Below are 57104 nucleotides of genomic sequence, written 5' to 3'. Positions count from 1 at the left end.
GTCGGCAGCCAGGCCCTGATAGCGGCTCTGATCGTCGCGAAACTCAAAGGGCGGCCACGACGCATCGACACCCAGGCGCAAGTCCGGGTGAGCCGCCAGCCAGCTACGTTCTTCATCGGTCAGAGTCAGCGCGTCAGCCGTTGCGGTCCAGATCATCAGTGACAGCAAAAAAAGCACGGACGCCAATCTGGGCATAACGCTCTCGTTATGGCTCGGGGATGATTGTTTCGAGTGTAGACGGGGTACGCGGGGGAGGGGCGTTGCGAAGGATTTAATCTGCCATATAAACAAAACCCCCGGCCTGGGCCGGGGGTTCTGGTATCACTCGTCGAGGAAGGAGCGCAGATGCTCGCTTCGCGTCGGGTGGCGTAGCTTGCGCAGCGCCTTGGCTTCGATCTGACGGATCCGCTCACGCGTTACGTCAAACTGTTTGCCCACTTCTTCGAGTGTGTGGTCGGTGTTCATGTCGATACCGAAACGCATGCGCAGTACTTTGGCTTCACGGGCAGTGAGGCCGGACAGCACTTCGCGAGTCGCTTCTTTCAGGCTCTCAACAGTGGCGACATCGATTGGCGACTGCATGGTCGAGTCTTCGATGAAGTCACCCAGATGGGAGTCTTCGTCATCACCGATCGGGGTTTCCATGGAGATCGGCTCTTTAGCGATCTTCAATACCTTGCGGATCTTGTCCTCAGGCATTTCCATGCGTTCGCCCAGCTCTTCCGGGGTCGGTTCGCGACCCATTTCCTGCAGCATCTGCCGGGAAATACGGTTGAGCTTGTTGATCGTCTCGATCATGTGCACCGGAATACGGATGGTGCGGGCCTGGTCGGCGATCGAGCGAGTGATCGCTTGACGGATCCACCAGGTGGCATAAGTCGAGAACTTGTAACCACGACGGTATTCGAACTTGTCTACCGCTTTCATCAAGCCGATGTTGCCTTCCTGGATCAGATCGAGGAATTGCAGACCACGGTTGGTGTACTTCTTGGCGATCGAGATCACCAGACGCAAGTTGGCTTCAACCATCTCTTTCTTCGCGCGGCGGGCCTTGGCCTCACCGATCGACATGCGACGGTTGATGTCCTTGATTTCTGCGATGGTCAGACCGGTTTCGGTTTCCAGCGCGATCAGTTTCTGCTGGCAACGAATGATGTCCGGTTGCACGCGACCAATGGCTTCGGCGTATTTGCTCTTGCCTTTGGCCAGGGCGTCGGACCAGCTTTCGTCGACTTCGTTGCTCGGGAACTGACGCAGGAAATCGGCGCGTGGCATACGTGCATCACGTACGCACAGTTGCATGATCGCGCGCTCTTGCTGACGCAGACGATCCAGGGCACTGCGGACACGCTCGACCAGGCCTTCGAATTGCTTCGGCACCAGTTTGATCGGCATGAACAGCTCGGCCAGTGCGAGCAACTCGGCAATCGCTGCCTTGTTGTTGCGACCGTGCTTTTTCAGGGCCTTGCGGGTGATTTCCATCTGGTCAGCCACGGCGCCGAAACGCTGGGCAGCGATGACCGGATCCGGACCGCTTTCGGCTTCTTCTTCGTCATCGGAAGATTCGGCTTCATCGTCGTCGGTGTCGTCGTCGGCTTTCGCCACTTTAGCTTCGACAGGCGGCGGCACTTCGGCAGGCGGCGCAATGCCGTCGTCCGGGTCGATATAACCGCTCAGAACGTCGGACAGGCGACCACCTTCGGTGGTGACGCGGGTGTACTCGGAGAGAATGTGGTCAACCGTGCCAGGGAAGTGCGCGATTGCGCTCATCACTTCACGGATGCCCTCTTCGATACGCTTGGCGATTTCGATTTCGCCTTCACGAGTCAGAAGCTCGACCGTACCCATTTCACGCATGTACATGCGCACAGGGTCAGTGGTGCGACCGATATCGGTCTCCACCGCTGCCAACGCAGCGGCTGCTTCTTCCGCAGCGGCCTCGTCGGTATCGGCGTCGGCCAACATAAGGGCGTCCGCATCCGGAGCACTCTCGTGTACGGGGATCCCCATGTCGTTAATCATGCGGATGATGTCTTCCACCTGCTCAGGATCTGAAATATCCTCGGGCAGGTGGTCGTTGACCTCGGCGTAAGTCAGATACTTCTGCTCACGACCCAGTTTGATCAACTCAATAATACGAGACTGCTGTTGCGCTTTTCCGGACATAACACCCTATCCACTGAAGGTCTTGGCGGGCAAAAAACAAGCCGAGGATTATACCTGAGCTATGACCTCACGCGCCAGTTGAGGTCGGGTTTGATGCGGAAACATTGCGACTTAGTAGGTCGCGCAGTTGGTTTTTCTCTTCAACGCTCAGTTCGCTTTGACGCGCTTTCCTGAGCAACTGTTCCAGATTTCGCTCGCGTTGGCGGGCTGACAAGCTAGTAATGGTGTCGAAAAACTGTTGTTCAAGGTTATCGCCGTCAATCAGCCACTCCTTTTCTGCCAAAGCCTTGAGCAAGCGTCCCTGTTCAGTGCCGTGCCATCGCGCGATCAACTGAAATGAGTTTAGCTTGGGATTCTTCTGTACAGCTTCGAGCAGGGCCACAAGTAACTGGGCGTTGGTCTGATTCTCGTCCGCAATGTGCCCGGCATCTTCGACGCGCTTGGCCAATTGTGGGTGATGAAGCAGTGTGCGCAGGGCGGTCAGGGTTGGCGACTCGACGCCAATCGGTGTGCGCGGGCGCTGCTGATCGCGATCACCGCCACGTTTGCCGTTCTTGTCCCAGGGTTTTTTGTCCCACTTCTTGCCGCCAGCGCCGGGCTTTTTCGGCGTCCACTCCTGCTGCGGCACATACATGTCCTGTGCCTGCGGCTGATGGTAGTCGCTGTAGTCCGGCATCGCATCGTAATCGATGCCCGGATCGTAGGCGGGCGGGGCTTCCTGTGGCGCGCTTTGTGCCAGCTGACTGACGGTTTCGCTGCTCAGGCCGGTGATTTCGGTCAGGCGCTGACGCATCAGAATACGCAGGTTGGCGCCCGGCACTTTGTCGATCAGCGGTGCGGCGAGGGTGGCCATGTGGGCCTTGCCTTCGAGCGAGCGCGGATCGGCTTCTTCGGTCAGTTGCTGGAAGAAATAATCCGCCAGTGGCTGAGCGTGCTGATTGATCCGGGCCTTGAAGGCGTCAGTGCCTTCGGCGCGCACCAGGGTATCCGGGTCTTCGCCTTCGGGCAGAAACAAAAAGCGCGCCCGGCGGCCGTCTTGCAGGCTTGAAAGCGTTGCTTCCAGGGCGCGCCACGCGGCGTTGCGGCCGGCCTGGTCGCCGTCGAAACAGAACAACACGTTCGGTACGACGCGGAACAGGCGCTTCAAATGTTCTTCGCTGGTCGCGGTGCCCAGCGTCGCGACGGCATTCTTCAGCCCCTGCTGTGCGAGGGCGATGACGTCCATGTAACCTTCGACGACGATGATTTCGTCGAGGTTGCGGTTGTTCTTGCGTGCTTCATAGAGGCCATAGAGTTCCTGGCCTTTATGGAATACCGGGGTTTCCGGTGAGTTCAGGTATTTCGGCTTGTCGTCGCCGAGCACGCGGCCGCCGAAAGCGATGATCCGCCCGCGGGTGTCGCGGATCGGGAACATTACGCGATCGCGGAAGCGGTCATAGCGTTTGCCGGTTTCGGCGTTCTCGATCAGCAGGCCTGCGTCGATCATGGCCTTCTGCTGCAATGTATCGCTGCTCAAGTGCTTGAACAGATTGTCCCAGCCCGGCGGCGCGAAACCGAGGCCGAAATCCCGGGCGATCTCGCCAGTCAGGCCGCGTCCCTTGAGGTAATCCACTGCAGCTTTGCGTGCCGGATGGCTCTTGAGCGCCTGCCGGTAAAAGTCGGCGGCGGCGGTGAGCAGTGGATACAGCGGCGAATCGGTCGGCTGCCGTGGCTTGCGCTCGCGGCCGCTTTCTTCGCGGGGGATTTCCATGCCGGCGGCTTTGGCCAGATCTTCGACAGCCTGGGGGAAATCCAGGTTGTCGTGATCCATGAGAAAGCCGAGGGCATTGCCGCCGGCGCCACAGCCGAAACAGTAATAGAACTGCTTGTCGGGGCTGACGCTGAAAGACGGCGTTTTCTCTTTGTGAAACGGGCAACAGGCGGTGTAGTTCTTGCCGGCCTTCTTCAATTGCACGCGCGAACTGACCACATCGACGATGTCGGTGCGGTTCAGCAGGTCGTCAATGAAGCTCTGGGGAATCAGCCCGGCCATGGCGTTCTCGTCGTCTGCGCTGTAATAAGTCCGATGCGAAAGGCTGCCGGACGCGGGTCATTGTTTGAAGCACGCAAAATGTGCGGCTCGACCGGTGTCGTCTGCGTAATCGCTGTCGGGGAGTGTATCTGCCGAAAATCCACTGACGTTAGTACTCATCAGTCGTCGACTATTTGAAAGTGTTGCGCTGAATCCGCTGACGGCCGGTTCAGGGCCTCGGATCGCTCAATAAAGCGGGCACGCATGCAGGTGCCTTGGGCTGATCGTCGTAAGAGGAATCAGTGGGTGTGCTCGTCAGTAGCCTTGAAAGGCTCGTCAGAAAAGACGTGCACCGCTGGCAAAAGAGCCAGGTCTGACGCGTGAAGCAGATTTGTCTCGGTCGCATGTGCGGCTTCGACGGTGAAGCATCAAGCGTTTTACGCAAATGCCATTAGCCCGGCTGAGAGCCGGGCTTAGGCAAGAAGCTTGCTACGAACGTCTGTGTATTAGTACAGACGAACGGCGCGGCGCTGTTCGCGCTGAACTTTCTTGGCGTGACGCTTAACAGCGGCTGCTGCTTTGCGCTTACGCTCAGAAGTTGGCTTCTCGTAAAATTCGCGGCTACGAACTTCAGCCAGTACACCGGCTTTTTCGCAGGAGCGCTTGAAACGACGCAGAGCTACGTCGAAGGGTTCGTTCTCTTTAACTTTGACGGCTGGCATCCAGAGCTACCTTCATTCATTACCGGGGTCAACATCCTCGCGGCAAAAGAGCACTTGAAGACGTCGGTTTTTAAGGGTTGCGGATGTTAACCCCTCATCGCTCGGAATGCAAAGCCTCTGATCGAAAACCGCTGGTCGGGGCATCACGCGGCGACTATTATGCGCGCCTTCGAATTCAGCCTAAACAAGGCGCAAACCCATGCTAGTACTGGGATTAGAAACCTCCTGCGACGAAACCGGCGTCGCATTATATGACAGCGAACGCGGCCTGCTGGCCGACGCACTGTTCAGCCAGATCGACCTGCACCGCGCTTATGGCGGCGTGGTGCCGGAGCTGGCCTCGCGTGACCACGTCAAACGCATGCTGCCCTTGATCCGTCAGGTGTTGGCCGAGGCTGACTGTGTGCCGACCGAGATCGATGCAATCGCCTATACCGCGGGTCCTGGCCTGGTTGGCGCATTGCTGGTCGGCGCTTCCTGCGCTCAGGCACTGGCGTTTGCCTGGGGCATTCCGGCGCTCGGCGTGCACCACATGGAAGGCCACTTGCTGGCGCCGATGCTGGAGCCGAAACCGCCCGAATTCCCGTTCGTCGCTTTGTTGGTCTCCGGCGGTCATACGCAGCTGGTTCAGGTCGATGGCATCGGCCAATACAGTCTGCTCGGCGAGACGCTGGATGATGCCGCCGGTGAGGCATTCGACAAAACCGCGAAGATGATGGGTCTCAATTATCCGGGTGGGCCGGAAATCGCCAAGCTGGCCGAGAAGGGCGTCGCAGGACGTTTTACCTTCCCGCGTCCGATGTGTGATCGCCCGGGTCTGCAATTCAGCTTCAGTGGTCTGAAAACCTCTGCGCTCAACGCCTGGCAGCAGTGCGTCAACGCCGGGGACGACAGCGAGCAAGCCCGTTGCGACATCGCGCTGGCGTTCCAGCAGGCCGTGGTGGAGACTTTGACCATCAAGTGCAAGCGTGCCCTGAAGCAGGCCGGCATGAAGCGTCTGGTGATTGCGGGCGGCGTCAGCGCCAATAAGGCGTTGCGTGTTTCGCTGGAAAAGATGCTCGGCGACATGAAGGGCGATGTGTTTTATGCACGCCCGGAGTTCTGTACCGACAATGGCGCGATGATCGCCTTTGCCGGTTGCCAGCGTTTGCAGGCCGGTCAGCAGGAAAGTCTGGCGATCAGCGTGCAGGCGCGCTGGCCGATGGAGCAATTGTCGGCGTTGTGATGAGTGGCGCTCATGGCCGGTATTTAAAAATGCCGTTCGCGCCCGGCAAACAGGTCGCGTAGATTGCCGCGGTGGCGCCAGACGATCAGCAGTGTCAGCGCGCTCATCGGCAGCAGCGCTTCCGGTTCCTGCCAGGCCAGCAAAGGCAGGGTCAAGGGGGTTGCGATCAGTGCTGCGAGCGAGCTGGTGCGGGTCAGGTAAAACGTCAGTAACCAGGCGCATACTGCCAGCAGCGCGGCGGGCGGATACAGGCCCAGCAGCATGCCGGCAGCAGTGGCGACACCCTTGCCGCCACGAAAGCGAAAGTACAGCGGGAACAGGTGACCGATCACGGCGCACACGCCGATCCACGCCTGATCCTGCAGCGAAAGGCCGACAGTCGAAGCGATCAGCACCGGCACCAGGCCTTTGCACAGATCACCCAGCAGGGTCAGGATCGCCAGTTTGCGACCGGCCAGGCGCAACATGTTGGTGGCACCGGCATTACCCGAGCCACTCATTCGCGGATCCGGGTTTCCGGTCAGGCGGCTGAGCAAAATGGCGAAGGACAGCGAGCCGAGCAGGTAGGCGAGAGTCGCCAGTAACCAAAACATGCTAACTATTCCGGGCGAGGACGCCCTGATTCTAACGGCGCATTGCGCCCTTGTCGTGCAGCGGAGAGAAGTGCTTGGACAGAGTGTTTATCGAAGGCCTGGAAGTCGACACCGTGATTGGTGCCTACGACTGGGAGCGCGGCATCCGCCAGTGCCTGCGCCTTGATCTGAGCTTCGCCTGGGACAATCGCCCGGCCGCGGCCGGTGATGACCTGACCCTGGCGCTCGACTACGCCAGCGTGTCCACGCGAATTCAGGCGTTTGCCGAGCAAGCGCAGTTTCAACTGGTCGAGACCTTCGCCGAACGTCTGGTTGAAGTGCTGATGAGCGAATTCAAGATCACTTGGGTACGCCTGAAGCTGACCAAGCCCGGCGCCGTTCCGGCTGCCAAGGGCGGCGTGGGTGTGGAGATCGAGCGCGGATGTCGCTGACTCAGGTCTACCTCGGGCTCGGTAGTAATATCGAGCGCGATACCCATTTGCGCGCAGGGCTTGAAGCTTTGGCGACGTTTCTGGTGGATATCCGCTGTTCGGCGGTGTTCGAGAGCCAACCGGTGGGGATCAAAAGCGGGCCGTTCTTCAACTTCGTGGTGTCGGCGTATACCGATCTGCCGTTGATGGAGCTGGACCGACGCTTGAAATTCATCGAGGCGGATAACGGTCGCTATGCGCCTGATCGCAAGGGCTTGCCGCTGGATATCGACGTGCTGTTGTATGGTGATCTGGCGGGGAATTTCGACGGACTGGTTCTGCCGCGCGCGGAGATTCTGAAAAATGCTTTTGTGCTGTGGCCGCTGTCGCTGATTGCGCCGGATCGCGTGCATCCGGGGGTGGGAAAGAGCTTCGCGACATTGTGGGCTGAAGCGCAGATTGATCAGGTGCTGGCGCCGGTGCCGTTCGAATGGCGAGGTGAGCAGTTAACCCCGTCGAATCTTTAAAAGCAAAAGATCGCAGCCTGCGGCAGCTCCTACAGAGAAACGCATATTCCCGTGTAGGAGCTGCCGCAGGCTGCGATCTTCTGATCTTGCTTCAGGCGTTCTCTTTGTAAGCCTTCAACGCCTTCAGTCGCTCACGTTTCAGCGCTTCGCCCAGTTCCGGGCCCTTGAATCCCTTCTCCAGTAACGGCTGCACCGCAACCTCTCGCGCAGCCTTCGCTGCACCGCGCAAATAATCCGCCTGTGGATAACTTCTCTGCTCCAGCCCTTTACGGCCTCGGGCGTCCATTTCGCATGCCGCGATAAACTCTTCAAACCGCTGCGGTCGGCGATACACATCAAAGCTCTGCAACAGCTCAAGCAGCGTCGAGGCCTTCAACTCCAGCGCCCGGTGGCTGTGGGTGTGGTACTTGCCGACCAACAAGGCCAGCTCCTGACAATCCTTTGGTGCCTTAAAGCGTTCGTTGACCGCTTTGATCAGCTTCAACCCCGTGTGCTCATGGGCGATGTGTCGCGGCCATTCTTCCTCCGGGGTCAGGCCTTTGCCGAGATCGTGCAGCAGGCAAGCCCAGCGAACCGTCAGCGGTTGTTTGTGCCGCGCCGATTGCTCCAGGACGCTGAGGGTGTGCAGGCCGGTATCGATTTCCGGGTGATGCGCTTCCGGTTGTGGCACACCGAAAAGCGCGTCGACTTCTGGCATCAGTACTTTCAGTGCGCCGCAGTCGCGCAGCACCTGAATGAACACTTGCGGCTGATCTTCCATCAGTGCCCGGGAGATTTCTTTCCAGCTACGTTCAGCGGTCAACGCCTCCAGCTCACCGGACTCGCTGAGCTGACGCATCAATTCCAGCGTCTCCGGTGCGACAGTAAAACCCAGCCCGGCATAACGCGCTGCGAAGCGGGCAACGCGCAATACACGGAGTGGATCTTCGGCGAACGCCGGAGAAACGTGGCGCAGAATCCGGGCTTCAAGATCGCGCTGGCCATGGTAGGGATCGGTCAGATTGTGCTCATTGTCCTCGGCCATGGCGTTGATGGTCAGGTCGCGACGAATCAGGTCTTCCTCAAGCGTCACTTCGGGGCTGGCGTGAAAAGTGAAACCGCCATAACCGCGCCCGCTCTTGCGTTCGGTGCGGGCGAGGGCGTACTCCTCGCCGCTTTTGGGATGAAGAAACACGGGGAAATCCGCGCCAACCGGGCGATAACCCTGGGCGAGCATTTCTTCCGTGCTGGCACCGACCACGACCCAATCGATGTCGGTGACTGGTTTGCCCAGCAAGCGATCACGTACGGCACCGCCAACCTTGAAAATCTGCATAAAAAACCTCCGTTAGCCCGACAGAATAACCCTTGCGTCAGACTTTCGGAGGCCGAAACCGGATCAAAGATGAATGACGGCAAGGTCAAGTCGACCGTAATCCCCTTCGCTGTGTTCACTGCGTGGCGGTACGTGGTGGGTTTTCATGATCTGGTCGCCTTGCAGGGTTTCCAGATGGATATCGAAGCCCCACCAGCGATGCAGGTGTTTAAGCACCTCGTCTGTGGAGTCACCCAGTGGTTTGCGGTCATGCTGCTGGTGACGCAAGGTCAGTGAGCGGTCGCCGCGCCGATCGATGCTGTAGATCTGCACGTTCGGTTCACGATTGCCGAGGTTGTATTGCGCGGCCAGTGTTTCGCGGATGATCCGGTAGCCGGGTTCGTCATGGATCGCAGGCACCAACAAGTCGTCCTTCTGATCGTCATCCATGATGCTGAACAGTTTCAGGTCACGGATCACCTTGGGCGACAGATACTGCAGGATGAAACTCTCATCCTTGAAGCTGCTCATGGCGAATTTGATGGTCGACAGCCAGTCGCTCCCGGCAATTTCCGGGAACCAGTGACGATCCTCTTCGGTTGGTTCTTCACACATGCGCCGGATGTCGCGATACATGGCGAAACCCAGCGCGTAGGGGTTGATGCCGTTGTAGTAAGGGCTATCGAAACCTGGCTGAAACACCACACTGGTGTGCGAGGTGAGGAATTCCATCATGAAGCCGTCGGTAACCAGCCCTTCGTCATACAGGTCGTTCATCAGCGTGTAGTGCCAGAATGTTGCCCAGCCCTCGTTCATCACTTGGGTCTGGCGTTGCGGGTAGAAGTACTGGGCGATCTTGCGCACGATCCGCACGATCTCGCGCTGCCACGGTTCCAGTAACGGCGCGTGTTTTTCGATGAAGTACAGGATGTTTTCCTGCGGCTCGGCCGGGAAGCGTGCGTTGTCCTTGTCGCTGTATTTATCCGCGCCTTTGGGAATGGTGCGCCACAAATCGTTGATCTGCTTTTGCATGTGCTCTTCACGATCCTTCTGCCGACGCCGTTCTTCTTCGGCGGAAATCGGGTAAGGACGTTTGTAGCGGTCGACGCCGTAGTTCATCAACGCATGGCAGGAGTCGAGCAGGTCTTCTACTGCATCGATGCCGTGACGCTCCTCGCACTGCATGATGTACTGCTTGGCAAACACCAGGTAATCGATGATCGAGCTGGCGTCGGTCCAGGTGCGGAACAGGTAATTGCCCTTGAAGAAGCTGTTATGCCCGTAACAGGCATGCGCCACTACCAGCGCCTGCATGCAGATGGTGTTTTCCTCCATCAGATAGGCGATGCACGGGTCAGAGTTGATCACGATTTCGTAGGCGAGGCCCATCTGCCCACGGCTGTACGACTTTTCCGTGCTGAGGAAGTGTTTGCCGTAGGACCAGTGGTGGTAGCCCAGTGGCATGCCCACCGAGGCATACGCATCCATCATCTGCTCGGCGGTGATCACTTCAATCTGGTTGGGGTAGGTATCCAGCGCATAGCGGGCCGCAATCCGGGCGATTTCGCGGTCATAGGTCTGGATCAGCTCGAACGTCCATTCGGAGCCGGTGGAAATGGGTTGGCGCTTCTGCTCTTTGGCGGTCATGTCACTAACCTGCGCTGGAAGAGTTCACGGAAGACCGGATAGATATCCCCGGCCGAGACCAGTTGCTGCTGGGCAAAAGTGTCAGAGAAGGCTTCGGCGATGCGTTCGTACTCGTACCACAAGGCCTGATGTTCGCGTGGGGTAATCTCCACATAAGTGTAGTACTGCACAAACGGCATGATCTGGTTGATCAGGATGTCGCGGCAGATTGGCGAGTCATCATTCCAGTTGTCGCCGTCGGAAGCCTGAGCTGCGTAGATATTCCACTCGTTGCTCGGGTAACGCTCGGCCATGATCTCCTGCATCAGTTTCAGGGCACTGGAAACGATGGTGCCGCCGGTTTCCCGTGAATAGAAAAACTCCTCTTCGTCGACTTCCCGGGCGCTGGTGTGGTGGCGGATGAACACGACATCGATCTTGTCGTAGTTCCGTTTCAGGAACAGGTACAACAGGATGAAAAAGCGTTTAGCGATGTCTTTGGTCGCCTGGGTCATGGAGCCGGAGACGTCCATCAGGCAGAACATCACGGCTTTCGAACTGGGGTTGGGCTGTTTGATCAGCAGGTTGTATTTCAAGTCGAAGGTATCGAGGAACGGCACGCGATGGATGCGCGCGCTGAGTTTTTCGATTTCCGCCTCGAGTTCCTGAATATCGCCGAAGTTGTCCGGCTCTTCGCGTCTCAGACGCTCAAGTTCTTCTTTGACTTCGCGCAGTTTTGCCCGACTGCTACCGGACAGGGCAATGCGTCGCGCATGAGCCGAACGCAGGGTGCGGATGATATTGATGCGCGACGGGTTGCCTTCGTTGCTGATCCCGGCCCGCACGGTTTTGAAGGTGTCGGTACCGCTCAGGTTGCGTTTGACCAGGTTCGGCAGTTCGAGGTCTTCGAACATGAATTCGAGGAATTCTTCCTGAGTGATCTGGAAGACGAATTCGTCCATGCCCTCGCCGGAGTTGCCGGCCTTGCCCGGGCCGCGTCCGCCACCGCCGCCCGGCGGGCGGGCGATGTGTTCGCCGGCGGTGAACTCCTTGTTGCCCGGATGCACCACGGTCTGCTTGCCGCCGCGGCCATGGTGAAGCACCGGTTCGTCGATGTCGCGACCGGGAATACTGATCTGTTCACCGTGCTCCATATCGGTAATGGAGCGCCGGCTGACCGCCTCTTCGACAGCCTTCTTGATGTGGTCACGGTAACGCCGCAGGAAGCGCTGACGGTTCACCGTGCTCTTGTTCTTGCCATTGAGACGTCGGTCGATCACATAACTCATAGGAAGCCCTCCGGGCAGCTTCAAGTTGTGAGCTTCAAGCTGCAAGTAAAAGCAGGTTCCCGGGCATCAGTGGGTTACGCGCTTTGTTCTTGCAGCTCGTAGCTAGAAGCTTGCAGCTGCTTCACTGCGACTTCCGTACCCGTAGGTACCATTCGGAAAGAAGCCGTACCTGTTTGTCGGTGTAGCCGCGTTCGACCATTCGAGTGACGAAGTCGTTGTGCTTTTGCTGATCCTCCTTGCTGGCCTTGGCGTTGAAGCTGATGACTGGCAGCAGATCTTCGGTGTTGGAGAACATTTTCTTCTCGATGACCACCCGCAGTTTTTCGTAGCTGAGCCAGGTCGGGTTCTTGCCGTTGTTGTTGGCGCGTGCGCGTAGTACGAAGTTGACGATCTCGTTGCGGAAATCCTTCGGATTGCTGATGCCGGCCGGTTTTTCGATTTTCTCCAGTTCTTCGTTCAGCGCGACGCGGTTGAGAATCTCGCCGGTTTCCGGATCGCGGTATTCCTGATCCTGAATCCAGAAGTCCGCGTACAGCACGTAGCGGTCGAAGATGTTCTGGCCGTACTCGCTGTAAGACTCGAGGTATGCGGTCTGGATCTCCTTGCCGATGAATTCGATATAACGCGGCGCCAGATATTCCTTCAGGTAGCGCAGGTAGCGCTCGCGGGTTTCAGCCTGGAATTGTTCCTGTTCGATCTGCTGTTCCAGCACATAGAGCAGATGCACCGGGTTGGCAGCGATTTCATGCGGATCGAAGTTGAAGACCTTGGACAGGATCTTGAAGGCAAACCGGGTCGACAGACCGTTCATGCCTTCGTCGACGCCTGCCGAGTCGCGGTATTCCTGGATCGACTTGGCTTTCGGATCGGTGTCTTTGAGGTTTTCGCCGTCGTAGACGCGCATCTTCGAATAGATGTTGGAGTTTTCCGGCTCCTTGAGGCGCGACAGCACAGTGAACTGCGCGAGCATCTTCAGGGTGTCAGGCGCGCAATGCGCTTTGGCCAGGGAGCTGTTGAACAGCAGTTTGTCGTAGATCTTCACTTCGTCACTGACGCGCAGGCAGTACGGCACTTTGACGATATAGATCCGGTCGATGAACGCTTCGTTGTTCTTGTTGTTGCGGAAAGTGTGCCATTCCGATTCGTTGGAGTGGGCGAGCAGGATCCCGGTGAACGGAATCGCGCCGAGGCCTTCGGTACTGTTGTAGTTGCCTTCTTGCGTCGCAGTCAGCAATGGGTGCAGCACCTTGATGGGTGCCTTGAACATTTCGACGAATTCCATCAGGCCTTGGTTGGCCCGGCACAGCGCACCGGAGTAGCTGTAGGCGTCGGCGTCGTTCTGTGGGTATTCCTCGAGTTTGCGGATGTCGACCTTGCCGACCAGTGCGGAGATGTCCTGGTTGTTCTCGTCGCCCGGTTCGGTCTTGGCTACGGCGATCTGGTTGAGGATCGACGGGTACAGTTTGACCACGCGGAACTGGCTGATGTCGCCGCCGAATTCGGCCAAGCGCTTGGTCGCCCAAGGTGACATGATGGTGTTCAGGTAGCGCCGTGGAATGCCGAAGTCTTCCTCGAGGATTGCGCCATCTTCGGTGGCGTTGAACAGACCCAGAGGCGATTCGAATACTGGCGAGCCCTTGATGGCGTAGAAGGGCACTTTTTCAATCAGCTGTTTCAGCTTTTCGGCCAGGGACGATTTACCGCCACCGACGGGACCGAGCAGATAAAGGATCTGTTTCTTCTCTTCCAGGCCTTGGGCGGCATGGCGGAAATACGAAACGATCTGGTCGATGCATTCTTCCATCCCGTGGAAGTCTTCAAAGGCCGGATAGCGACGGATCACCTTGTTGGAGAAGATGCGTGACAGCCTCGAATTGGTCGAGGTGTCGAGCAGTTCCGGTTCACCGATGGCCAGTAATAGACGCTCGGCGGCAGAAACGTAGGCGCTCCGGTCTTTTTTGCACAGCTCCAGGTACTCTTGCAGCGAGAGTTCTTCCTGGCGTGTGGACTCGAAGCGTTGTTGGAAGTGGCTAAAGATACTCATGACGTCACCTCGCTCGATACGTGGAGCCGACGCCGGATCACTCAGTCGATGCTGGCAAACAACCGTTTAGGCAGCTGTTTGTTTACCCCCCAGAACACTTTCACGATCGACAATCGTGAAAGTCACTCCCGATGACCCGTGCGCCGGTGTACCGGCTCTCCCCTGTTTTGGATGGCCTGGGCTTAAGGATAGTTGGGAATTCGGGAGGTAAAGGCGAGATACGTAATTAGTTGTGGCAAGACCGTTCGTCTGCCAGCGCGGGCCCACGGCAGCCGGGGCCTGCGCGTGACAAAAAAATTATTCGGCGGTGCCTTGCGCAGTTTCCGCAGGATAAGTCGTACGCCACAGCTCGAAGCCGCCGTCCATGCTGTAGACGTCGGAGAAGCCTTGGCTGATCAGGTAGGCCGCAGCACCCTGGCTGGAGTTGCCGTGATAGCAGACGACGACGGTCGGCGCATCAAGGTCAGCGCCTTGAATGAAAGCGTGCAGGGAATGGTTGTCCAGATGCTTCGAGCCGCTGATGTGCAGGGCGGCGAAAGTCGCCGGGTCGCGCACGTCGACGACGACAGCACCTTGTTCACGCAGGGCCTGGGCCTGTTCCGGGGGGATTCGTTTGAATTCGCTCATGGCGGGTTCCTGTTGCTCGGCTGAAAGCGCAGTCTAACGCGGTGCGCTGACTGGCGAAGTTTCGGGGATAAGTGGTGCGACAGTTGGCGCGAGTCCGCCGTGTTCGTCGCATTTGCACGACAGCCGTTCGCCGCTGTCGACATTCATCAGGGTCAGGCTGCCGCCCCAGACACAACCGGTGTCGAGCGCCGAGATACCTGGCTCATGGATATTGCCTTCGAGTGCCGCCCAGTGGCCGAAGATGATGCGCAGGCCTTTGGTCTTGCGATCCTTGTGCTGAAACCACGGTTTATATCCGGCGGGTGCTGTGTCGAGGCCTTCCTTGCTCTTGAGGTCGAGTTTGCCTTCGGCGGTGCAGAAGCGCATGCGGGTGAAGTAGTTGGTGATGACGCGCAGGCGAGTCACGCCTTTGAGATCGTTGTCCCATTTCGCCGGATCGTTGCCGTACATGCCGTCGAGGTAGGCGAGCAGCATGTTGTCGTCTCGCAGGGCCGTTTCGACTTCGGCGGCGCACTTCAGTGCGCGGCTCAGCGACCATTGTGGTGGTATGCCAGCGTGAACCATGGCGACATCGCGCTGCTCGTCGTAGTGCATGAGCTTTTGTTGGCGTACCCACTCCAGCAGTTCCGCGCTGTCTGGGGCATCGAGAATCTCGCGCAGGGTGTCGGACTTTTTCAACCGCTCGATGTTTTTAGCCGCTGCCAGCAAATGCAGGTCGTGGTTACCGAGCACGCAGACCAGCGATTCACGCATGCCATACAGAAAACGCAGGGTTTCCAGTGATTGCGGGCCACGGTTGACCAGGTCACCGACCAGCCACAGTCGATCAAGCTTTGGGTCGAACGCCACTTGCTTGAGCAGGCATTTCAGCGGTTCGAGGCAGCCCTGCAGGTCGCCGACGGCATACGTCGTCATCAGTGCAAAGACCCGGGCACGGCGAGGCGGAACGGCTTGATGACGGCGTCGAAATGTTTGCCATCGTCGGCGACCATTTCGTAGGTGCCCTGCATGGTGCCGACCTTGGTGGTCATCACTGTGCCGCTGCTGTAGGTGTGGCTTTGGCCGACGTCAATCAACGGTTGCTGGCCAACGACGCCGGCGCCGCGGACTTGCTCTTCATGCCCGTCACCGTCAGTGATCACCCAATGCCGCGACATCAGTCGAGCCGGTAGCTCGCCATTGTTCTGCACAGTGATGGTGTAGGCGAAGGCGAAGCGGTCGTGCTCGGGTTGCGATTGGTCTGCCAGATAGCGGGTGACGACGCTGACATCGACCTGGTAACGGGAATCGGACATGCAAGAGGCCTTAAACGAAGCGGAACGCGGGGCGTAGCTGATGGGGATTCAGTCTAGGCAAGTATCGGGCAGTAAACCAGAGTGGCGTCCTGCCCGATAGCGTTCATCGTTTATCAGTCGGCGGCGGGGGAGGCCGGGACTTGTACCGCGAGCTGGTCGGCCAGACGTACGAACGCGGCCAGATCCAGTTGCTCCGGACGCAAGCTGCCATCGACGCCGGCGGCTTCAATCTCGGCATTGCTGAGCAGTTGCTTGAGAGTATTGCGCAAGGTCTTGCGGCGTTGGTTGAACGCTTCGCGCACAACGCGCTCCAGCAGCTTGTGATCCTTTGCCGGGTGCGGCAGTACGGCGTGCGGCACCAAGCGGACGATGGCCGAGTCGACCTTCGGCGGCGGGTTGAACGCGCCCGGGCCAACGTTGAACAGGTGTTCCACACGGCAATGGTACTGAACCATGATCGACAGGCGACCCCAGTCACCACCGCCAGGACCTGCGGCCAGACGCTCAACCACTTCTTTTTGCAGCATGAAGTGCATGTCGCGAATGATGCCGGCATTGTTCAGCAGGTGAAAAATCAGCGGCGTGGAGATGTTGTACGGCAGGTTGCCAACCACACGCAGGCTGTTTGGCGCGGCGTTGAGTGTGTTGAAGTCGAACTTCAGCGCATCGCCCTGGTGCAGGTTGAAATTGCTCTTGCCGGCAAACTGCTGGTTGAGGATCGGGATCAGATCCTTGTCCAGTTCCACCACGTCAAGTTGTGCGCCGGAGTTGAGCAGGCCGGCGGTCAGTGCGCCCTGGCCCGGGCCGATTTCCAGCAGGCGGTCTTCAGACTTGGCGCTGATGGAGCGCAGGATGCGGTCGATAACGCCGGCATCGTGCAGGAAGTTCTGGCCAAAGCGTTTGCGCGCCTTGTGTTGGTATTGCTCGGTCATAAACGGGTCTCGGCCATCTGGTAGGCGGTTTCCAGGGCGACTTGCAGGCTGCCGGTATCGATCTTGCCGCTGCCGGCCAGATCCAGGGCGGTGCCGTGATCGACCGACGTGCGGATGATCGGCAGACCCAGGGTCACGTTGACGGCAGCGCCGAAGCCTTTGTACTTAAGCACAGGCAAACCCTGGTCGTGGTACATCGCCAGCACTGCGTCGCAGTGCTCCAGATATTTGGGGGTAAACAGAGTGTCGGCAGGCAGCGGGCCACGAAGGTCCATGCCCTCGCCGCGCAGGCGCTCTAATGTCGGTTCAATGATGTCGATTTCTTCATGGCCCAGGTGTCCGCCTTCACCGGCGTGCGGGTTGAGTCCGCAAACCAGGATGCGCGGGCGGGCGATGCCGAATTTGTGTTGCAGGTCGCTGTGCAGGATCCGTGTCACGCGCTCCAGCCGTTCGGGTGTGATTGCGTCGGCAATCTCGCGCAGGGGCAGGTGAGTGGTGACCAGTGCCACGCGCAAACCGCGGGTGGCGAGCATCATCACCACTTGGGCGGTGTGGGTCAGGTCAGCGAGAAATTCCGTGTGCCCGGAAAAGGCGATACCTGACTCGTTGATCACGCCCTTGTGCACAGGGGCGGTGATCATCCCGGCGAAGTCGCCGTTGAGGCAGCCATTGCCGGCGCGGGTCAAGGTCTCGAGGACGAATGCGGCGTTGGCTTTGTCCAGTTGCCCGGCAACCACGGGGGCGCTGAGCGGCGTATCCCAGACATACAGGCTGCCTGCGGGCGCCGGAGCGTCCGGCCAGTGATCAGGCGCAACATCCAGCAAAGTGACGGCCAGCCCCAGCTGCGCGGCCCGCTCAAGGAGCAAGTCGCGGCTGGTGATGGCAATCAGGGGATGTGGCTGGGCTTGCGAGGCGAGCAGCAGGCACAGGTCGGGACCGATGCCGGCTGGTTCGCCGGGTGTCAGCGCGAAACGCTTGGGTTTCACTGCGCTGCCTGGTCTGCACCAGGGAGTTTGATCTCTACGTACGCTTCGTCACGGATCTGACGCAGCCAGGTTTGCAGCTCTTCGTCGTATTTGCGGTTACGCAGTACGGTCATGGCTTGCTGCTCGCGGGCCTGTTCAGTGCTGTCAGTGGCGCGACGGCCAAGGACTTCCAGAACGTGCCAGCCATATTGAGTCTGGAATGGCTTGGACAGCTGACCTTGTGGGGTCTTGGCCATCACTTCGCGGAATTCCGGTACCAGTGCGTTTGGGTCGATCCAGTTCAGGTCGCCGCCGTTGAGAGCAGAACCCGGGTCTTCGGAGTAGCTTTTCGCCAGAGTAGCGAAATCTTCACCGGCCAGGATGCGCTCATACAGCGATTGCACCAGGGCTTTGGTCTTGGCTTCGTCGCGAATCGGGCTTGGCTTCACCAGAATGTGGCGAACATGCACTTCGTCACGCATCTGCGCTTCACCACCACGTTTTGCCAGCAGCTTGAGGATGATGAAACCACCCGGCGTGCGTGCAGGTTGCGTGATGTCGCCAACAGCCATACTGCTCAACTCGCGGTCGAACGGCGGTGGCAGTTGCGCGGCTTTACGCCAGCCCATGTCGCCGCCTTCCAGCGCGTTGTCGCTGCCGGACTTGGCCACGGCCATCTGGCCGAAGTCCGCGCCTTGCTTGAGTTGCTGGTAAACGTCCATGGCCTGACGGTAAGCGCTCTGGATCGCTTCAGAGTTGGCGCTTTCCGGCGTCGGGATCAGGATGTTGGCCAGGTGCAGCTCTTCGGACAGTTGCATCTTGCCCAGGTCGGAAGCGAGGAAGTTCTTCACTTCCTGCTCGGAGACCTGAATGCGTTCTGCCACGCGACGCTGACGCACGCGGCTGATGATCATTTCGCGTTTGATCTGATCGCGGGCGTCGTCATAGTTCAGGCCGTCGCGAGCCAGAGCAGCACGGAACTGCTCAACCGACATGTTGTTGCGCTGGGCAATGGTGCCGACCGCCTGGTTCAGTTCTTCATCGGTGATGCGGATGCCGGAGCGTTCGCCGATCTGCAGTTGCAGGTTTTCGACGATCAGGCGCTCAAGCACCTGTTGATCCAGTACGCCAGGAGGCGGCAGGCCGCCACCACGCTTGGCGATGGTCTGCTGCACTTCGTGGACGCGCTGGTCCAGTTGGCTCTGCATGACCACATCGTTGTCGACGATCGCTACCACTTTGTCGATGGATTGAACTGCGGCGTTCGCCGCAGTACCCAGGAACAGCGCGCCCAGCATCAGCGGGCGCAGACAATCAGAAAGCTTGGTCTTCACGTTCACGATAACCTTGAATGCCTTTGTCGAGGAAGCTCTCTACCTTGGCGCCAGTGAGGCCGCCGAGTCCCTTCAGAACAATTTGGAGGAAGACGCCATGGTCGCCTTTTTCGTTTTGCGGAGCTTCCTGGCTGAACTCGTCATAGGAAACCCAGTAACGGTTGATCAGGCGCAGTTTCCAGCAGCAGTTGTCGTACTCGAAACCACCGAAGGCTTCCAGGGTACGGTTACGGTTGTAGTCATACTGCCAGCGGCTGATCGCGTTCCACTGTGGAACGATCGGCCAGATGACCGAGAAGTCATGCTGCTGGATCTTGTAGTAGTCCTTCACGTAGCCAGGCTGCCCCGGGGTGCCATAGTCACCGCCGCCCACCGACCACTGACCGGTGTTCTGGTCGTAACGAATCTGGTCGTTACGATAGCGATAACCGGCGTTGATAACCTTGTTCGGGTTGTCTTCTGGCTGGTAGTGGAACATCGCGCTGCCGGAGCGCGGGCTGCGGGTGTCCGGATCCCAGTTGTAATCGGCAGTGGTGCGCCAGTCACGGTTCCAGCGATATTCGTATTCCAGCGCATACGGCGACACATTGGACTTGGAGTCTGCGCGGGTTTTCGCATCGATGCCTGGCAGTTGGACTTCACGATCCTTGAAGTACAAGGCCTGGCCGACGCTGATGCGCTGACGTTCGAAACCGTTGTCTTCGATCCAGCGGCTGGTCACGCCCAGCGACAGCTTGTTCTCGTCACCGACACGGTCGGAGCCGGAGAAACGGTTGTCACGGAAAAGCGACGAGTAGTTGAAGGTGTATTCGCTGGTGTCAAATACCGGAATATCCGACTGGTCTTTCTCGGGTACATAGAGATAGAACAGGCGAGGCTCCAGCGTCTGGCGGTAGTTCTTGCCAAAAAACGATGTGTTGCGGTCAAAGTACAGGCCGCTGTCGATACTCGCGATCGGTACGCCACGGTTCTGGTTGCTGTCGAACTTGCCGTAGAGCTTCTGGTTTTCCGCCGACAGTGCGTCGATCTGCGATTTGCCGGTTCCGTCCAGGTCCAGTTGGTACTGGGTGTACTGGTACTTGAGCGACGGCTTCAGGAAGCCATAGGTCCAGTTCATCGGCAGGCTGACGCCTGGTTTCAGGTTCAGTCGATCGCCATTGGCGCGTGCCAGGCCCGCAACGTTGGTATCCAGACGCGGGGACGAATTACCGTCTTCATCGATGAAATTCCCGGTTTTCAAATCACGATCAAACCGTACCAGCTCGGTCTCGTAATCGAAGTTCAGGCCTTCCGGGTGATACGGCAGCTGACCGTTGAAGGTGATCTGCGGCAAACGGCCGTACGGTGTGATGTTCGAAACGGTTGCGAGCTGATACTGCTGAGCGTTCAGCGTGGCGGTATACGAATCACCACGGTAAGACACCAGACCTTGCTGATTGACGAAGTCGCTGGACTTCACGCCAATCTGATCGGTCTGCAGATCCTGGAAGTAGTACGGATCGCTGATCTTCGTGTAGTCAACCTGCGTGAACACACGGGAGTCGAAACCGCCCTTGTGCTGCCAGTTGTACATATAGCGGTTTTTTTCGTAGTCGGTCTGCTTGCTGCGCTCGGTATCGTCATCGTTCAGATACGCCGCACCAAACTGACCTTCACTCGACTTGGTCAGGTAACGGAATTCGCCTTCCACCAACATGCCGCGCTTGCTCATGTAACGCGGATACAACGTGGCGTCATAGTTCGGCGCCAGGTTGAAGTAGTAAGGCGTGACCAGCATGAAGCCGGTATCGCTGCCGCTGCCAATGGTCGGCGGCAGGAAGCCCGACTGGCGACGGTCGTCGATCGGGAAGTAGATGTACGGCGTGTACAGAATCGGAATGTCTTTTACGCGCAGCGTCACGTTGGTCGCGGTACCGAAACCGGTGGCCGGGTTCAAGGTGATGTTGTTGCCCTTGAGCTGCCAGGCATTGCTGTTCGGTTCGCACGTGGTGTACGTGCCGTCCTTCAAACGGATGATCGCGTTTTCGGCACGCTTGGCGTACAGCGCGTTGCCGCGGATACGCGATTTGTGCATCACGTATTCGGCGTTGTCGACTTTGGCTTCACCGGTGTCGAGCTGCACATCGGCGTGGTCGCCGACGATCAGCGCGCCGTTGTCGCGGATACGTACATCGCCATTGAGTTCGGCGCGGCTCTCGGCCTGATACAGGCTGGCCTCGTCGGATTCGACCTGCATGCTGCCCTGACGCAGGACAACATCACCGGCCAGCGTACCGACTTGATCATCGGTGTTATAGCGCGAGGCTTTTGCGCCGATAAAGGTCGGAGCATCGCTTTTGTTCGTCTTGTCATTCATGCCAGGACGAATCGGTTCGATATAGGCACCAGAGCAGTAAGGCCCGGTCTCGGCCAATTGGGCGGCGGTGAGCTTCTCGCGCGGAACCCAGTCGAGGTGACTGAAGTCTTCGCTACGGGATTTCAAACCGCGGCCCTTGGCTTCGGTGACCAGCGCCGTTTTAGGCGCTGTGTCGGCAGCCGAACCGTTCTCGGTCGCTGCTTCGCCGGTAGCGCTGACGGCACTGCCGTCATGCACTGGACGCGGCGGCAACGCAGCAGCGGTTGATTTGGGCGCACAGGCCCAACCACCCGAAGCCGAGACGGAGCAGTCATACTGCTCGGCGGCAACAACGAATTGACTGGCCAGAGGTTGCATAGCCAGCAGACTGCCGGTTACCAACAACGGAAATTTTTTACGAAACGCGGGGGATTTCAATGCCATCTTATTAGTCCGGGCTTCCTGCGTGCCATCTGCCCGCGGTGTGGGCCGCACGCCTCTCGATGGTCTGAAAAAGATGCTGGATAATAAAGCATGACCCGCTTGACGGCTAGCGCCGTCGGAGACCCTTGCAATGCCTGACCAAGATGTACGCTTGCAACACCTGAAAGTTTGGCTCGATGAGCAGTTGGCAATCCTGTTTGCAGATCAGGGCTGGGGCACCGTGCCCCCGGCCACGTTGACTGCGGCCAGCAGCGACGCGAGTTTCCGCCGTTACTTCCGCTGGGAAGGCGAGGGTCGCAGCTTCGTCGTGATGGACGCGCCGCCCCCCCAGGAAAACTGCAAACCGTTCGTGGATATCGCTTTTTTGCTGGCGAAATCCGGAATAAATGTGCCGAAAATTTATGCCGAGGACCTCGAGCGCGGATTTCTTTTGCTCAATGACCTGGGCAACCAGACCTATCTCGACGTGATCGATGGCGAAAATGCCGACGCATTGTTCGCCGATGCCTTGCAAGCGCTGCTGGCTTTTCAGCAGTTGCCGATGGTTGCACCGTTGCCGAGCTACGACGTTGCCTTGCTGCGCCGTGAGCTGGAACTGTTCCCCGAGTGGTATGTGAAGCGTGAACTCGGTGTCGAATTTGATTCGACTCAGCAACAGCAGTGGCAGCAGGTTAGTGATCTACTGATCGACAGCGCACTCGCTCAACCCAAAGTGCTGGTACACCGCGACTACATGCCACGCAACCTGATGCTCAGCGAACCGAATCCCGGCGTGCTGGATTTCCAGGATGCGGTTTACGGCCCGGTGACCTACGACGTGACTTGTCTGTTCAAGGACGCCTTCCTCAGCTGGCCTGAAGAACGCGTACGTGGCTGGCTGGAAAGTTATTGGCAACAAGCCTCGGCGCTGAATATTCCGGTGCAGCCGGACTTCGAAGACTTCCTGCGTGCCAGCGACCTGATGGGCGTGCAGCGTCATTTGAAAGTTATCGGCATCTTCGCGCGCATTTGTCATCGTGATGGCAAGCCGCGTTACCTGGCCGACGTGCCACGTTTCTTCTCCTATATAGAAGCGGTGATTGCGCGTCGTCCTGAATTGGCCGAACTGCAAGCGCTGTTCACCAGCCTGCGGGGTGGAGCAACAGCATGAAGGCAATGATTCTGGCGGCAGGCAAAGGCGAGCGCATGCGTCCGCTGACCCTGACCACGCCGAAACCACTGGTGCGTGCCGGCGGTGTTCCCTTGATCGAATATCACCTGCGCGCCCTCGCGGCCGCAGGATTCAACGAGATCGTGATCAACCACGCCTGGCTCGGTCAGCAGATCGAGGATTATCTGGGTGACGGTTCGCGATTTGGTGTGAGCATTCAGTACTCGCCCGAAGGCGAGCCACTGGAAACCGGCGGCGGGATTTTCCGGGCGCTGCCGATGCTTGGCGATGATGCGTTCCTGGTGGTCAACGGTGATATCTGGACCGATTATGACTTCAGCGTCCTGCACCAGCCGATCAACGGACTCGCGCATCTGGTCCTTGCGGACAACCCGATGCATCACCCGAACGGTGATTTCACGTTGGCCGACGGCCAGGTGATCGATGGCCAGCCTGACGCTGCAACCCTGACCTACAGCGGCATCGCTGTGCTGCATCCGCAACTGTTCGATGGCTGCACCGACGGCGCGTTCAAGCTGGCACCGCTGCTGCGCAAAGCCATGGCGGCTGGCGAAGTGAGTGGCGAACGCCTGAAAGGGCACTGGGTCGATGTCGGTACGCATGAGCGTCTGGCCGAAGCTGAAACATTGATAGAAGCGAGTCGCTGACATGTTGTGGCCAGGGACTCTGATTGGAGCCGGAGCGGGTTTTGCAATCGCCAGCATTCCGGGGGCCATGCTTGGGGCATTGTTGGGGCAGGCGCTGGATCGGCGTCTGAACCTGCAAAGCTTTGGGCATCTGCGGGAAAAACTCGGCGGTCGGCCGATGCTGCGCAACGACGAACTGTTGTTTGTGTTGCTCGGGCGTCTGGCCAAGAGTGATGGTCGGGTTACCGACGGGCATATCCAGCAGGCACGCAACGAGATGCGTGCGCTGGAGATGAGTGAGCCGGCAACGCGCCGCGCCATCGCGGCATTCAACCGTGGCAAGTCTGAAAATGACAATCTGCGCGGTTATCTGCGGCGCTTGAGCGCGCAGCCCCATGCGGCCGAGGGTGTCTTGCGTGCGTGCTGGCGGATGGTCTGGGCCGATGGTCGTGCTGGCGTCAGCGAGCGTGAATTGTTGGCGCAGTGGGGCAAATGGCTGGGATGGACAACGCATCAGGTGCAGGCGCTGGCCAGTGATTACGAACCGGGCAAGCGTCCGATCGTCAGTGCTGCAGTGAGCTATCAGGAGGCGATGCGTTTATTGGGCGTGTCGGCGTCCAGTGAACCGGCGCAGATCAAACGGGCCTATCGGCGCCTGCTCAGTCGTCATCATCCGGACAAGATTGCCGGAACGGGGGCGACGCCAGCGCAGGTGCGTGAAGCGACTGATAGAACCCGGGAGCTGCACAATGCTTATACGTTGATTCGTGAGCGGCGGGATTTTCGCTAGTCGTTAGAGCTGTGTTGGCGGTGATGGCCCCTTCGCGAGCAAGCTCGCTCCCACATTGGATCTGCGTACACAATCCATTGTGGGAGCGAGCTTGCTCGCGAATGAAGGCGCCTCGGTCTTATTCGGTCAGTCCGTGTTCTGCGGATTCAGCCAGCCACGCACCCGACGGAACAACTGTTCCTGCTCAGCCTTGTTGTCTGGCAAGGCTCTGAGCGCCACTTGGCTGAACGCCGAAGTCTTCAAGCGCTTGCTCGCCTGCATGCGTTCCAGCGCGGCGTTGCGATCCAGCGGCTTGTCCATATAGAAAATATCTGCGGTCGGCAGCTTCAGCGTTGGCGTCAACTCGGCCAGTGGCGGTTTGGCCTTGGCTGGCATCTGCGCATCGACCATGACGAACTTCTCTACCTGCGCGGTTTGTTTCTCGCCCAGGTATCGCGCGGCCCAATAGGCGCCAGTGCCGTGTCCGAGTACGACAATGCTGCGTGCGCTCTGCTGTTCGGCGTAGGCAATCGCGGCGTCGATGCGCGCGAAGATGCGTTCGGCGTCAGCCTTGGATTGTTCTTCAGTGGTTTCGGCGACCACTTGATCCGCCACTTCGGCTTCACCGCCAGCGGCTTGTTCAATTGGCTGCGCGGTAGTGGAGTCCTTGCTACCCGACTCCGGTGCTTTCGGCGCAACCGGCGCTTCAACCACGCGCGGTGCGATGGCGTCGCTTTGCAGGTCGGGCAGGGTGATACTCAGGCTGCTCCATTTTGCATCCGGCAGTTTGCGCCGCAATGGGCCGATTGCCTGCGGCCAGTCAGCGGTTTCGCCGGCGCCAGGGATGATGATCACCGCGCCTTTGGGCTCGGCGGTGTTGGCCGGTTTCCACAGGGCGAGGAAGCTGTCGCTGCCAGCCTGCAATTGTTGCTGTTCTTGCGCCGGGACTTTACGTTCCAGTGCGGCGGCCTCTTCCTGACTACGCTCTAGCAGTGGCTGGCGTTCGGCCGGTTTTTCTTCTGCCGGTTTTTCCGCCGCAGGAGTAGGGTCGGCGGCGTTGACGGAAAACGCACAGGGCAGGATCAGCGACAGGCACAATGCTGGCATTGCCAGGCGGTAAACAGAGGGCATCGGTTATTCCAGGCCAGAAAGTATCCCGGCAGCCTAATGGGTTGGTCAGAATTTGTCAGTGTATGAGACTTCAATGAAGCGATTTTGCTGCCTGTGGGTTATCGGCTGTTTGTGGTTTCCCTTGATGGGCTGGGCGGCGCCTGCGCCCCCGGCCCACGTTGCGCAATTGTCGGCGGGCCAGCAGCAATGGCTGGCGCAGCACAATGAACTGCGCGTCGGTCTGGTCCTGCAAGCACCGTATGCGCAATACGACCGGCGTTTGCAGCGGCTGTCCGGGGCCAATGTCGAACTGATGAAGTTGTTGGCCAAGACGCTCAATGTCGAACTGAGCTGGCGTAACTTTCAGGATCTCGCACAACTGGAAACCGCCGTGCGCGAGGGCGAGATCGATATCGCTCCGGGCCTGAGTCAAACCCCGAGTGCGTTGCGTCTGTGGCAGTTCTCCGATCCCTACATGCGCGTGCCGCAACTGGTGGTCAGTGATCAGAAGGCCAGTGGCGTGATCGATCTGGAGAAACTCGACAGCCAGGTCCGCGTCGCCGTGCGCATGCCCAGCAGTACTGCCGATTACCTGCGCGGCAACTATCCACACCTGAACCTGCAAGGCGTGCCGCTGGAGCGTCAAGCCTTGCAGTTGCTGTTGACGCAGCAGGCCGCCTACGCCGTGGTCGACGAGGCACAACTCGGGCGGTTGTCGGTAGAGCCGGAGTTCGCCGAGCTGGTGGTGGTCGGCGATATCGGCCTGCCGCAACTGCTGCGAGTCGGTTCGCGCCGTGATTGGCCGGAGCTGGCCGGTATTGTGCAAAGTGCTTTGCGCGCGATTCCGGCCAAAGATCTGGAGCAACTGCACAACCAATGGCTGCAACCGAAATACCCGCGACTGTCGGAGTCGCCCGGCTTCTGGCAGAACCTCAGTCTGTTGTTTGCGGTGATGCTGCTCAGTTGTGTCGCGATCGTGTTCTGGCAGCGCCGCCAACAGCACAGCCTGGAGCAGCGATTGCTGGCCGCCCGGGAAGACATCGCCTTGCGCGCGGCCAGCGAAGAAGCGCTGCGGTTGACGCAGTTCTCCATCGATCAAAGCACCGTCGGCATCCTCTGGGTCAACTGGGACAGCCATGTGCGCTACGCCAATCGCGCGGCGGAAAACATGCTCGGTTACCCCTCAGGCGGGTTGATCGAGCGTCCCCTGATCGACTTCGAGCCGGGGCTGCACATGGATCGCTGGCTCAATCTGTGGAAGCGCGCGCGGGCCAGCGAAGAAGGGCCGCTGAGTTTCGAAACCAGTTGCGTGCGCGCCGACGGCAGTGTTTTGCCCGCGGACGTGTCGCTGAGTTTCCTGCGCTTTCGCGACAGCGAATACCTGGTGGTTTACCTCACCGATGTCACCGAGCGCCGCCGGGCACTGGCGGCGTTGCAGGAAAGCGAGGCGCGTCTGCAAGGCATTGCGGCGAATGTGCCGGGGCTGGTGTTCCGTCTGGAGCGGGCACCGGTGACCGGGCAGATCGACTTTGCCTACATCAGCGAGGGCAGCGAAAGTCTGGTCGGTTATGCCCCGGCCACCATTGCCCATCGCGACATGGGCCTGCGCAGCCTGGTGCATCCCGACGATAAGGCGAGTTATCACCGCACTCAGGATCAGGCGCTGGACACCGACAGTGACTGGTCATGGCAAGGCCGGATCCTCACGCGTCAGGGCGAGCAGCGCTGGGCCGAGATCAAAGCGATCACTCGCCAACTGGAGGGCGGCGCGTACGTGTGGGACGGCATCGTCTGGGACATCAGCGAGAGCAAGCGTATCGAGCTGGAACTGGCGGCCTCCCGCGAGCAACTGCGCGAACTGTCGGCGCACCTTGAAAGCGTGCGTGAAGAAGAGAAGGCGCGAATTGCCCGCGAGGTTCACGATGAGTTGGGGCAGATGTTGACGGTGCTGAAACTGGAAACATCGATGTGCGAACTGGCCTACGCGCAACTCGATCCCGGTCTGAACGAACGGTTGAACAGCATGAAGCGCCTGATCGCCCAGTTATTTCAATTGGTGCGTGATGTGGCGACGGCGCTGCGACCACCGATTCTCGATGCCGGGATTGCGTCGGCAATCGAGTGGCAGGCGCGGCGGTTCGAGGCGCGTACGCAGATTCCATGCCTGGTGCAGGTGCCGGACAATCTGCCGGCGCTCAGTGATGCCAAGGCGATTGGCCTGTTCCGGATCCTGCAGGAGGCGCTGACCAATGTGATGCGCCATGCCCAGGCGCATACTGTGGAACTGACGCTGGCGCTGGAAGGCGACGAATTGTGTCTGACGGTCGCCGATGATGGCGTAGGATTCGTCGCCGCTGCAGGTCGGCCGACTTCGTTTGGTCTGGTGGGCATGCGCGAACGGGTGCTGATCATGGGCGGGCGGCTGACGCTGGAGAGTGAGCCGGGGGAGGGCACCAGTCTGGTGGTGCGGGTGCCGGTGAGTGAGGTTTGAAGGTTTGTGGTGTTTGGGCTGACGCTATCGCGAGCAGGCTCGCTCCCACAGGGATTGGTGTGTACCTGAAATCTGGAGAAAAAATTTGATCCGTGTACTGGTAGCCGAAGACCACACCATCGTCCGCGAAGGCATCAAGCAATTGATTGGCCTGGCCAAGGATCTGCAAGTGGTGGGCGAGGCGAGCAATGGTGAGCAACTGCTCGAAACCCTGCGCAGCGTGCCGTGCGAAGTGGTGCTGCTCGACATCTCCATGCCCGGCGTCAATGGCCTCGAAGCGATCCCGCGCATCCGTGCTCTGAACAATCCGCCAGCGATTCTGGTGCTGTCGATGCATGACGAAGCGCAGATGGCTGCTCGGGCGCTGAAGGTTGGCGCCGCCGGGTATGCGACCAAGGACAGTGATCCGGCGTTGTTGCTCACCGCCATTCGCAAGGTCGCGGCCGGTGGGCGTTACATTGATCCGGATCTGGCGGATCGCATGGTCTTCGAAGTCGGCCTGACCGATGCGCGGCCGCTGCATTCGTTGCTGTCGGAGCGCGAATTCTCGGTGTTCGAGCGCCTGGCCCAAGGCGCCAACGTCAACGACATCGCCCAGCAACTGGCCCTGAGCAGCAAAACCATCAGCACCCACAAGGCGCGTTTGATGCAGAAACTCAACATCACCTCGCTGGCCGAACTGGTCAAATACGCGATGGAACACAAACTCCTCTGATCAGCACTGTTCCCCTGTGGGAGCGAGCAGGCTCGTTCCAAAGGGGATCTGCTTTGGATCCGGATTGTGCGCATATCCCTAAGCGACACGCGTTTTTGCCATTGCTTGTGGCTCGCAGCTTGTCGCTTGTCACTGCCTTATCCATTAGCGCCATCCTTGTAGGGCAATCCCTACCCCCAACCTTCCATCCGGCTGAGGCGATTCTCTCCTGCGCCCCGATTTGCGCGCCTGTCAGCAACCACTAGGCTTAATCCACAAGCAGTCATCAACAACAAAGGTGTGGGTATGAGCCAGGTCGAAACAAACGCAGGGGCCAGTGATGTGCTGGTCAGCTTTCGTGGAGTGCAGAAGAGCTACGACGGCGAGAACCTGATCGTCAAAGACCTCAACCTGGACATCCGCAAAGGCGAATTTCTCACCCTGCTAGGTCCATCCGGTTCCGGCAAGACCACCAGCCTGATGATGCTCGCTGGCTTCGAAACACCGACCGCCGGCGAAATTCTGCTGGCCGGGCGCTCGATCAACAACGTGCCGCCGCACAAGCGCGACATCGGCATGGTGTTCCAGAACTACGCGCTGTTCCCGCACATGACCGTGGCGGAAAACCTCGCGTTTCCACTGACCGTCCGTGGCCTGAACAAAAGCGACGTCAGCGACCGCGTGAAAAAAGTCCTCAGCATGGTTCAGCTCGACGCGTTCGCCTCGCGTTATCCGGCGCAATTGTCCGGCGGTCAACAACAGCGTGTGGCGTTGGCCCGTGCGCTGGTGTTCGAACCGCAACTGGTGCTGATGGACGAGCCTCTTGGCGCCCTCGACAAGCAACTGCGTGAACACATGCAGATGGAAATCAAACACCTGCACCAGCGCCTCGGTGTAACCGTGGTCTATGTGACCCACGATCAGGGTGAAGCGCTGACCATGTCCGACCGCGTGGCGGTATTCCATCAAGGCGAAATCCAGCAGATCGCCCCGCCCCGCACCCTTTACGAAGAGCCAAAAAACACCTTCGTCGCCAACTTCATCGGCGAGAACAACCGCCTCAACGGCCGCCTGCTCAGCCAGACCGGTGAGCGTTGCGTGGTCGAGTTGGGCCGTGGCGAAAAGGTCGAGGCGCTGGCGGTCAACGTCGGCCAGACCGGCGAACCGGTGACCCTGTCGATCCGTCCGGAGCGCGTCAGCCTCAACGGTTCGAGCGATCAATGCGTTAACCGCTTCTCAGGGAGGGTGGCGGAATTCATCTATCTGGGCGACCACGTCCGGGTGCGCCTGGAAGTCTGCGGCAAGACCGACTTCTTCGTGAAACAACCGATTGCCGAGCTCGATCCAGCGCTCGCCGTCGGTGACGTGGTACCGCTTGGCTGGCAGGTCGAGCACGTACGCGCGCTTGATCCGCTTTTAGAGGCGAACTGATCGCCCCGGCAATACCAACACCAACCCTGCACGTGGAGAGAACAATAAATGTTGAGATCCCTGAAGTTCACCGCCCTGACCCTGGGCCTGATGGGTGCGGCCAGCGCGATGGCCGCCGGCCCGGATTTGACCGTGGTGTCGTTTGGCGGGGCGAACAAGGCGGCGCAAGTCAAAGCCTTCTATGCACCGTGGGAAGCGGCGGGCAACGGCAAGATCGTCGCCGGCGAATACAACGGCGAAATGGCCAAGGTCAAAGCCATGGTCGACACCAAGAGCGTGTCGTGGGATCTGGTGGAAGTTGAATCGCCAGAGCTGTCCCGTGGCTGCGACGAAGACATGTTCGAACAACTCGACCCGGCACTGTTCGGCAAGACTGAAGACTACGTCAAAGGCGCGATTCAGCCGTGCGGCGTGGGCTTCTTCGTGTGGTCGACCGTACTGGCTTACAACGCCGACAAGCTGAAAACCGCGCCGACCAGTTGGGCGGATTTCTGGGACACCAAGAAATTCCCGGGCAAGCGTGGCCTGCGCAAAGGCGCCAAGTACACCCTCGAATTCGCGCTGATGGCCGACGGTGTGGCGCCGAAAGACGTCTACAAAGAGCTGGCGAGCAAGGGTGGCCAGGATCGTGCGTTCAAGAAGCTTGATGAGCTGAAGCCAAGCATTCAGTGGTGGGAAGCCGGCGCGCAACCGCCGCAATACCTCGCTTCCGGTGACGTAGTGATGAGCTCGGCCTACAACGGTCGCATCGCTGCCGTGCAGAAGGAATCCAACCTGAAAGTGGTGTGGAACGGCGGCATCTATGACTTCGACGCCTGGGCCATCCCGAAAGGTCTGGACGCCAAGCGCGCCGAAGCGGCGAAGAAATTCATCGCTTACTCAGTACAGCCGCAGCAGCAGAAAACCTACTCGGAAAACATCGCCTACGGCCCGGCTAATACCCAAGCCGTACCGCTGCTGGCCAAGGATGTTCTGAAAGACATGCCGACCACCCCGGAAAACATCGCCAACCAGGTGCAGATCGACGTCAGCTTCTGGGCTGACAACGGCGAGCAACTGGAGCAGCGCTTCAACTCCTGGGCTGCGAAGTAACCCGAGCATACGGGCCGACGGCTTTCCGGATGATCGTTCCCACGCTCTGCGTGGGAACGCCGCCCGGGACGCTCCGCGTCCCCGTGTGACGCAGAGCGTCACTGGATTCATTCCCACGCAGAGCGTGGGAACGATCAGTAGCAAAAGTTCGAGGTGGTATTCACCACCTCTGTAACGATCAAAGATTTGCGGAGTACGTCATGGCCATCGCCGTTCCCCTGAACGAGGGCACCAGCCCCACCTTGAAGCAGAAGCTCAAGCGCGCCGAGCGGGTCAACCGCTGGAAGGCTCAAGCGCTGATTGCGCCGCTGGTGCTGTTTCTGTTGTTGGTGTTTCTGGTGCCGATCGTGGCGCTGCTCTACAAAAGCGTCGGCAACCCCGAAGTGGTCGGCGGCATGCCGCGCACCGTGGCGGCCATCGCCAGCTGGGACGGCCGCGGCCTGCCCGCTGAACCGGTCTATAAAGCTGCCGGCGAAGACCTCGCCGAAGCGCGCAAAAACCAGACGCTGGGCGATCTGTCCAAGCGCTTGAATATGGAGTTGGCCGGCTATCGCAGCCTGTTGACCAAAACCGCCCGGGCGCTGCCGTTTGCCAGCGAGCCGGCCTCTTATAAAGAAGCGCTGGAAGGTCTCGACGAACGTTGGGGCGACCCGGCCTACTGGCAAGCGGTCAAACGCAACACCAGCAGCATCACGCCTTACTACTTGCTGGCGGCTGTGGATCATCGCATCGACGACCTCGGCGAAATCGCCCCGGCTACTCCGGATCAGGCGATCTACCTCGACATCTTCGCCCGCACTTTCTGGATGGGCCTGGTCATCACCGTGATCTGCTTGCTGCTGGCTTATCCACTGGCGTACCTGCTGGCCAACCTGCCATCGCGACAAAGCAACCTGCTGATGATTCTGGTGCTGCTGCCGTTCTGGACATCGATCCTGGTACGAGTCGCCGCGTGGATCGTGCTGCTGCAATCGGGCGGGCTGATCAATAGCGGTCTGATGGCCATGGGCATCATCGATAAGCCGCTGGAACTGGTGTTCAACCGTACCGGCGTGTACATATCGATGGTGCACATTCTGCTGCCGTTCATGATCCTGCCGATCTACAGCGTGATGAAAGGCATCTCGCCGACCTACATGCGCGCGGCGATTTCCCTCGGCTGCCACCCGTTCGCCAGTTTCTGGCGGGTGTACTTCCCGCAGACCTACGCCGGTGTTGGCGCCGGTTGCCTGTTGGTGTTCATCCTCGCCATCGGCTACTACATCACCCCGGCGCTGCTCGGCAGCCCGAACGATCAAATGGTCAGCTACTTCGTCGCTTTCTACACCAACACCAGCATCAACTGGGGCATGGCCACCGCGCTGGGCGGGCTGTTGCTGCTGGCGACCGTGGTGCTTTATCTGATTTACAGCTGGCTGGTCGGCGCCAGTCGCCTGCGCCTGAGCTAAGGGGAATTCGAAATGCTGAGTCCTTACATGTCGCCCATTGAACGGGTGTGGTTCTACAGCCTGCGGATCCTCTGCGGCCTGATTCTGTTGTTCCTGATTCTGCCGGTGCTGGTGATTATTCCGCTGTCATTCAACTCGGGGAGTTTTCTGGTCTATCCGCTGCAGGGTTTCTCGCTGCAGTGGTACCACGACTTCTTCGCCTCGGCGGAATGGATGCGCGCACTGAAGAACAGCATCATCGTCGCCCCGGCCGCAACGGTGCTGGCGATGGTCTTCGGCACACTGGCGGCGATTGGCCTGACCCGTGGCGACTTCCCTGGCAAATCGCTGGTGATGGCGCTGGTGATTTCGCCGATGGTGGTGCCGGTGGTGATCATTGGTGTGGCGAGTTATCTGTTCTTCGCGCCGTTGGGTTTGGGCAACAGCTTTTTCTCGCTGATTGTGGTGCATGCGGTGTTGGGTGTGCCGTTTGTGATCATCACCGTGTCGGCGACATTGCAGGGGTTTAACCACAACCTGGTGCGGGCGGCGGCGAGTCTCGGTGCATCGCCACTGACGGCGTTCCGCCGGGTGACCTTGCCGCTGATTGCGCCGGGGGTGATTTCCGGGGCGTTGTTTGCGTTTGCGACGTCGTTTGATGAGGTGGTGGTGACGTTGTTTCTTGCCGGGCCTGAGCAGGCGACGTTGCCACGGCAGATGTTCAGCGGGATTCGCGAGAACCTCAGTCCGACGATTGCCGCTGCTGCCACGTTGCTGATCGCCTTCTCCGTCATTTTGCTGCTGACCCTGGAATGGCTGCGCGGGCGTAGCGAAAAACTGCGTACGGCTCAGGTTTAAGGGCCAGATCAAAAGCTTACCCCCTCACCCCAGCCCTCTCCCCCAGGGGGGCGAGGGGGAAGGGGAGCAGATCGTTGTGCTTTTCAAAACTCGAGTTCGACTCGGTATCGCACGTCGGTGTACCTCTCCCATCCACCTCGGTCAGTCCCCTCTCCCTCCGGGAGAGGGCTAGGGTGAGGGGCTCTTGATCTTCTAACCGATCAACCATTCACCACCTGAATAGCAGACAACCCCAAATCCCCAGCTAATCTTGTGCCCAGCTCCCACATCTATAAGAGGCTGCGCACGATGAGTCTGTCCCAGTTCAAAATCGCTCACAAACTGATCACCGGCGCCGCCGCCATCGAACAACTGGCCGCTGAGCTCACGCGCCTGGACATCGACAATCCACTGATCGTCACCGACGCCGCGCTGGTCAAATCCGGCACCGTCGAGCTGGCGCTGGTGCAACTCGGTGGGCGCGACTACGAGATTTTCGACCGCGTGCTGCCCGATCCGGAAATCGCCATCGTCGAAGACTGCATGCGCGTTTACCGCGAGGGCGGGCATGACGGCTTGATCGGCCTCGGTGGCGGCAGTGCCATCGACATCGCCAAAAGCGTCGCCGCCTACGCCGGTTACCACGGCGCGCTGGAAGATCTGTTCGGCGTCGATCAGGTGCCACGCAAAGGCCCACCGCTGATCGCCATCCCGACCACCGCGGGCACTGGCTCTGAAGTGACCAATGTTGCGATCCTCTCGGACAAAGTCGCACAGTTGAAGAAAGGCATCGTCAGCGACTTTCTATTACCGGACGTGGCGCTGGTCAGCCCGCAGATGACCCTGACCTGCCCACGCAGCGTCACCGCCGCCAGTGGCGTCGACGCCTTGGTGCACGCGATCGAATCCTATCTGTCGGTGAATGCCTCGCCGATCACCGATTCTCTGGCCATCGGCGCCATCAAGCTGATCGCCAAAGCGCTGCCCAAGGCCTACGCCAACGGCGCCAACCTGCAAGCGCGCGAAGACATGGCCACCGCCAGCCTGATGGCCGGCATGGCGTTCGGCAATGCCGGGGTCGGCGCGGTGCATGCGCTGGCCTATCCGCTGGGCGGGCGCTTCAACATTGCCCATGGCGTGAGCAACGCCTTGCTGCTGCCGTATGTCATGACCTGGAACAAGATGGCCTGCGTCGAACGCATGCAGGATATTGCCGAAGCCATGGGGGTGAAGACCGCTCATTTGAGTGCAGCCGAAGCGGCAGACAAAGCTGTGCAAGCGATGACCGATTTGTGCGCGGCCGTGGAAATCCCGGCCGGGCTGCGTAGTTTCGGCGTGCCGGAAGAGGCGATCCCGGCGATGGCCGTGGAAGCCGCGGGCATTGAGCGGCTGATGCGCAATAACCCGCGCAAACTCAGTGCTGTCGATATCGAGAAGATCTACCGCGCAGCGTATTGAGTCAGCGCCGGTCATCCGTCATGGCATAACCCAATCATCGCGGTCACGGTGCGCGCTTGGAAACTTGAGGTATACAATGCGCGCCATCGTGATTTAGCTCAGAAAAGGTGCGTCATGCAGCCCTTCGTAATTGCTCCGTCGATTCTCTCCGCCGACTTCGCCCGCCTCGGCGAGGAAGTAGACAACGTTCTCGCCGCTGGCGCCGACTTCGTCCACTTCGACGTCATGGACAACCACTACGTGCCAAACCTGACCATCGGTCCGATGGTCTGCGCGGCATTGCGCAAGTACGGCGTTACCGCGCCGATCGACGCGCACCTGATGGTCAGCCCGGTGGATCGCATTGTCGGCGACTTCATCGAAGCCGGCGCCACCTACATCACCTTCCACCCGGAAGCCACGCTGCACGTCGATCGCTCGCTGCAGCTGATCCGTGAAGGTGGCTGCAAATCCGGTCTGGTGTTCAACCCGGCGACCCCGCTGGACGTGCTCAAGTATGTGATCGACAAGGTCGACATGGTCTTGCTGATGAGCGTCAACCCGGGCTTCGGCGGGCAGAAATTCATTCCTGGCACCCTCGATAAACTGCGCGAAGCGCGGGCGATCATCGATGCCTCGGGCCGTGACATCCGCCTGGAAATCGATGGCGGCGTCAACGTCAACAACATCCGCGAAATCGCCGCTGCTGGCGCTGACACCTTTGTTGCCGGCTCGGCAATCTTCAATGCACCGAACTATCAGGAAGTCATCGACAAGATGCGTTCCGAACTGGCGCTGGCTCGCCCATGAGCGGGTTTGAGCAGCTGTTCCCGGGGAAACTGCCACGGCTGGTGATGTTCGATCTGGATGGCACACTGATCGACTCGGTTCCGGACCTGGCAGCCGCCGTGGACACCATGCTGCTCTCTCTCGGCCGGCAACCGGCGGGCATCGATTCGGTGCGCGAGTGGGTGGGCAACGGCGCGCCAGTACTGGTGCGCCGTGCGTTGGCCGGTGGTATCGATCATTCGGCGGTGGATGACGTCGAAGCCGAGCACGCGCTGGAAGTATTCATGGACGCCTACGGCGCCAGCCATGAGCTGACCGTGGTCTATCCCGGCGTGCGCGACACTCTCAAGTGGCTGCACAAGCAAGGCGTGGCCATGGCGCTGATTACCAACAAACCGGAGCGCTTCGTCGCGCCGCTGCTGGATCAGATGAAGATCGGTCGCTACTTCAAGTGGATCATCGGTGGCGATACCCTGCCGCAGAAAAAGCCTGATCCGGCCGCGCTGTTTTTCGTGATGAAAATGGCCAACATCCCGGCCTCGCAATCGTTGTTCGTCGGCGACTCGCGCAGCGACGTGCTGGCGGCGAAAGCGGCGGGGGTCAAATGCGTGGCGCTGAGTTATGGCTACAACCACGGCAGGCCGATCGCCGAGGAATCCCCGGCGCTGGTGATCGACGATCTGCGCAAGTTAATTCCCGGTTGCCTCGGTTCGGCCGCTGAGATAACGTTGCCCGACGCTGCTCAATCCCATTCTGGAAACGCCATCGTGGTGGTCACTCGCAAACTCTGGATGAAAGTCATCAAGGCCCTGGCCCGCTGGCGTTGGCGCGCCTGACTTGTTCCTGGCCGGCCTGCCGGCGCGTTTGCATATCTGACTGAATTGCTCCTCACACCACGAGGCACCTTATGATCCGCGAAGAATTCCTGCGCTTGGCCGCTGACGGCTACAACCGCATTCCGTTGGCCTGCGAAACCCTGGCCGACTTTGACACCCCGCTGTCGATCTACCTGAAACTGGCCGACCAGCCCAACTCCTACCTGCTCGAATCGGTGCAGGGCGGCGAGAAATGGGGCCGTTACTCGATCATCGGTCTGCCGTGCCGCACCGTGTTGCGCGTTCACGACCATCACGTCAGCATCACCGTTGATGGCGTCGAGACCGAAAGCCACGATGTGGAAGACCCGTTGGCCTTCGTCGAAACCTTCAAGGCGCGCTACAACGTGCCGACCATCGCCGGTCTGCCGCGCTTCAACGGTGGTCTGGTCGGTTACTTCGGTTACGACTGCGTGCGTTATGTCGAAAAGCGCCTGGGCAAGTGCCCGAACCCGGATCCGCTGGGGGTGCCAGACATTCTGCTGATGGTTTCCGACGCCGTCGTGGTGTTCGACAACCTCGCCGGCAAGATGCACGCGATCGTGTTGGCCGACCCAGCGCAGGTGGATGCCTTCGAACAAGGTCAGGCGCAGTTGCAGGCATTGCTGGAGAAACTGCGCCAGCCGATCACTCCGCGTCGTGGCCTGGACTTCAGCAAGCAACAAGCGGCTGATCCGGTGTTCCGTTCGAGTTTCACCCAGAACGATTACGAAAAAGCCGTCGACACCATCAAGGAATACATCCTTGCCGGCGACTGCATGCAGGTCGTGCCGTCGCAGCGCATGTCGATCGACTTCAAGGCTGCGCCGATCGATCTGTACCGCGCTTTGCGTTGCTTCAACCCGACGCCGTACATGTACTTTTTCAACTTCGGCGACTTCCACGTCGTTGGCAGTTCGCCGGAAGTGCTGGTGCGGGTCGAAGACAACCTGATCACCGTGCGCCCGATTGCCGGCACGCGCCCACGTGGCGCCACGGAAGAAGCGGATGTGGCGCTGGAAGAGGACTTGCTGTCAGACGACAAGGAGATCGCCGAGCACTTGATGCTGATCGATCTGGGTCGTAACGACACTGGCCGGGTTTCGGAAATCGGCTCGGTGAAGCTCACCGAGAAGATGGTCATCGAGCGCTATTCCAACGTGATGCACATCGTCTCCAACGTCACCGGCCAGTTGAAAGCCGGGCTGACGGCAATGGACGCGCTGCGAGCGATTCTGCCGGCGGGCACCTTGTCGGGCGCGCCGAAGATTCGCGCGATGGAAATCATCGACGAACTGGAGCCGGTCAAGCGTGGCGTCTACGGTGGGGCGGTCGGTTACTTCGCCTGGAACGGCAACATGGACACCGCGATTGCGATTCGTACGGCGGTGATCAAGAACGGCGAGCTGCACGTGCAGGCCGGTGGCGGTATCGTCGCCGACTCGGTGCCGGCACTGGAATGGGAAGAAACCCTGAACAAACGCCGCGCGATGTTCCGCGCCGTGGCCCTGGCCGAGCAAACCCCGGACTGATCACTGATCTTCCCTGTGGGAGCGAGCTTGCTCGCGAAGAGGCCCCGTCAGTCAATATCTATGCTGGCTGACCCACCGCTTTCGCGAGCAAGCTCGCTCCCACATTCGATTTGTGTAGCCATAAAAAAAGCGGCGCCTGTGAGGGCGCCGCTTTTTTATGACCTGCAACCGCCCTGTAGGAGCTGCCGCAGGCTGCGATCTTTTGATCTACCGCTTAAAAATCCAACGCAACCCCGACATTCACACCCTGCTGGGTAAAGTCATCATCCTTGCGCAGCGAGTAGCCGCCGCGCAGCGCCAGATCCGCCGTGAGTTTGTGGCTGACGCCCAGGCTCAAACGGTTCAAATGACTCTGCGGCGTGTAGCCCTCAAGCTTGAAGTCATTCGCCGGCAAGGTATTGAGCGCGATGTTGACCTTTTGCACATCATCCTCGTACTCCCGCTCGTGAGCGTATTCGCCGAATACTTGGGTTTGCGGGGTGATGTTGTACTTGCCCTGCAAGCCCAGCCCCAGGCGTTTCGAGTCACGAGTCTGATCATCGAAAGTCAGCGCCGTGGCGCGGTTGCTTTTCTCTGAGTAGCCGTCGACATCGACGCTGGCGTAGTCGGCGCTGACGAATGGCGACAGGTGCCACTCGCTGCCCGGCTGGGCAATGTCGTAACCGACGCGGGCGCTGAAGGCCCAGAGGCTGCCGTCGGTGTCGCCTTTTTCAGCACCTTCGCTGACGCCCAGATCAAATTTGCGCTTGAGGTTGTCGTAGTCGAGTTTGCCGCCGGTCAACGCCGCGTCAGCCCACCAGCGATTCTGCTGGTACTGGGCAAATGCCGTGGCCATGTAGCTGTTGAGTTTGTAGTCGGAATCGTTATGCCCAGCCTCCAGATTCTGCCGGTAGAAACCGCCTGCCACACCGACGCGCCAAGCTTCATTCAAGCGGTAGCTGCCGCCGACGTTGAGGTTGTAACCGCTGCCATCGGCGCTGGCGCCGCTGCTTTGGCTGTCGACATCAAGATGTTGGCCGCCTGCCGAAACAATGGCGCGCCATTGACCTACCGCTTGCCAGTTCTCCCAGTCCGCCTGCCATTGATTGCGCAGTTCGTCCTGATGCGCGCGCACGGTGGCGTGGGCCATTTCCGGTAGCAGCGTCAGCTCCCACGGTGCGGCGAGCAGGGAATAGGCGTAATCGGAGATCAGCTTTTGCCCGGCCTCGGTCGGGTGCACGCCGTCGTTGTAGATCAGCTTGCTCGGATCGGGTGTCGCGCTGTTGATGCCGTAACGGGCGTTTTCGGTGCAGCTATTGCCACTGAAGCAGGTCGCAGTGAGGTTCTGATCGGTTGCGAGGCCAAAACGTCCTGGATCGGCAAACACTTCCGACAACAGGACCGGAATGTTCAGCGGAATGATTTCAGCGTTGATGCCTTGCAGGCGAGTGACCAACTGGCTGTTGAACTGCGTGGCGAGCTGGCTGCTGAAGGCTTGCAGCGGTGTACCGTTGATGGCCGGGGTCAGGCCAACGTCAGGCAACAGCCAGACCATCACGTACTTGGCTCCGGCGGTTTGCAGGGTCTGCACGCTGTCGGCCAGTCGATCGGCGGCGGCGTTGGCTTGCGGCAGGCTGAGAATGCGACCTTGCAGGAAGTCGTTACCGCCGCCGGAAATGTAATACAGCGCCTTCGGGTCGGCGCGGAAGCCGTTCGATGGCAGGTAACCGGCGCGGGTGCGTTCGCCAGTAGCGGATTGCGTCGTGATCGAATCGAGGATCTGGTCGGTGCGATAACCGCCGACCGCCCAGTTGTTACCGTCCGGCTGGCCGTTTTCGGCGCGCACGGCGGAGCTGGAGGAGGCTGTCTGGTCTGGCGAAAAGCCAAGGCGTCCGCCGAGCAACTGCGTGGAATTCAATGAATACAGTTCACCGCTGCCATCCTGATACACCGGCCCGGTCCGGTTGGTGTAACGCTCGGTGGAGCCGGCCGGTCCGCCAGTGTCGGTGAAGGTGCCTGCGTCGTTGAGGCTGTCGCCAAACACAATGAAACTGGAATAAGGATTGGGTGCAGCATTGGCCTGAGCGCAGGCCAGTGCGAGCAGGCAGCCGGCCAGCGGTACAAACAACGTCTGTTTGATCATGAGCAAGTCCGTTTAGTTATTGTTGTAGGTGAACGAAACGACAGTACCAAAAACTCCCGGCGTTTTGCCATCGGTCGCGAATCCTCCCCCGGTTTTATCTGCCGCAGCCCCGGCCATATTGCACGCTCCGCCCAGCTAAGTTACTGTGCCGGAACGTATGAACGAGACCTTCCCCGTGTTGATCACCAGCAAACTTCTGGATCAAGTCATCAAGGCACACGCCCGCTGGCGTTGGCGCGCCTGAATCTTTTCTGCCGGCCCCGCCGGATCTGTATCGCTTTGCCTTCCTTGCCTGTTTGAAATGCCGCTGTGCCGACGCATCCACCTGCGTCCGACATCGTGCAGCGCCCTGCGGGCAAGTGATCTGAAGGCTGTTTTCAAATCAGAATTCAAGAGGTTCGACACGCCATGTTGCTGATGATCGACAACTACGACTCCTTTACTTACAACGTTGTGCAATACCTCGGCGAGCTGGGTGCCGAAGTCAAAGTCGTGCGCAACGACGAGCTGACCATCGCCGAAATCGAAGCACTCAAGCCTGAGCGCATCGTGGTTTCCCCCGGCCCATGCACGCCAACCGAAGCCGGCATCTCCATCGAAGCGATCAAGCACTTTGCCGGCAAACTGCCGATCCTCGGCGTCTGCCTCGGCCACCAGTCCATCGGTCAGGCCTTTGGCGGCGACGTAGTGCGTGCGCGGCAGGTGATGCACGGTAAGACTAGTCCGGTATTCCACGAGGACAAGGGCGTCTTCCAAGGCCTCAATCATCCGCTGACCGTCACCCGTTACCACTCGCTGATCGTCAAGCATGCGACGTTGCCCGATTGCCTGGAGCTGACCGCATGGACGCAACACGATGACGGCAGCGTCGACGAAATCATGGGCCTGCGTCACAAGACCCTGAACATTGAGGGCGTACAGTTTCACCCCGAGTCGATCCTGACCGAGCAGGGCCATGAGCTGTTTGCCAACTTCCTCAAACAAACCGGCGGCACGCGCTAAGGACTTCCCATGAATATCAAGACAGCCCTGAGCCGTATCGTCGATCACCTCGACCTCAGCACCGATGAAATGCGCGACGTGATGCGCGAAATCATGACCGGCCAATGCACCGACGCGCAGATCGGCGCGTTCATGATGGCCATGCGCATGAAGAGCGAGAGCATCGACGAAATCGTCGGCGCCGTGTCGGTGATGCGTGAGCTGGCCGATCAGGTAGAACTGAAGACCCTCGACGGCGTGGTCGATGTGGTCGGCACCGGCGGTGACGGCGCGAACATCTTCAACGTATCCACCGCCTCTTCGTTTGTCGTAGCGGCAGCCGGTTGCACCGTGGCCAAGCACGGCAACCGCGCGGTATCGGGCAAGAGCGGCAGCGCCGACTTGCTGGAAGCCGCCGGCATCTATCTGAACCTGACGCCGGTGCAAGTCGCGCGTTGCATCGACAACGTCGGCATCGGTTTCATGTTTGCCCAGACCCACCACAAAGCCATGAAGTACGCCGCCGGCCCGCGCCGCGATCTCGGCCTGCGTACGCTGTTCAACATGCTCGGCCCGCTTACGAATCCGGCCGGTGTGAAACATCAGGTGGTGGGCGTGTTCACTCAGGCATTGTGCCGGCCATTGGCCGAAGTCTTGCAGCGCCTGGGCAGCAAGCATGTACTGGTGGTGCATTCGAAGGACGGCCTGGACGAGTTCAGTCTTGCCGCGCCGACTTTTGTTGCCGAGTTGAAGAACAACGAAATCACCGAGTATTGGGTCGAGCCGGAAGATCTCGGTATGAAGAGCCAGAGCCTGCACGGTCTGTCGGTCGAAGGCCCGGAGGCGTCGCTGGCGCTGATCCGTGATGCTCTCGGCAAGCGCAAAACCGAAAACGGCCAGAAAGCCGCCGAAATGATTGTGCTCAATGCCGGTGCGGCGCTGTATGCCGCTGACGTGGCGAGTAGTTTGAAACAGGGTGTGGAGCTTGCGCACGACGCCCTGCACACCGGCCTCGCTCGGGAAAAACTCGAGGAGCTGGGTGCCTTTACCGCGGTATTCAAAGTGGAGAATGAGGGATGAGTGTACCGACGGTTCTGGAAAACATTCTGGCCCGCAAGGTTCAGGAAGTCGCCGAGCGTAGCGCCCGTGTGAGCCTGAGTGAGCTGGAAAGTCTGGCCAAGGCGGCCGATGCACCCCGTGGTTTTGCCCAAGCGTTGCTGGCGCAAGCCAAGAAGAAGCAGCCTGCAGTCATTGCCGAAATCAAAAAGGCCTCGCCGAGCAAAGGTGTGATCCGCGAGAACTTCATTCCGGCCGACATCGCCAAAAGCTACGAGAAGGGCGGGGCGACCTGTCTGTCCGTGCTGACCGACATCGATTACTTCCAGGGCGCCGATGCTTATCTGCAACAGGCCCGGGCCGCGTGCAAACTGCCGGTGATTCGCAAGGACTTCATGATCGATCCTTACCAGATCGTCGAAGCCCGCGCGCTGGGTGCTGACTGTGTGCTGCTGATCGTCTCCGCACTGGATGACGTGAAAATGGCCGAGCTGGCCGCTGTCGCCAAAGGCGTCGGTCTCGATGTGTTGGTCGAAGTGCACGACGGCGATGAGCTGGAACGTGCATTGAAAACCCTCGACACGCCGCTGGTCGGGGTCAACAACCGTAACCTGCACACCTTCGACGTCAGCCTGGAAACCACCCTCGACCTGCTGCCGCGCATTCCGCGCGATCGTCTGGTCATCACTGAGAGCGGTATTCTCAATCGTGCCGATGTCGAGTTGATGGAAATCAGCGAAGTGTATTCGTTCCTGGTGGGTGAAGCGTTCATGCGCGCCGAGAATCCTGGCACTGAATTGCAGCGTCTGTTCTTCCCGGAGCGTGGCACCTCCATCAGCGGTTCGACCCTCGACTGATTCGCTTCAGACCGAGTCGACCCTTTCGCGAGCAAGCTCGCTCCCACAATGGAATGCATTTCCCTGTGGGAGCGAGCTTGCTCGCGAAGAGTCACTCAACATCCCTAAAGATTTAAGATCTGCCGGAGTGCTCAATGTCGCTGCCAACCCCCCTGACCATCGAAGCCGGCCTGCAAGCCGAACAGGACTTGCTGGCCTCGGTCTGCGCCGGCGATACAGAATTCGGCCTGCTGTTCTGGCAACCCAGCGATCGCGCTCTGGTCATGCCGCGCCGCCTCAATCGTCTGCCCGCTTTCGAGCACGCCTGCGAAGTCTCCGCCGCTGCCGATTGGCCAGTCCTGCTACGCGAAACCGGCGGCGAACCCGTCCCGCAATCTGCCGCGACAATCAACATCGCCCTGGTCTATGCACCACCACGCAGCGAAGGCGACCTGAACCGCATCGAAACCGGCTACCACCGTCTCTGCGACCCGATCTGTCAGTTGCTGGAGGAGTTGGGCGGCACGTCATCACTTGGCGAAATCGACGGTGCATTCTGCGACGGCCGTTTCAACGTCAACCTCGACGGTCGCAAAATGGTCGGCACGGCCCAGCGCTGGCGCCAGAGTCAGGGCGGTCAACGTCCGGTGGGCCTGGTGCACGGTGCGATGCTGATGGATAACGAGCGCGACTCGATGGTCGCGGCGGTCAATCGCTTCAATGAAGCGTGCGGCCTGGAGCAGCGGGTGCGGGCGGAGAGCCACATTGGCCTGCATGAAAAGTTCAACGCGCCCGGGGCTTTGGCGCGTCTCGATGAACTGTTTCGTTTGATGCTGGCGCAGATCTACAACGCCTGACTTTCGGGCTTAGCGCGTACCGAAGACCACCATGGTCTTGCCTTTCACATCGACCAGGTTACGTTCCTCAAGATCCTTGAGCACGCGACCGACCATCTCCCGCGAACAACCGACAATCCGGCCGATTTCCTGACGGGTCACCTTGATCTGCATGCCGTCCGGGTGGGTCATTGCGTCCGGCTGCTTGCACAACTCCAGCAGGCAGCGCGCCACTCGGCCGGTCACGTCGAAGAATGCCAGATCGCCGACCTTGCGCGTGGTGTTGCGCAGACGTTGTGCGATTTGTCCGCTGAGTACGTAAAGAATGTCCGGATCCTGCTGCGACAATTCGCGGAACTTGGCGTAGCTGATTTCCGCTGTTTCGCATTCGACCTTGGCCCGCACCCAGGCGCTGCGTTGCTGTTCCTGTCCCGCTTGCTCGAACAGGCCCAGTTCGCCAAAGAAATCCCCGGCGTTGAGGTAAGCGATGATCATCTCCCGACCGTCGTCATCCTCGATCAGGATCGTCACAGAACCCTTGATGATGAAGTACAGCGTGTCCGAGCGATCGCCCGCACAGATGATGTTGCTCTTGGCCGCATGGCGACGGCGCTGGCAATGCATCAACAGCTTGTCGAGATTCTTGATTTTGGATGTGGGGGTAATAGCAACCATGGTTGTATCCCGAAAAGACTTCACGGTGATGTTTGATTTTTTATGAGGCGCTGAAGGCGGTCGCTACACGGGCTGGCATGGGCGCCAGCGAATTGGCGCCAGCTTAACAGACACTTCGTCGCAAATTCGAGAAATTACCTACAGCGCGGAGGCATCGTGTCCTAGGAACGTTGCTCGCTGTCCGGGCAAAGCCCTGTGCTAAGCTGGCGACCCTTTTTTTACAGTGGAGTCTGGGCGATGAAGGCACGCATCCAATGGGCTGGCGAAGCCATGTTCCTGGGCGAATCCGGTAGCGGTCATGTCGTGGTGATGGACGGTCCGCCGGACGCCGGTGGTCGTAATCTGGGTGTTCGTCCGATGGAAATGCTTCTGCTGGGTGTCGGCGGTTGCAGCAACTTCGACGTGGTCAGCATCCTGAAGAAATCCCGTCAGGCCGTTGAAAGCTGCGAGGCCTTTCTTGACGCCGAGCGCGCGACCGAAGATCCGAAGGTGTTCACCAAGATCCACATGCATTTCGTGGTCAAGGGCCGTGGCTTGAAAGAAGCTCAGGTCAAACGCGCCATTGAACTGTCCGCCGAGAAATACTGCTCCGCTTCGATCATGCTTGGCGCGGCAGGCGTGGCGATCACCCACGACTACGAAATCGTCGAACTCGGTTGAACCGACATTCAACTATCATAAACGCATTGCAGACTCTGACGATCACTCGTTGACGTCTGCATAATGCGCCACTTTTTTCAGGGCAGTGATCGGTCAGCCGACGGATCAACCGCTTGAACAGATAACCAAAATCGCCATAGCGAAGAGGTGTTAACCGTCCTACGCAGGTGCGTCGTTCGCACTTGACGGGCATGCTTGATCACGCGCCTGGCCGCATACATAGAGAGTTTTTAACGGTGAAAAGCAAACTCAAGCTCCACGGGTTCAATAACCTGACAAAGACCTTGAGCTTCAATATCTATGACATCTGCTACGCGGAAACCCCGCAAGACCAGCAGGCTTACGTCGAGTACATCAATCAAGAGTACAACGCGAAACGCCTGACGCAGATTCTCACAGAAGTTGTCGAGATCATTGGTGCCAACATCCTGAACATTGCCAGTCAGGACTATGAACCCCAGGGCGCCAGCGTCACGATTCTGATTTCTGAAGAGCCGGTAACCCCGACTGAAAGCCAGATCGAAGAGTCGCCGGGTCCGTTGCCCGAAATTATCCTGGCCCACCTCGACAAGAGTCACATTACGGTGCACACCTACCCGGAAATCCATCCGGACGACGGTATTGCAACTTTCCGTGTGGACATCGATGTGTCGACTTGTGGTGTCATTTCACCGCTCAAAGCGCTCAATTTCCTCATTCACCAGTTCGATTCGGACATCGTGACTGTGGATTACCGTGTGCGCGGCTTCACCCGTGACGTTGAAGGCAACAAGCACTTCATCGACCACGAGATCAATTCGATCCAGAACTACCTCTCCGAAGACACCCGCGACGCGTACCAGATGACTGACGTGAACGTGTACCAGGAAAACCTGTTCCACACCAAAATGCTGCTGAAGAACTTCGAACTGGACAACTACCTGTTCGGCGACGCCACCAGCAATCTGTCCTCCGAGCAGCGCGTTCAGGTGACCGACCGTGTGAAACACGAAATGCTCGAAATCTTCTACGCACGCAACATGCCGACCTAAGATTCCCGGGCACAAAAAAGGCGACTGTTTCAGGACAGTCGCCTTTTTTATTGCTGGAACAAAGCACCCTGTGGGGGCGAGCCTGCTCGCGATTCAGCACCTACACAGATCTCAGATCCGATAAGTGCTCTTGGTCATCACCTTGGCCAGAATACTCATCCCGAACTTCACCGGCGCCGGAAACCGAAAACCCCCAGCCTCCAGCGCACTTTCCGCATGATGTTCTTCATCTATGCGCATCTGCTCCAGAATCGCCCGGGACTTTTCGTCCTCGGCCGGCAACTGCTCCAGGTGTTCATTCAAGTGCTTGCACACCTGATGCTCGGTCGCCGCGACGAATCCAAGGCTGACCTTGTCGCTGATCAACCCGGCCACTGCGCCGATCCCGAACGACATCCCGTAAAACAGTGGATTCAAAACGCTGGTATGGCTGCCCAACTGATGAATACGCTGTTCGCACCAGACCAGATGATCGATCTCTTCTTCGGCGGCGTGCTCCATGGCCTCGCGCACCTGAGGCAACTTGGCGGTCAACGCCTGCCCCTGATACAGCGCTTGGGCGCAGACTTCACCGGTATGGTTGATACGCATCAGGCCGGCGACGTGGCGGGTGTCTTCGTCGCTCATCTGCGTGTCCGGCTGCAAAATCGCCGGCGACGGACGGTACGGCTGGCCACTGAAGGGCAGCAGAGTACGCATTGCAGCATCGGCTTGCAGCAGAAGACGGTCAATCGGCGAGTAGTGACGTTGGGTAGTCATGCTGACCTCCGGGAAGAATCTCGGCGGCCAGTTTAACCGAATCGGCCGGGGTAGGTTTGCGTTGGGTCATTTGCTGCGCGGTCATGCTTTTTTGTGGGAGTGAGCTTGCTCGCGAAAGCGGAGTGTCAGGCAATGGAGGTTTTGAATTTGCCGACGCCTTCGCGAGCAAGCTCGCTCCCACAGTTTTTGTCGTGAATCAGCCCGGTGGCCAGTTCATCTGACGCTGACCGAGTACGTGCATATGAATGTGATAGACGGTCTGCCCACCTTTCTCATTGCAGTTCATCACCACGCGGAAACCTTCTTCGCAACCCAGTTCCAGTGCCAGACGCTGCGCAGTGAACAGGATGTGCCCGGCCAGTGCCTTGTCATCTTCGGTCAGGTCATTGAGGGTGCGCACCGGTTTTTTCGGGATCACCAGGAAATGCACCGGTGCCTGAGGGGCGATGTCATGGAAGGCCAGAACCTGGTCGTCTTCGTAAATGATCTTGGCCGGGATTTCCCGGTTGATGATCTTGGTGAACAGAGTATCCACTGCTGTTTTCTCCGCTGTTTGGGCTGAATCGAGTGTACCGCGTTGAATCCGGTTTCTTCAGCGCGGGCAGTAAGCTTTATTGACCATACCGACGATGGTGCGATTGAGCCAGCGCGAGCCCAGTCGCGGCAAGAACGCGAACCAGCGGTTGCGTCGTCCGGGAATGATGATTGCGCGGTTCTTGTCGAGGGCGCGTACGGTGTACAGCGCAACTTCCTCTGGGCTCATCATTAACTTGCTGTCTTTGAGTTTGTCGCTGTTCAACTGCGCCGTGCGGAAAAATGCCGTACGTGTCGGGCCGGGGCAGAGTACCGAGACCTTCACCGCACTTTGTTTCAGTTCAACCCGCAAGGCTTCGGAGAAGTGCAGCACATACGCCTTGCTGGCGTAGTAAGTGCTCATCCATGGGCCGGGATTGAAGGCGGCCACCGAGGCGACGTTGAGAATCTGCCCGCCACCCTGCAGCGCCATGCTGTTGCCGATGGCGTGGCAGAGACGGGTGAGGGCGAGGATGTTCACTTCGATCAGATCCTGCTCGGTCATCCAGTCCTGTGCGAGAAACGGGCCGCAGGTGCCGATGCCGGCGCAATTGACCAGCAAGTCGATCTGTCGGTCACCTTCTTCCAGTTCCAGCAGGAAGCCGGACAGACGCAATGGCTCGCCCAGATCGCAGGCGCGGAACAGTACCTCGACGCCAAAACGCTGGGTCAATTCGATCGCAATGCTTTCGAGCTGATCACGCTGTCGGGCCACCAGAATCAGGCTGCGGCCACGCCGGGCCAGAGCTTCGGCCATGGCCAGGCCGATGCCGCTGGAGGCGCCGGTGATCAGTGCGTAACGGGTCATGCAATTCTCCATCGCAACAGCTCCGCGCCGGCGACGCGGGTGTCACGGCGGGGAGCGCTGTTCATTCTTTCGCAGAGTCTACAGGGGCCTGCGCCGCTTCGGCTGCCTCGTCGGCGGAATCCGCAGGCGTTTCGACCTCTACTTCGACTTCGTCAGTGGTCACCGAGCCACTTTCGTAGCTGCTTTCCAGATTGCTTTCATATTCCTGCTGGATGGCTGAGATGCCGCCGAGCATTCCACCGACAAAAATCAGTGCGAAGAACACGATCCACAGGGAGCACAGCACTTTCACGGCGGTGCTGTTTGGCGGCGGGGGAGGGCCGTAGCGATTGGCGCCGGTGTTGCCCGGTACGACCATGATCACCAGCGGGAAGAAGCTGCCCACGAACGGTACAAGGTTCAATAGCCAGAGCCAGCCCGACCAGCCGATATCGTGCAGACGCTGGACGCTGAACAGAATGCTGACGATCAGGAAGGCGATAAACAGGAAGAACGCGAAGATTCCGCCGATGATCAGGCCGGTGGTGGAATCGCCGCTGACCAGACCCAGAGCCAGCAGGGCGAACACGCCGACAATGGGCAGGGTCACCAGACTCAGGACCATCGTCCATGCCAGAAAACGCAGGCGACCTATGCGGCCTTCGACGCTGAACGGCTTGAGCGTGGCGAACGCCGGAAGGTGTTCCCCCACATTGGCGCGAGGCGGTGCATACGGGGAGTCCGGTTCTGCCACCACAGTGGAGTGTTCCTGGACGTCCGATAGATTCAGTTCGATTGCCGTCTCTGCTTCAATGCGTGCATCAATCCCGGTTTTGCTCAGAGCTTGTAGATAAGCCTGTGCATCGTTGTGGGACAGGTCGCGTTTGAGTGCTACGGCGCGGCCATTGAACAGGCGTTCGATGGCGGCCACTTCACTTTTGAAAAGATCAGCCAGATTGAGCTTGGCGGTAGTGATATCGACACCGGGCTGCAAAGCACCGTCGAATACGATCTTGTAACGGGGTTCGCTCATGGCCGAGGCATCCTTGTCGCGAATGGTTTGAAAGGTCGTCAGTGTAAGGCCAGTCTTGAGTCGACTGGCCCGGTTTTATTCGCGCGGCCAGCGTTTTGGCAATTGTGCTGCGTGTTCCTGGGCTTTCCGGTATTCAGCGTCCAGCCGTGCGATCAATTGATCTACGCTCGGCAGGTCATCGACCTGTCCTACGCCTTGTCCGGCCGACCACACAGTCTTCCAGGCTTTGGCTTCATCATTGATTGGCTTGAGCTTGTCACCGAAATTCACTTCGCCTTTGCCTTGCAGAGCGGCCATGTCGAAACCGGCCGCTTCCAGGCTCTGCCGCATAAAGCTCGCCGGCACTCCCGAGACCGCTGGAGTATGGATGATGTCGGACGCCTTGGCTGTCAGCAGCATCTCCTTGTAGGCGTCGGGCGCATGACTTTCCGTGGTGCCGATAAATCGCGTACCGAAGTAGGCCAGATCCGCGCCGAGCAGCTGTGCGGCGAGAATCTCATGCCCGTGGTTAAGACATCCTGCAAGCAGCAGGGTTTTATCGAAGAACTGACGGATCTCGGCGATCAGCGCAAACGGACTCCAGGTCCCGGCATGGCCCCCGGCGCCGGCCGCCACAGCAATCAATCCGTCGACGCCGGCCTCGGCCGCTTTCTCGGCATGTCGGCGAGTGGTGACGTCATGGAAGACCAGGCCGCCATAACTGTGTACCGCGTCGACCAACTCCTTCACCGCGCCGAGGCTGGTGATGACGATCGGCACTTTGTGTTCGACGCAGATGTTCAGGTCTGCCTGCAAGCGCGGGTTGCTGTTGTGCACGATCAGGTTCACCGCGTACGGCGCCGGGTTGTCCAGTGTCGCCAGGCCCGCTTCGATCTGTTCCAGCCAGGCTTTGAATCCGCTGCTTTCACGTTGGTTCAGCGCAGGAAAACTGCCGACCACGCCATTACGGCAGCAGGCGAGCACCAGCTCAGGGTTGGAAATCAGAAACATCGGCGCCGCCACTACAGGCAGACGCAGACGTTGTTCGAGCAAAGCGGGCAGCGACATTATGAACACCCCAAGGATCTGTACTTGTTGAAGTTAGAACGGCTTGACCACGACCAGAATTACGATAGCCAGCAATATCAGAACCGGCACTTCATTGAACCAGCGATAAAAGACATGGCTGCGGGTGTTTTCGCCACGGGCAAAACGTTTTACCTGCGCGCCGCACATGTGGTGGTAGCCGATCAGCAACACGACCAGGGTCAGTTTGGCGTGAATCCAGCCGCCCATGTTGAAGGTGCTCGGGTTGAGGTAGATCAGCCAGCCGCCGAAAATCAGCGTCGCAATCATCGCCGGACCCATGATGCCGCGATACAGCTTGCGCTCCATGACACTGAAGCGCTCTTTGCTGATCGTGTCTTCGCTTTGCGCGTGATACACGAACAGACGCGGCAAGTAGAACAGCCCGGCAAACCAGCAAACGATGCTGACAATGTGAAAAGCTTTGATCCATAGATAGAGCATTTTTAGTTATTCCAGGTTCACGGTAAGCCGGATAGTAGAGGCTTGAGCGTCCGCACGTCACCTTGACGGTTGTCGCAGGGCCGCGCGGCCCCTATTATCGACGGCTTTCCAGTGGGTTCTTTGAGGGCAGGTTATGGTCAAGGTCGGTATCGTCGGCGGCACGGGTTACACCGGTGTCGAACTGCTGCGTCTGTTGGCGCAGCATCCGCAGGCAGAAGTGGTAGTGATCACTTCCCGATCCGAGGCCGGTCTGGCCGTGGCTGACATGTACCCGAACCTGCGCGGACACTACGACGGCCTGGCCTTCAGCGTCCCAGACATCAAGACCCTCGGCGCTTGCGACGTAGTGTTCTTCGCTACACCGCACGGTGTGGCTCACGCATTGGCCGGTGAATTGCTCGCGGCGGGCACCAAGGTGATCGACCTGTCGGCCGACTTCCGTCTACAAGACGCTGAAGAGTGGGCCAAGTGGTACGGTCAGCCGCACGGCGCACCGGAGTTGCTGGACGAAGCGGTTTACGGTCTGCCGGAAGTCAATCGCGAGCAAATCAAGAAGGCTCGCCTGATCGCGGTACCGGGTTGCTATCCGACCGCTACCCAGTTGGGTTTCCTGCCATTGCTCGAAGCCGGTCTGGCGGATACTTCGCGCTTGATCGCCGACTGCAAATCCGGCGTCAGCGGTGCTGGTCGCGGTGCGGCTGTCGGCTCGCTGTACTCCGAGACATCGGAAAGCATGAAGGCCTATGCGGTGAAAGGTCACCGTCACCTGCCGGAAATTCGCCAGGGCCTGCGTCGCGCAGCGGGCAAGGATGTCGGTCTGACCTTCGTTCCGCACCTGACTCCGATGATCCGTGGTATTCACTCGACGCTCTACGCGACCGTGGTTGATCGCTCAGTGGATCTGCAGGCGCTGTTTGAAAAGCGTTACGCCAACGAACCATTCGTCGATGTAATGCCGGCCGGCAGCCATCCGGAAACCCGTAGCGTGCGCGGTGCCAACGTTTGCCGTATCGCCGTTCATCGTCCGCAGGATGGCGATCTGGTGGTGGTGCTGTCGGTGATCGACAACCTGGTCAAAGGTGCGTCGGGTCAAGCGGTGCAGAACATGAACATCCTGTTCGGGCTGGACGAGCGTTTCGGTCTGTCCCACGCCGGTATGCTGCCGTAACACTTTAAGCAGCACAGCGAAAAGGCCCGTTCAGCGGGCCTTTTTGCATTCTGAACAGCTCGTCGGGTTTATTGATATACCGTAACAATAGTTGACCGATTTTCTCGGACAAGCGGATAATGCGCGTCATCACGCATTATGGCGGCGTAACGCCGGGAGATAGTCAGCATGAGCGTCGAATCCTTCACCCCCACGGCTTTGCAATTCACCCACGGTGCCGCGCACAAGGTGAAGAGCCTGGTCGATGAAGAGGGGAATGATCGCTTGAAGCTGCGCGTATTCGTTACGGGCGGCGGTTGTTCAGGGTTTCAATACGGTTTCACCTTCGATGAAGATGTGGCCGAGGACGACACCATCGTCGAGCGCGAAGGCGTGAGTCTGGTGGTGGATCCGATGAGCTTCCAGTATCTGGCCGGTGCTGAAGTGGACTACCAGGAAGGTCTGGAAGGTTCTCGTTTCGTGATCAAGAACCCGAACGCCACCACGACGTGTGGTTGCGGGTCTTCGTTCTCGATCTGATCGCTCCTCGCTCCAGATAACAAAACGCCGCAGAGCCTCACGGTTCTGCGGCGTTTTGCTGTGCTTAATCTTTAAGCAGGGTAGATAGCGCCAAGTATCCGCAGCCCGCGTGCGCCGGTGACGCTTGGGCGGTTGGCGGCGATGCCTTCTAGGCAGCAATGGGCCAGCCAGGCGAAGGCCATGGCTTCGACCCAGTCGGGATCAACGCCGTGAGTGGCAGTGCTGGCGACTTTGGTGGTCGGCAGCAGCTCGGCCAGACGCTTCATCAGCGTGGCGTTGTGCGCGCCGCCGCCGCAGACCAACAGTTCCTGAGTATCGGTTTGAGCGTTTTGCAAAGATTCAATGATCGTCAACGCGGTCAGCTCAAGCAGCGTCGCTTGCACGTTCTCGGCAGCAAAGGTTGGCAGGTGCGAGAGATGTTGTTCCAGCCAGGGCAGGTTGAACACTTCTCGGCCGGTACTTTTCGGCCCCTTGGTGACGAAGAACGGATCGCTGAGGAGTGCGTTTAGCAGTGTCGGCTCGACTGAACCTGTTTTAGCCCAGTCGCCATTGCGATCATAGTTTTCGCCGCGCTGCTGGTGAATCCAGGCGTCCATCAGCACATTCCCGGGGCCGCAGTCGAAACCGGCTACAGGTTTGGTCGGCTCAATCAGACTCAGATTGCTGAAGCCGCCGACATTCAAGACGGCCTGGTTACCGGTACGCTCTTCAAATAACGCTTCATGAAATGCAGGTACCAGCGGAGCGCCTTGGCCTCCGGCCGCCACATCGCGACTGCGGAAATCGCTGACTACGGTGATACCGGTCAGTTCGGTCAGCAGAGCGGGGTTGCCGATCTGCACGGTGAAACCGCGTGCAGGCTCATGGCGAATGGTCTGGCCGTGGCTGCCTATCGCCCGAATGTCTTGCGGTTTGAGTCGCTGCTGATCGAGGAGGGTATGAATGCCCTGCGCCGCGAGTGTCACCCAGTTCTGCTGGGCAATCGCCGAGCGGGCGATTTCGTCAGGGCCGCTGGCGCATAAGCCAAGCAGCTCGGCGCGCAGGGGTTCAGGCATGGGAATGTAATGCGTGGCGACCAGTTTGATCGCCGAGGTCTGTTCGATCAGGGCAATGTCCAGACCGTCGAGGCTGGTTCCGGACATCACGCCGATATACAGGGCCATGACTTAGCGCTTGCTCGAAGCCAGCATGGTGGCTTTCTCTTGATCCATGCGCGCCATCAGCGGCTGGCTCTGTGCAAGGAAGCGAGCGCGTTCGGCTTTGGCAATTGGATCAGCCATTGGCAGCTTCTGTCCCAACGGATCGACGTGAACGCCGTTGACCTGGAACTCATAGTGCAAGTGCGGGCCGGTCGAGAGGCCGGTGGTGCCGATGTAGCCGATGACTTGGCCTTGCTTAACGGAACCGCCAGTCTTCACGCCTTTGGCGAAGCCTTGCATGTGGCCGTACAGCGTGCGGTAAGTGTTGCCGTGCTGGATGATCACCGTGTTGCCGTAGCCACCACGCCGTCCGGCCAGCAACACTTTACCGTCACCCGCAGCCTTGATTGGCGTACCGCGTGGCGCAGCATAATCCACGCCTTTGTGGGCGCGGATCTTGTTGAGAATCGGGTGTTTGCGGCCCATTGAGAACTTCGAGCTGATGCGGGCGAAATCCACCGGAGTACGGATGAACGCCTTGCGCATGCTGTTGCCGTCAGCGGTGTAGTAGCTGCTGTTGCCTTGCTTGTTGGTGTAACGCACAGCGGTGTAGGTCTTGCCGCGGTTAGTGAAGCGAGCGGACAGAATAGGTCCGGTGCCGACGGCTTTGCCGTTGACCACTTTCTGCTCGTAGATCACATCGAATTCGTCACCCTGGCGGATGTCTTGAGCGAAATCGACGTCGTAGCCAAAGACGCTGGCCATATCCATGGTCAGACTATGGGAGAGACCGGCACGGGCTGCTGATTGTGAGAGCGAGCTATTGATTACGCCATGGACGTAAGCAGTTCGAACGGTTGGTTTTGCGGTAACCCGGTTGAAGGCGTAACCCTTGTCATTCTTGGTCAGGGTAATGGTTTCGACGTCACTGACCTTGCTGTGCAAACTGGTCAGTTGGCCGTCAGGGGTCAATTCGAATTCGAGCTTCTGGCCATGCTTGAGTTGGCTGAACTGTTTGGCTTGTTTGTCGCTGGCCAGGACTTCGTGAACGGAGGCGGCAGGCAGGCCGACCTTTTCGAACAGGGTCGACAGGGTATCGCCCTTGGCAACAATGACCTCGCGATGGCCAGGCGCTTTTGGCTTTTCGGCGGCCGGCGCAGTTGCAGCCTCTGCGGTTTTCGGGGTGTTTTCGCTACTGTTTTCGCTTTGAGCAAATGGTGAAGCTACTGGCTCATTTGTGGCTTGAGCAGCGTCAGCAGCGTCTTGATCTTGTGTCAGTTGTTCAGCAGGACTTTCCAGTTCAAGGCTCAGGGTCGTCTTTTTGGCTTCAACATCACTGGAAGGGAATACCAGGAGTGCCAGGCTGAGAAGGGCGGCGATTCCACTTGCGGCGAGCAGGTGGGTCTTCGGGTAAAGCGGAGGCGCTTTAGACGGTTCTGTGGTCATAAGTAATTTTGACTTTGAAAAAAGATGAATTGGAAAAGATGAATGACATGATGAAGATGAAATAACTGTATAAAATATAACCAAATCATCTCTGAAGCAAGTCTGCAGACGCCGCGTTTGTGGATTGGTGTCCGTGCGCCGGGCAAAACTTGTAATTGGTGCACGATCTTGTATGGTTGGTTCCCTTTGAATCTGAGCCTTGCGGGTCTGTTATGAAGTCGGTTGAAGAGCAGCTAGCGCTGATTAAACGTGGTGCGGAAGAACTATTGGTCGAGTCCGAGCTGATCGAGAAGCTCAAGCGCGGCCAACCGCTGCGAATCAAGGCTGGTTTCGATCCGACCGCTCCTGATCTGCATTTGGGTCACACGGTGCTTATTAATAAGCTGCGTCAGTTCCAGGAGCTGGGGCATCAGGTTATCTTCCTTATAGGTGACTTCACCGGAATGATCGGTGATCCGAGCGGCAAGAGTGCTACGCGTCCTCCGTTGACTCGCGAGCAGGTTCTGGAAAACGCCGAGACTTACAAGACGCAGGTGTTCAAGATTCTTGATCCGGCGAAAACCGAAGTTGCGTTCAACTCCACCTGGATGGACCAGATGGGGCCGGCGGACTTCATCCGCCTGACCTCTCAGTACACCGTGGCGCGCATGCTTGAGCGTGACGACTTCGATAAGCGCTACACCACCAATCAGCCAATCGCTATTCACGAGTTCCTCTATCCGCTGGTGCAGGGATACGATTCGGTTGCGCTGCGGGCGGATGTCGAGCTGGGTGGTACCGATCAGAAATTCAACTTGCTGATGGGGCGTGAGTTGCAGCGTGGTTATGGTCAAGAGGCTCAATGCATTTTGACCATGCCGCTGCTCGAAGGTCTGGATGGCGTGAAGAAGATGTCCAAATCCTTGGGCAACTACGTCGGTATCCAGGAAGCGCCGGGCGTTATGTATAGCAAGCTGGTTTCGATTCCGGATGCATTGATGTGGCGTTACTTCGAGCTTCTCAGCTTTCGCTCGATGGATGAGATCAATGCACTGCGCGCTGATGTTGAGGCGGGTGCTAATCCGCGCGATGTCAAAATCAAACTGGCTGAAGAGATCGTTGCGCGCTTCCATGGCGAAGAGGCTGCTGCCAATGCCCATCGTGCGGCGGGTAACCGTATGAAAGATGGCGAGTTGCCGGATGATCTGCCAGAGATCGAGTTGGCCTCTACTGAGGATATGCCGATCGCTGCTGTCCTTAATAAGGCGGGGTTGGTGAAGAACTCGGCGGCAGCGCGTGATCTGTTGGCGTCTGGTGGTGTGCGCATCGATGGTGCAGTCGTTGATCGCTCCTTTATATATGTACTGGGCGCGACCCACGTTTGTCAGGCTGGCAAGAAGGCGTTTGCGCGTATCACACTGAAATCTGAGTGATTTCTGAAAATAAGTGTTGACGGCGAATTTCAGATGTCTATAATTCGCCCCACTTCCGGCGCAGTCGAAACGGAAAACTCCTTGAGATTCAATGAGTTATGTAGGTTTCGGCGGCAGGTTGCTTCAGTTCATCGAGGCCAAAAAGGAAGTTGAAAAAGAGGTGTTGACAGCAGCGTGTAACGCTGTAGAATTCGCCTCCCGCTGACGAGAGATCGGAAGCGCAAGTGGTTGAAGTTGTTGAAGAGTTCTTCGAAAACTTCTGAAAATAATCACTTGACAGCAAATGAGGCTGCTGTAGAATGCGCGCCTCGGTTGAGACGAAAAATCTTAACCAACCGCTCTTTAACAACTGAATCAAGCAATTCGTGTGGGTGCTTGTGGAGTCAGACTGATAGTCAACAAGATTATCAGCATCACAAGTTACTCCGCGAGAAATCAAAGATGTAACCAACGATTGCTGAGC

The 57104-nt window shown here is 58.9% G+C and carries 53 protein-coding genes (1 of these 53 running past the window's edge); 25 read left to right on the top strand and 28 right to left on the bottom strand.

Translation table 11 applies throughout. The features are described from left to right. From AC0ZWN_RS12030 to rpsU, 4 genes are all read right to left on the bottom strand, one after another. Window positions 1-195, bottom strand: partial view of a bifunctional diguanylate cyclase/phosphodiesterase gene (locus AC0ZWN_RS12030; protein ID WP_186619906.1) — the 5' end (the start) only. Its footprint begins 3552 nt before the window's first position; 195 of the gene's 3747 nt are visible here — the first part of the coding sequence; the start codon lies at window positions 193-195; its stop codon lies off the left edge, out of view. A 126-nt stretch (window positions 196-321) separates the two neighbouring features. Continuing rightward, window positions 322-2166, bottom strand: a complete 1845-nt coding sequence (gene rpoD, locus AC0ZWN_RS12025) for an RNA polymerase sigma factor RpoD (RefSeq protein ID WP_093441990.1) — start codon at window positions 2164-2166, stop codon at window positions 322-324. 67 nt (window positions 2167-2233) lie between these two features. Beyond that, window positions 2234-4198 carry a DNA primase gene (gene dnaG / locus AC0ZWN_RS12020; protein WP_093441982.1) on the bottom strand — a complete coding sequence of 655 codons (1965 nt, stop codon included), beginning with the start codon at window positions 4196-4198 and terminating at the stop codon, window positions 2234-2236. A 485-nt stretch (window positions 4199-4683) separates the two neighbouring features. After that, a complete protein-coding gene (gene rpsU / locus AC0ZWN_RS12015) occupies window positions 4684-4899 on the bottom strand; it encodes a 30S ribosomal protein S21 (RefSeq protein ID WP_002551877.1) in 216 nt (71 codons plus the stop codon). Between the two features lie 199 nt (window positions 4900-5098). Between rpsU and tsaD the strand changes: the two genes are divergently transcribed. After that, complete coding sequence (tsaD, locus tag AC0ZWN_RS12010; RefSeq protein ID WP_093441977.1) at window positions 5099-6124, top strand: tRNA (adenosine(37)-N6)-threonylcarbamoyltransferase complex transferase subunit TsaD; 1026 nt, start codon at window positions 5099-5101, stop codon at window positions 6122-6124. 23 nt (window positions 6125-6147) lie between these two features. Here the strand turns inward: tsaD and plsY are convergent, their stop codons facing one another. Then, on the bottom strand, window positions 6148-6717 hold the full coding sequence (gene plsY, locus AC0ZWN_RS12005; RefSeq protein WP_476335175.1) for a glycerol-3-phosphate 1-O-acyltransferase PlsY: 570 nt from the start codon (window positions 6715-6717) through the stop codon (window positions 6148-6150). 74 nt (window positions 6718-6791) lie between these two features. Between plsY and folB the strand changes: the two genes are divergently transcribed. Both folB and folK read left to right on the top strand, forming a co-directional pair. Beyond that, on the top strand, window positions 6792-7148 hold the full coding sequence (gene folB / locus AC0ZWN_RS12000) for a dihydroneopterin aldolase (RefSeq protein ID WP_064390789.1): 357 nt from the start codon (window positions 6792-6794) through the stop codon (window positions 7146-7148). Next, on the top strand, window positions 7139-7654 hold the full coding sequence (folK, locus tag AC0ZWN_RS11995; protein WP_476335174.1) for a 2-amino-4-hydroxy-6-hydroxymethyldihydropteridine diphosphokinase: 516 nt from the start codon (window positions 7139-7141) through the stop codon (window positions 7652-7654). The genes folB and folK overlap by 10 nt, the downstream gene beginning before the upstream one ends. A 91-nt stretch (window positions 7655-7745) precedes the next feature. Here folK and AC0ZWN_RS11990 read toward each other — a convergent pair whose 3' ends face one another. From AC0ZWN_RS11990 to AC0ZWN_RS11940, 11 genes are all read right to left on the bottom strand, one after another. Then, complete coding sequence (locus tag AC0ZWN_RS11990; protein ID WP_116254382.1) at window positions 7746-8969, bottom strand: multifunctional CCA addition/repair protein; 1224 nt, start codon at window positions 8967-8969, stop codon at window positions 7746-7748. Window positions 8970-9032: 63 nt separating this feature from the next. Next, window positions 9033-10595 carry a SpoVR family protein gene (locus tag AC0ZWN_RS11985; protein ID WP_476335172.1) on the bottom strand — a complete coding sequence of 521 codons (1563 nt, stop codon included), beginning with the start codon at window positions 10593-10595 and terminating at the stop codon, window positions 9033-9035. Further along, a complete protein-coding gene (locus AC0ZWN_RS11980) occupies window positions 10592-11863 on the bottom strand; it encodes a YeaH/YhbH family protein (RefSeq protein WP_007910114.1) in 1272 nt (423 codons plus the stop codon). The genes AC0ZWN_RS11985 and AC0ZWN_RS11980 overlap by 4 nt, the downstream gene beginning before the upstream one ends. Before the next feature lie 121 nt (window positions 11864-11984). Continuing rightward, on the bottom strand, window positions 11985-13907 hold the full coding sequence (locus tag AC0ZWN_RS11975) for a PrkA family serine protein kinase (protein ID WP_007910115.1): 1923 nt from the start codon (window positions 13905-13907) through the stop codon (window positions 11985-11987). A gap of 297 nt (window positions 13908-14204) precedes the next feature. Continuing rightward, window positions 14205-14534 (bottom strand): thiosulfate sulfurtransferase GlpE, encoded by a 330-nt coding sequence (gene glpE, locus AC0ZWN_RS11970; RefSeq protein WP_016983139.1) that lies wholly within the window; start codon window positions 14532-14534, stop codon window positions 14205-14207. A gap of 33 nt (window positions 14535-14567) precedes the next feature. Then, entirely contained in the window at window positions 14568-15449 is an 882-nt protein-coding gene (locus AC0ZWN_RS11965) for a symmetrical bis(5'-nucleosyl)-tetraphosphatase (protein WP_476335170.1), read from the bottom strand. Next, complete coding sequence (gene apaG, locus AC0ZWN_RS11960) at window positions 15449-15829, bottom strand: Co2+/Mg2+ efflux protein ApaG (protein ID WP_476335169.1); 381 nt, start codon at window positions 15827-15829, stop codon at window positions 15449-15451. The genes AC0ZWN_RS11965 and apaG overlap by 1 nt, the downstream gene beginning before the upstream one ends. A 113-nt stretch (window positions 15830-15942) precedes the next feature. After that, window positions 15943-16761 carry a 16S rRNA (adenine(1518)-N(6)/adenine(1519)-N(6))-dimethyltransferase RsmA gene (gene rsmA, locus AC0ZWN_RS11955; protein WP_095122616.1) on the bottom strand — a complete coding sequence of 273 codons (819 nt, stop codon included), beginning with the start codon at window positions 16759-16761 and terminating at the stop codon, window positions 15943-15945. Continuing rightward, complete coding sequence (gene pdxA / locus AC0ZWN_RS11950) at window positions 16758-17747, bottom strand: 4-hydroxythreonine-4-phosphate dehydrogenase PdxA (protein ID WP_476335168.1); 990 nt, start codon at window positions 17745-17747, stop codon at window positions 16758-16760. Before pdxA ends, rsmA begins: the two co-directional genes overlap by 4 nt. Beyond that, the gene (surA, locus tag AC0ZWN_RS11945) at window positions 17744-19066 is read right to left on the bottom strand and encodes a peptidylprolyl isomerase SurA (RefSeq protein WP_476335167.1); all 1323 of its coding nucleotides are present in this window, start codon (window positions 19064-19066) and stop codon (window positions 17744-17746) included. The genes pdxA and surA overlap by 4 nt, the downstream gene beginning before the upstream one ends. Further along, window positions 19041-21839 carry an LPS-assembly protein LptD gene (locus AC0ZWN_RS11940; RefSeq protein WP_476335165.1) on the bottom strand — a complete coding sequence of 933 codons (2799 nt, stop codon included), beginning with the start codon at window positions 21837-21839 and terminating at the stop codon, window positions 19041-19043. The genes surA and AC0ZWN_RS11940 overlap by 26 nt, the downstream gene beginning before the upstream one ends. A gap of 130 nt (window positions 21840-21969) precedes the next feature. On the opposite strand from AC0ZWN_RS11940, the gene AC0ZWN_RS11935 reads away from it, so the two are divergent. Genes AC0ZWN_RS11935 through AC0ZWN_RS11925 form a run of 3 tightly spaced genes read left to right on the top strand, consistent with a single transcriptional unit; the run spans window position 21970 to window position 24426 of the window. Next, complete coding sequence (locus AC0ZWN_RS11935; protein ID WP_476335163.1) at window positions 21970-22989, top strand: aminoglycoside phosphotransferase family protein; 1020 nt, start codon at window positions 21970-21972, stop codon at window positions 22987-22989. Then, entirely contained in the window at window positions 22986-23657 is a 672-nt protein-coding gene (gene murU / locus AC0ZWN_RS11930) for an N-acetylmuramate alpha-1-phosphate uridylyltransferase MurU (protein ID WP_476335162.1), read from the top strand. The genes AC0ZWN_RS11935 and murU overlap by 4 nt, the downstream gene beginning before the upstream one ends. 1 nt (window position 23658) lies before the next feature. After that, window positions 23659-24426, top strand: a complete 768-nt coding sequence (locus AC0ZWN_RS11925; protein ID WP_476335160.1) for a TerB family tellurite resistance protein — start codon at window positions 23659-23661, stop codon at window positions 24424-24426. 126 nt (window positions 24427-24552) lie between these two features. On the opposite strand, the gene AC0ZWN_RS11920 is transcribed toward AC0ZWN_RS11925, so the two are convergent. After that, window positions 24553-25536 carry an alpha/beta hydrolase family protein gene (locus AC0ZWN_RS11920; RefSeq protein WP_476335158.1) on the bottom strand — a complete coding sequence of 328 codons (984 nt, stop codon included), beginning with the start codon at window positions 25534-25536 and terminating at the stop codon, window positions 24553-24555. 73 nt (window positions 25537-25609) lie between these two features. Between AC0ZWN_RS11920 and AC0ZWN_RS11915 the strand changes: the two genes are divergently transcribed. The 10 genes from AC0ZWN_RS11915 (at window position 25610) to trpE (ending at window position 38099) form a co-directional block, all read left to right on the top strand. Continuing rightward, window positions 25610-28006 carry a PAS domain-containing sensor histidine kinase gene (locus tag AC0ZWN_RS11915; RefSeq protein ID WP_476335157.1) on the top strand — a complete coding sequence of 799 codons (2397 nt, stop codon included), beginning with the start codon at window positions 25610-25612 and terminating at the stop codon, window positions 28004-28006. A gap of 85 nt (window positions 28007-28091) precedes the next feature. Next, complete coding sequence (locus AC0ZWN_RS11910) at window positions 28092-28721, top strand: response regulator (RefSeq protein WP_116028308.1); 630 nt, start codon at window positions 28092-28094, stop codon at window positions 28719-28721. Between the two features lie 285 nt (window positions 28722-29006). Further along, window positions 29007-30131, top strand: a complete 1125-nt coding sequence (locus AC0ZWN_RS11905; protein WP_194935294.1) for an ABC transporter ATP-binding protein — start codon at window positions 29007-29009, stop codon at window positions 30129-30131. Between the two features lie 48 nt (window positions 30132-30179). After that, the gene (locus AC0ZWN_RS11900) at window positions 30180-31223 is read left to right on the top strand and encodes an ABC transporter substrate-binding protein (protein WP_008085222.1); all 1044 of its coding nucleotides are present in this window, start codon (window positions 30180-30182) and stop codon (window positions 31221-31223) included. A gap of 200 nt (window positions 31224-31423) precedes the next feature. Continuing rightward, window positions 31424-32671: an ABC transporter permease gene (locus AC0ZWN_RS11895; RefSeq protein ID WP_093441896.1), complete on the top strand. Its 1248-nt coding sequence runs from the start codon at window positions 31424-31426 to the stop codon at window positions 32669-32671. A 12-nt stretch (window positions 32672-32683) separates the two neighbouring features. After that, window positions 32684-33508, top strand: coding sequence for an ABC transporter permease (locus tag AC0ZWN_RS11890; protein ID WP_016985352.1), 825 nt, complete (start codon window positions 32684-32686; stop codon window positions 33506-33508). 288 nt (window positions 33509-33796) lie between these two features. After that, window positions 33797-34945 (top strand): iron-containing alcohol dehydrogenase, encoded by a 1149-nt coding sequence (locus tag AC0ZWN_RS11885; protein ID WP_093441891.1) that lies wholly within the window; start codon window positions 33797-33799, stop codon window positions 34943-34945. Between the two features lie 114 nt (window positions 34946-35059). After that, entirely contained in the window at window positions 35060-35734 is a 675-nt protein-coding gene (rpe, locus tag AC0ZWN_RS11880) for a ribulose-phosphate 3-epimerase (RefSeq protein WP_007918813.1), read from the top strand. Continuing rightward, window positions 35731-36549, top strand: a complete 819-nt coding sequence (locus AC0ZWN_RS11875; protein WP_034155098.1) for a phosphoglycolate phosphatase — start codon at window positions 35731-35733, stop codon at window positions 36547-36549. The genes rpe and AC0ZWN_RS11875 overlap by 4 nt, the downstream gene beginning before the upstream one ends. Before the next feature lie 71 nt (window positions 36550-36620). Then, window positions 36621-38099 (top strand): anthranilate synthase component I, encoded by a 1479-nt coding sequence (trpE, locus tag AC0ZWN_RS11870; protein ID WP_476335154.1) that lies wholly within the window; start codon window positions 36621-36623, stop codon window positions 38097-38099. Between the two features lie 214 nt (window positions 38100-38313). Here trpE and estP read toward each other — a convergent pair whose 3' ends face one another. After that, the gene (gene estP, locus AC0ZWN_RS11865; RefSeq protein ID WP_476335152.1) at window positions 38314-40221 is read right to left on the bottom strand and encodes an esterase EstP; all 1908 of its coding nucleotides are present in this window, start codon (window positions 40219-40221) and stop codon (window positions 38314-38316) included. Window positions 40222-40629: 408 nt separating this feature from the next. Between estP and AC0ZWN_RS11860 the strand changes: the two genes are divergently transcribed. From AC0ZWN_RS11860 to AC0ZWN_RS11845, 4 genes are all read left to right on the top strand, one after another. Further along, a complete protein-coding gene (locus tag AC0ZWN_RS11860) occupies window positions 40630-41223 on the top strand; it encodes an aminodeoxychorismate/anthranilate synthase component II (RefSeq protein WP_093441878.1) in 594 nt (197 codons plus the stop codon). Window positions 41224-41232: 9 nt separating this feature from the next. Further along, on the top strand, window positions 41233-42282 hold the full coding sequence (gene trpD / locus AC0ZWN_RS11855; RefSeq protein ID WP_095050325.1) for an anthranilate phosphoribosyltransferase: 1050 nt from the start codon (window positions 41233-41235) through the stop codon (window positions 42280-42282). Beyond that, window positions 42279-43115: an indole-3-glycerol phosphate synthase TrpC gene (trpC, locus tag AC0ZWN_RS11850; RefSeq protein WP_093441870.1), complete on the top strand. Its 837-nt coding sequence runs from the start codon at window positions 42279-42281 to the stop codon at window positions 43113-43115. Before trpD ends, trpC begins: the two co-directional genes overlap by 4 nt. Before the next feature lie 134 nt (window positions 43116-43249). Beyond that, entirely contained in the window at window positions 43250-43951 is a 702-nt protein-coding gene (locus AC0ZWN_RS11845; RefSeq protein WP_476335150.1) for a lipoate--protein ligase family protein, read from the top strand. Window positions 43952-43960: 9 nt separating this feature from the next. Here AC0ZWN_RS11845 and crp read toward each other — a convergent pair whose 3' ends face one another. Further along, a complete protein-coding gene (crp, locus tag AC0ZWN_RS11840; protein ID WP_093441863.1) occupies window positions 43961-44605 on the bottom strand; it encodes a cAMP-activated global transcriptional regulator CRP in 645 nt (214 codons plus the stop codon). 237 nt (window positions 44606-44842) lie between these two features. Here crp and AC0ZWN_RS11835 point away from each other — a divergent pair, with 237 nt between their 5' ends. Together AC0ZWN_RS11835 and speD are read left to right on the top strand one after the other, a co-directional pair. Beyond that, the gene (locus AC0ZWN_RS11835) at window positions 44843-45265 is read left to right on the top strand and encodes an OsmC family protein (RefSeq protein ID WP_016772921.1); all 423 of its coding nucleotides are present in this window, start codon (window positions 44843-44845) and stop codon (window positions 45263-45265) included. A gap of 236 nt (window positions 45266-45501) precedes the next feature. Then, window positions 45502-46296 (top strand): adenosylmethionine decarboxylase, encoded by a 795-nt coding sequence (gene speD, locus AC0ZWN_RS11830; RefSeq protein WP_194935305.1) that lies wholly within the window; start codon window positions 45502-45504, stop codon window positions 46294-46296. 111 nt (window positions 46297-46407) lie between these two features. On the opposite strand, the gene coq7 is transcribed toward speD, so the two are convergent. The 6 genes from coq7 to hemJ all read right to left on the bottom strand — a co-directional run bounded on the left by coq7 (window position 46408) and on the right by hemJ (window position 50957). Beyond that, window positions 46408-47055: a 2-polyprenyl-3-methyl-6-methoxy-1,4-benzoquinone monooxygenase gene (gene coq7, locus AC0ZWN_RS11825; protein ID WP_008077993.1), complete on the bottom strand. Its 648-nt coding sequence runs from the start codon at window positions 47053-47055 to the stop codon at window positions 46408-46410. A 196-nt stretch (window positions 47056-47251) separates the two neighbouring features. Further along, window positions 47252-47590, bottom strand: coding sequence for a histidine triad nucleotide-binding protein (locus AC0ZWN_RS11820; RefSeq protein WP_003228789.1), 339 nt, complete (start codon window positions 47588-47590; stop codon window positions 47252-47254). 57 nt (window positions 47591-47647) lie between these two features. Next, entirely contained in the window at window positions 47648-48436 is a 789-nt protein-coding gene (locus AC0ZWN_RS11815; protein ID WP_093441854.1) for an SDR family NAD(P)-dependent oxidoreductase, read from the bottom strand. Window positions 48437-48497: 61 nt separating this feature from the next. After that, a complete protein-coding gene (locus AC0ZWN_RS11810; RefSeq protein ID WP_476335147.1) occupies window positions 48498-49448 on the bottom strand; it encodes a DUF805 domain-containing protein in 951 nt (316 codons plus the stop codon). Between the two features lie 75 nt (window positions 49449-49523). Next, window positions 49524-50495: an NAD(P)H-dependent flavin oxidoreductase gene (locus AC0ZWN_RS11805; protein WP_476335145.1), complete on the bottom strand. Its 972-nt coding sequence runs from the start codon at window positions 50493-50495 to the stop codon at window positions 49524-49526. Window positions 50496-50528: 33 nt separating this feature from the next. Beyond that, entirely contained in the window at window positions 50529-50957 is a 429-nt protein-coding gene (gene hemJ / locus AC0ZWN_RS11800; RefSeq protein WP_476335143.1) for a protoporphyrinogen oxidase HemJ, read from the bottom strand. Between the two features lie 133 nt (window positions 50958-51090). Between hemJ and argC the strand changes: the two genes are divergently transcribed. After that, window positions 51091-52125: an N-acetyl-gamma-glutamyl-phosphate reductase gene (gene argC, locus AC0ZWN_RS11795; protein ID WP_034155112.1), complete on the top strand. Its 1035-nt coding sequence runs from the start codon at window positions 51091-51093 to the stop codon at window positions 52123-52125. Between the two features lie 168 nt (window positions 52126-52293). After that, window positions 52294-52644, top strand: a complete 351-nt coding sequence (erpA, locus tag AC0ZWN_RS11790) for an iron-sulfur cluster insertion protein ErpA (RefSeq protein ID WP_008077999.1) — start codon at window positions 52294-52296, stop codon at window positions 52642-52644. Window positions 52645-52715: 71 nt separating this feature from the next. Here erpA and AC0ZWN_RS11785 read toward each other — a convergent pair whose 3' ends face one another. Beyond that, window positions 52716-53807, bottom strand: coding sequence for an anhydro-N-acetylmuramic acid kinase (locus AC0ZWN_RS11785; RefSeq protein ID WP_476335141.1), 1092 nt, complete (start codon window positions 53805-53807; stop codon window positions 52716-52718). 3 nt (window positions 53808-53810) lie between these two features. Further along, window positions 53811-55229 carry a peptidoglycan DD-metalloendopeptidase family protein gene (locus tag AC0ZWN_RS11780; protein WP_476335139.1) on the bottom strand — a complete coding sequence of 473 codons (1419 nt, stop codon included), beginning with the start codon at window positions 55227-55229 and terminating at the stop codon, window positions 53811-53813. A 212-nt stretch (window positions 55230-55441) separates the two neighbouring features. On the opposite strand from AC0ZWN_RS11780, the gene tyrS reads away from it, so the two are divergent. Beyond that, complete coding sequence (gene tyrS / locus AC0ZWN_RS11775) at window positions 55442-56641, top strand: tyrosine--tRNA ligase (RefSeq protein WP_093441830.1); 1200 nt, start codon at window positions 55442-55444, stop codon at window positions 56639-56641. Between the two features lie 88 nt (window positions 56642-56729). Here the strand turns inward: tyrS and AC0ZWN_RS11770 are convergent. Then, window positions 56730-57104 (bottom strand): hypothetical protein (locus tag AC0ZWN_RS11770; RefSeq protein ID WP_476335138.1); only part of this gene is annotated, 375 nt, incomplete at its 5' end.

This window comes from Pseudomonas sp. 3B-A001-10F, assembly GCF_056313565.1.
Note: the sequence above shows the minus strand (reverse complement) of the source record. Positions and strands in the feature narration are given on the sequence as shown.

Bases quoted from the DNA above. Each gene is read 5' to 3' on its own strand.
- rpoD (WP_093441990.1), bottom strand. From the start codon at position 2,166: ATGTCCGGAAAAGCGCAACAGCAGTCTCGTATTATTGAGTTGATCAAA.
- dnaG (WP_093441982.1), bottom strand. From the start codon at position 4,198: ATGGCCGGGCTGATTCCCCAGAGCTTCATTGACGACCTGCTGAACCGC.
- rpsU (WP_002551877.1), bottom strand. From the start codon at position 4,899: ATGCCAGCCGTCAAAGTTAAAGAGAACGAACCCTTCGACGTAGCTCTG.
- tsaD (WP_093441977.1), top strand. From the start codon at position 5,099: ATGCTAGTACTGGGATTAGAAACCTCCTGCGACGAAACCGGCGTCGCA.
- plsY (WP_476335175.1), bottom strand. From the start codon at position 6,717: ATGTTTTGGTTACTGGCGACTCTCGCCTACCTGCTCGGCTCGCTGTCC.
- folK (WP_476335174.1), top strand. From the start codon at position 7,139: ATGTCGCTGACTCAGGTCTACCTCGGGCTCGGTAGTAATATCGAGCGC.
- AC0ZWN_RS11990 (WP_116254382.1), bottom strand. From the start codon at position 8,969: ATGCAGATTTTCAAGGTTGGCGGTGCCGTACGTGATCGCTTGCTGGGC.
- AC0ZWN_RS11985 (WP_476335172.1), bottom strand. From the start codon at position 10,595: ATGACCGCCAAAGAGCAGAAGCGCCAACCCATTTCCACCGGCTCCGAA.
- AC0ZWN_RS11980 (WP_007910114.1), bottom strand. From the start codon at position 11,863: ATGAGTTATGTGATCGACCGACGTCTCAATGGCAAGAACAAGAGCACG.
- AC0ZWN_RS11975 (WP_007910115.1), bottom strand. From the start codon at position 13,907: ATGAGTATCTTTAGCCACTTCCAACAACGCTTCGAGTCCACACGCCAG.
- glpE (WP_016983139.1), bottom strand. From the start codon at position 14,534: ATGAGCGAATTCAAACGAATCCCCCCGGAACAGGCCCAGGCCCTGCGT.
- AC0ZWN_RS11965 (WP_476335170.1), bottom strand. From the start codon at position 15,449: ATGACGACGTATGCCGTCGGCGACCTGCAGGGCTGCCTCGAACCGCTG.
- apaG (WP_476335169.1), bottom strand. From the start codon at position 15,829: ATGTCCGATTCCCGTTACCAGGTCGATGTCAGCGTCGTCACCCGCTAT.
- rsmA (WP_095122616.1), bottom strand. From the start codon at position 16,761: ATGACCGAGCAATACCAACACAAGGCGCGCAAACGCTTTGGCCAGAAC.
- AC0ZWN_RS11940 (WP_476335165.1), bottom strand. From the start codon at position 21,839: ATGGCATTGAAATCCCCCGCGTTTCGTAAAAAATTTCCGTTGTTGGTA.
- AC0ZWN_RS11935 (WP_476335163.1), top strand. From the start codon at position 21,970: ATGCCTGACCAAGATGTACGCTTGCAACACCTGAAAGTTTGGCTCGAT.
- murU (WP_476335162.1), top strand. From the start codon at position 22,986: ATGAAGGCAATGATTCTGGCGGCAGGCAAAGGCGAGCGCATGCGTCCG.
- AC0ZWN_RS11925 (WP_476335160.1), top strand. From the start codon at position 23,659: ATGTTGTGGCCAGGGACTCTGATTGGAGCCGGAGCGGGTTTTGCAATC.
- AC0ZWN_RS11920 (WP_476335158.1), bottom strand. From the start codon at position 25,536: ATGCCCTCTGTTTACCGCCTGGCAATGCCAGCATTGTGCCTGTCGCTG.
- AC0ZWN_RS11915 (WP_476335157.1), top strand. From the start codon at position 25,610: ATGAAGCGATTTTGCTGCCTGTGGGTTATCGGCTGTTTGTGGTTTCCC.
- AC0ZWN_RS11905 (WP_194935294.1), top strand. From the start codon at position 29,007: ATGAGCCAGGTCGAAACAAACGCAGGGGCCAGTGATGTGCTGGTCAGC.
- AC0ZWN_RS11900 (WP_008085222.1), top strand. From the start codon at position 30,180: ATGTTGAGATCCCTGAAGTTCACCGCCCTGACCCTGGGCCTGATGGGT.
- AC0ZWN_RS11895 (WP_093441896.1), top strand. From the start codon at position 31,424: ATGGCCATCGCCGTTCCCCTGAACGAGGGCACCAGCCCCACCTTGAAG.
- AC0ZWN_RS11890 (WP_016985352.1), top strand. From the start codon at position 32,684: ATGCTGAGTCCTTACATGTCGCCCATTGAACGGGTGTGGTTCTACAGC.
- AC0ZWN_RS11885 (WP_093441891.1), top strand. From the start codon at position 33,797: ATGAGTCTGTCCCAGTTCAAAATCGCTCACAAACTGATCACCGGCGCC.
- rpe (WP_007918813.1), top strand. From the start codon at position 35,060: ATGCAGCCCTTCGTAATTGCTCCGTCGATTCTCTCCGCCGACTTCGCC.
- AC0ZWN_RS11875 (WP_034155098.1), top strand. From the start codon at position 35,731: ATGAGCGGGTTTGAGCAGCTGTTCCCGGGGAAACTGCCACGGCTGGTG.
- trpE (WP_476335154.1), top strand. From the start codon at position 36,621: ATGATCCGCGAAGAATTCCTGCGCTTGGCCGCTGACGGCTACAACCGC.
- estP (WP_476335152.1), bottom strand. From the start codon at position 40,221: ATGATCAAACAGACGTTGTTTGTACCGCTGGCCGGCTGCCTGCTCGCA.
- AC0ZWN_RS11860 (WP_093441878.1), top strand. From the start codon at position 40,630: ATGTTGCTGATGATCGACAACTACGACTCCTTTACTTACAACGTTGTG.
- trpD (WP_095050325.1), top strand. From the start codon at position 41,233: ATGAATATCAAGACAGCCCTGAGCCGTATCGTCGATCACCTCGACCTC.
- trpC (WP_093441870.1), top strand. From the start codon at position 42,279: ATGAGTGTACCGACGGTTCTGGAAAACATTCTGGCCCGCAAGGTTCAG.
- AC0ZWN_RS11845 (WP_476335150.1), top strand. From the start codon at position 43,250: ATGTCGCTGCCAACCCCCCTGACCATCGAAGCCGGCCTGCAAGCCGAA.
- crp (WP_093441863.1), bottom strand. From the start codon at position 44,605: ATGGTTGCTATTACCCCCACATCCAAAATCAAGAATCTCGACAAGCTG.
- AC0ZWN_RS11835 (WP_016772921.1), top strand. From the start codon at position 44,843: ATGAAGGCACGCATCCAATGGGCTGGCGAAGCCATGTTCCTGGGCGAA.
- coq7 (WP_008077993.1), bottom strand. From the start codon at position 47,055: ATGACTACCCAACGTCACTACTCGCCGATTGACCGTCTTCTGCTGCAA.
- AC0ZWN_RS11815 (WP_093441854.1), bottom strand. From the start codon at position 48,436: ATGACCCGTTACGCACTGATCACCGGCGCCTCCAGCGGCATCGGCCTG.
- AC0ZWN_RS11810 (WP_476335147.1), bottom strand. From the start codon at position 49,448: ATGAGCGAACCCCGTTACAAGATCGTATTCGACGGTGCTTTGCAGCCC.
- AC0ZWN_RS11805 (WP_476335145.1), bottom strand. From the start codon at position 50,495: ATGTCGCTGCCCGCTTTGCTCGAACAACGTCTGCGTCTGCCTGTAGTG.
- hemJ (WP_476335143.1), bottom strand. From the start codon at position 50,957: ATGCTCTATCTATGGATCAAAGCTTTTCACATTGTCAGCATCGTTTGC.
- argC (WP_034155112.1), top strand. From the start codon at position 51,091: ATGGTCAAGGTCGGTATCGTCGGCGGCACGGGTTACACCGGTGTCGAA.
- erpA (WP_008077999.1), top strand. From the start codon at position 52,294: ATGAGCGTCGAATCCTTCACCCCCACGGCTTTGCAATTCACCCACGGT.
- AC0ZWN_RS11785 (WP_476335141.1), bottom strand. From the start codon at position 53,807: ATGGCCCTGTATATCGGCGTGATGTCCGGAACCAGCCTCGACGGTCTG.
- AC0ZWN_RS11780 (WP_476335139.1), bottom strand. From the start codon at position 55,229: ATGACCACAGAACCGTCTAAAGCGCCTCCGCTTTACCCGAAGACCCAC.
- tyrS (WP_093441830.1), top strand. From the start codon at position 55,442: ATGAAGTCGGTTGAAGAGCAGCTAGCGCTGATTAAACGTGGTGCGGAA.